Consider the following 57,671-nt stretch of genomic DNA (forward strand, 5'->3'; position numbering starts at 1 on the left):
CTTGGCGCTGCGGCGGACGCATAGGGGGAGAGAAGTGTCACCTATGTATCCGGTTCAAAGTGTTACCCATCTATCGGCTGGACAGAAGGCGACAGAGGGGGTCGTTGCGCGTGGAGCGCTAAAGTCTTCCGCGGCTGAGAGGCGCTGGCATTCTATGCGCAGCGACCCCCTCTGGCCTGCCGGCCATCTCCCCCTCAAGGGGGGAGATTTGGCAGTTCCAACCTCAATAAATATCGAAATCGAAATACTTGGCCTGGATCTTCTTGTAAGTGCCGTCGGCGACGATGGCGTCTATCGCCGCGTTGAGCTTGTCGCGAAGTGCCGTGTCCTCCAGGCGGACAGCGATGCCGGCTTGCGTCTCGGTGCCCTTGACGTCACCGACAAGCTTGCAGCAGCCGTCGCTCGCCTTCTTCAGCCAGTCCATCAGCACGAATTTGTCGGAGATGACGGCGTCGAGACGGCCGTTCTGCAAGTCGGTGATCGCCTCTTCCTGGGTGGGGTAGAGTTTCGCCTCGGCGCCGGCCTTGCCATAGGCGTCCTGCGCATAGTCGGCCTGGGTGGTCGAGGCCTGCGCGCCCACCGTCTTGCCGGCAAGGGCTGCCGGTTCGGTGGAAGTGAGGTCGCTGTCCTTGGGCGCCACCAGCGCCAGCGGCGTCGTGTAGTATTTGTTGGTGAAGGCGACCTGTTTCTTGCGCTCCTCGGTGATGCTCATCGAGGCGATGATGGCGTCGAACTTTTTCGCCTGCAGCGCCGGGATGATGCCGTCCCAGTCCTGGGTGACGATCTCGCACTCGACCTTCATCTGCGCACACAGCGCATTGGCAATGTCGATGTCGAAGCCCTCGATCTTGCCGTCCGCGGTGATGGTGTTGAAGGGCGGATAAGCGCCCTCGGTGCCGATCTTTAATTTCTCCTGCGCCTCAGCCAGCGAGCCGGCCGATATCACCAGCATGGCAGCGCCCGCTGCCGATATGATCCATCTTGAAATCTGCATTTTGGTTCCCCTTGCGCGCCGTTCTCTTGCCGGCCACCGAAAGGCAGCCAAGCATGGTGAGGCAGCGCAGGCAAGTATTTTGCCTGACGGTGATCGAAGGTTCAGCCGGCGGGGCGGAAATGCTTGGAGAGCTTGAGGCCTTGCGCCTGGTAGTTCGAGCCGAGATCGGTGCCGTAAAGCGCCTGCGGCCGCTGCAGCATGTGTTCGTAGACCAGCCGGCCGACGATCTGGCCGTGGTCGAGGATGAACGGCACTTCGTGGCTGCGCACTTCGAGCACCGCCCGGCTGCCGGTGCCGCCTGAGGCCGAATGGCCGAAGCCCGGATCGAAGAAGCCGGCATAGTGAACACGGAATTCGCCAACCAGCGGATCGAAGGGCGTCATCTCGGCGGCGTAGAGCGGCGGCACGTGCACGGCTTCGCGGCTGACCAGGATGTAGAACTCGTCCGGGTCGAGCACCAGTTCGCCGGCGCCGCTCTTATAGAGCGGCTCCCAGAAATCGGCGGCATCCTGGGCGGCGCGCTTGTCGACATCGATCAAGCCGGTGTGATGCTTGCCGCGATAGCCGACCAGGCCGTTCTGGTCGCCGTCAAGATCGATCGACAGCGCAATGCCGCCGCCGGAAATGTTGGGCGGCTCGGTCGCCACCAGCATCTCGGCGCGGTGCAATTCGTTCAGCTCTGCCTCCGACAACAGCGCGTTGCCGGTGCGAAAGCGGATCTGCGACAGTCTCGATCCAGCGCGTACGACGATCGGGAAGGTGCGCGGACTGACTTCAAGATAAAGCGGTCCGTGATAGCCGGCGGCGATCTTGTCGAACTCATGGCCGCGATCGGTCATCACCCGGGTGAAGATGTCGAGCCGGCCTGTCGAGCTCTTCGGGTTGGCCGAGGCCGACACGTTTGCGGGCAGCGCCAGGCTTTCGAGCAGCGGCACGATGTAGACGCAGCCGGTTTCCAGCACCGCGCCCTCGGCGAGACTGAACTCATGCAATTTCAGCCGGTGAAGCTTGTCGGCCACCAGATGATCGGGACCCGGCAGGAAGGAGGCGCGCACGCGAAAAGCCTTGTCGCCGAGCCTCAGATCGAGGCTCGCCGGCTGCACCTGGTCGACATCGAGCGCGCGCGGCGACTCCAGCGCGCCGGACTGAAACAGCGCGGAAATGTCCTGATCGGGAAGAATGCCTGTCTGCCGCAAAAGGCTGGCTCCGCTCCAAGGTCGGTCTCTTTGTGGCAGGTTCTTGCCGCAAAACCGCTGGATATTATTGCGGAACCTGCCTAGTACAAACCTCTTAATGAAGCCGGCAATTGACGCAAGCGCAGGTGAGGTCTAAAGGGTCGTTATCCCGTGGTGATTTGGCCGGTCGGCTTGCAGCCACGTTAAACAAGTCGCTAAAGGACCGTCGGGCCGCAAGGCCATATGGACCGGTTGCGACTTTCGCGGCCGGTTTTTTTGTGTCTGGAACAAAAGCGATGAGCACCAAGAAGCGTAACTGGAAACCTCAGACCGCACTCGTGCACGGGGGAACGCTGCGTTCCCAGTTCGGCGAGACGTCCGAAGCGATGTACCTCACCCAAGGCTATGTCTACGAGACGGCGCAGGCTGCCGAGGCCCGTTTCAAGGGCGAGGAGCCGGGCTTCATCTATTCGCGCTATGCCAACCCTACCGTCGACATGTTCGAAAAGCGCATGTGCGCGCTGGAGGGTGCCGAAGATGCGCGCGCCACGGCGTCCGGCATGGCTGCGGTGACGGCAGCGCTCCTGTGCAGCGCCAAGGCCGGCGACCATATCGTTGCGGCGCGCGCGCTGTTCGGCTCCTGCCGCTGGGTGGTGGAGACGCTGGCGCCGAAATACGGCATCGAGGCAACGCTGGTCGACGGGACCGACATCGCCAACTGGGAAAAGGCGGTGCGGCCGAACACGAAACTGTTCTTCCTGGAAAGCCCGACCAATCCGACGCTGGAAGTGGTCGACATCGCAGCGGTGGCGGCGCTCGCCACCTCGATCGGCGCCAGGCTGATCGTCGACAATGTCTTTGCCACGCCCTTGCAGCAGAAGCCCTTGCAGCTCGGCGCCCATATCGTCGTCTACTCCGCGACCAAGCACATTGACGGCCAGGGACGCTGTCTCGGCGGCATCATCCTGTCGGACAAGAAATGGATCGACGAGAATTTGCACGACTATTTCCGCCACACCGGCCCGAGCCTGTCGCCGTTCAACGCCTGGACGCTGCTCAAGGGCCTGGAGACGCTGCCGGTTCGGGTGCGCCAGCAGACGGAAAGCGCGGCCAAGATCGCGGATTTCATGGCAGGACGGCCGGAAATCGCCCGCGTCATCTATCCCGGCCGCGCCGACCACCCGCAGGCCGACATCGTCAAGAAGCAGATGACGGGCGGATCGACGCTGATCTGCCTCGACGTGAAGGGCGGCAAGCAGGCGGCCTTCGCCTTGCAGAACGCGCTCGACATCGTGCTGATCTCCAACAATCTCGGCGACGCCAAGAGCCTGATCACCCATCCGGCGACCACCACGCACAAGAACCTCAGCGACGAAGCTCGCGCCGAGCTTGGCATCGGGCCGGGAACGCTCAGGCTGTCGGTCGGTCTTGAGGATACGGACGATCTGCTGGAGGACGTTGCGCAGGCGCTGAAGGCAGCCGGGTAGGCCGCGAGGCGTCACGCTCCCGACGAAGCCTCTTCCAGCTCGGCTGCCTTGGTGCCGATGATCATGGTGTTGCCGCGCCAATCGACGGCGCCGCTCAGCCAGCCGCGCGCCCAGATGGCGGGAAGCATCATGTCGCGGACCATCATCGCCGGGACCATGCGCAGCGACAGATGCCAGCCCTTGGCCGCGGCCAGCGCGCATTCGGGAATGTAGGCCGCCGTCAGCACGGCCAACACCGTGGCCGGCAGGCTGATGCCGGCACTTGCTGCCGCCACCAGCGCCAACGCCAACGGCACGGCGACGCCGGTCAGGATCTCGGGTGCGAAAAACAGCGGGAAAGTGACGCGGCGCAACCGCGCCCAGCGCGCCTGACGCGACCAGATGTCGGCAAGTCGGCGCTGCCCCAGTGGTTGCTCGAAAGGCGAGGCAACGAGATTGACGCGCAGGCCCAGTCCGTTGACCAGCTTGGTTGCAGCAGCATCCTCGGCGATCTCGGCGGCCAGCGCGCGGATACCGCCATTGGTATCGAGCATCGGCTTGTTCCACAGCATGCTCTTGCCCTGGGCAAAGCCGAGGCCAAGCGCCTCGCCGGCATATTGCCAGCGCGCCTGCAGCGTGTTGAGGAACGCGCATTCGACCTCGGCCCAAAAGCCATCCGGCCGAGAGCCGATCGGCGTCGAGCAGATAAGCCCGGTATTGGTCCGCCAGGCCGCCATCAGGTGCTGGACGTAATCCCTTGGCATCAGCACGTTGGAATCCGCCAGAATAACCCAATGATAGCGCGCCGCTTCCCAGCCCTTGACGCAGTTGTTGAGCTTCGGGTTGCTGCTGACGCGGTCGTCGCCGATCAGCAGCCGGGCCGGCACGTTGGGAAACAGGACGATCGCCCTGTTTATCAGTTTGACGACGGGATCGTCGGCGTGAGCGACGCAGAAGATCAGTTCGTAGCGCGGCCAGTCGAGCGAGAAGGCTCGCTGCAGCGTCTCTTGTGTGAACGGCTCCACGCCGCGCGACGGCACGACGATCGAGACCGGTGGCTGCTCGCCGGACGGCGGAGGGATAAGGCGACGCGCTTGCAGTTTCGACGAAGCAAGCAGGATGCTGGCGAGATTGGAAAGAAGCAAAGCGGAGGAAGCGAAGGCGGCTGTGAGAGCTGGTTCCATCGAGATCTGGTCACTCCGGAAAGGCCGCTCGCGGCTGCTTTGTCAGTCGACAGATGGGCCTTGAGTCGCCGGCAAGGTTTGCGCACACCAACATTGTCATGTGTCACTTAAATGACATTGTTTGTCGGCACTGCGCTTTGAGGCTGTCAGGACATGCCGCTCTGCGCGTATCAAACCGCATGGCGCGACAAATGTTCCCTGCTGCGCAACCGGAGCAGCCCATGTACCGCGCCGTCACGCGCAACATCGAAGTGCAGGTCAGACCGTTCTACCTGGAGGACCGCTCGGACCCGGCGGAGAACCGTTATGTCTGGGGCTACCAGGTGACGATCGACAACCAGTCGGACGATTTCGTGCAGCTTATGGCGCGTTACTGGCACATCACCGACGGCAGCGGCCGGGTCGAGGAAGTGCGCGGCGCCGGCGTGGTCGGCGACCAGCCTGAGCTCAATCCCGGCGACAGCTATCAATACACGTCAGGCTGCCCGCTCTCGACGCCCTCCGGCTTCATGGTCGGCCACTACACCATGCGCAACAAAAAGGGCGAGACGTTCGACGTCGCTATTCCCGCGTTTTCGCTGGATCTGCCGGGGACCCGACGGACGGTGAATTAGGGGTTTTCTCCCCGTCACTATACGGGGAGAAATGCCCGGCAGGGCAATGAGGGGCAGCGCCAGAGTCATGAGGTTATCTTCCACGCACATGACCTAGGCTATGCGCGGCCATTCACCAAAGTTCGCGCTGCCCTCATCCGCCCTTCGGGCACCTTCTCCCCGTGAACGGGGAGAAGGAAGAGATGCTACTGAGTTGCAAACTCCGCCGGGTCGAAGTCGTACTGCTTCGAGCAGAACTCGCAGGCGACGTGGATGCCGCCATCTTCGGTGCTGTCCTTGATCTCCTGCGCGGAAAACCCCTCGAGGATGCCGCGTATCTTGTCCCTTGAGCAGGAACATTGGTCGGCGACCGGCACGCCGCCGAAGACGCGCACGCCATGTTCGTGGAACAGCCTGTAGAGCAGCCGCTCGGCGCCGATGGTCGGGTCGATCAGCTCGGTCGGCTCGATGGTGCCGAGCAGCGCCACCAGCTCGCGCCACGAATTGTCGGCCGGCTCCTGCGTCACGTCACGCGGATCGCCGTCGCCGCCCGAAATGTCGGGCACGCGCATGCGCTCGGGTGACTGCGGCAGGAACTGCGCCAGGATGCCGCCGGCGCGCCACTGCTCACGAGCGCCGCCGGGACCTGGCGTCAGAAGCTTGGCCACCGACAGCCTGAGGTCGGTCGGGATCTGCTCCGACTGGCGGAAATAGGTGCGCGCGGCGTCCTCCAGCGTCTCGCCGTCGAGCTGGACGATGCCCTGATAGCGCTGCGTGTGCGCGCCCTGGTCGATGGTCAGCGCCAAAACGCCGCTGCCCAGCAGCGTCTGCTGCGAGGTCTGGCCTGCGGCCACCAGGGCCTCCAGCCGGTCGGCGTCGAAACGCGCATAGGCGCGCAATGCCGAAGGCGTGGAGAAATCCGCGACCAGCATGTCGACCGGGCCGTCGGTGCGGGTCTGCAGGATGAACTTGCCTTCGAATTTGAGCGAGGTGCCGAGCAGCACCGTCAGCACACAGGCTTCCGCGAGCAGGCGGGCGACCGGCTCGGGATAGTCGTGACGGTTGAGGATGGCGTCGAGCATCGGCCCGAGTTGCACGGTGCGGCCGCGCACGTCGAGCGGGCCGACCTCGAAGGGTACGACATGATCGTCGCCGGCATAGCCGAACTCGCCGAGTTTGGGGTGATGTTCAGTCACTTGATGCGTTTCCAACATGACAAAGCTCCAGGGCGCGGCCATGCGGCCCGGAGGGGTGCATGCGTCCAAACGCGCTTGATTTGCGTGATGGGGCGCAAATAGGCATCGCGCCGCCCCGGATCAAGCGCTTGGAGATCAAGCGCCTGGAGATCAAGCGCCCAGACACCAGGCCAAAACCGCCTTCTGGGCGTGGAGCCGGTTCTCGGCTTCGTCGAAGACAACCGAATGCGGACCGTCGATGACCTCGTCGGTGACTTCCTCGCCGCGATGCGCCGGCAGGCAGTGCATGAACAGGGCGTCGGGCTTGGCCCTGGCCATCAGCGCCGCATTGACCTGATAGGGCGAGAAGACATTGTGGCCGCGGGCGCGGTGTTCCTGGCCCATCGACACCCAGCAGTCGGTGACGATGCAGTCGGCTTGGTCGACGGCTTCCTCAGGCGAGCGGGTGAAGTGCAGCTTGCCGCCATTGCTCTTCGACCAGTCGATATGCTTTTGCGCCGGCTCGCTGCCTTCCGGCACTGCGACGTTCAGGTTGAAGCGGAACCGCGCCGAAGCTTCGAGCAGCGAATGCAGCACGTTGTTGCCGTCGCCGGTCCAGGCGATGGTCTTGCCGGCAACCGGACCGCGATGCTCCTCGAAGGTCATGATGTCGGCCATCAGCTGACAGGGATGGGTGTCGTCGGTCAGCCCGTTGATGACCGGAATCGTGGCATTCTCGGTCAGCTCGAGCAGCCGCTCATGCGACGTGGTGCGGATCATGATGGCGTCGACATAGCGCGACAGCACCTTGGCGGTGTCGGCAATGGTCTCGGAACGGCCGAGCTGCATTTCGGTGCCGGTCAGCATGATGGTCTCGCCGCCGAGCTGTCGCATGCCGACGTCGAAGGACACGCGCGTGCGCGTCGACGGCTTGTCGAAGATCATGGCCAGCACCTTGCCTTCGAGCGGTTTGGTCCGTTCGCCGGCCTTGAGGCGCGCCTTGCGCACCACCGCATCGTCCAGCATCAGGCGCAGATCGCCTTCGGAAACGGCGGAAAGATCGGTGAAATGGCGAAGGCTCATCGGGAATGGTTCTCGGGATTACTTCGCGGCGGCCGCGGCGATGGCGTCGGTCAGGCCCTTGGCGCCGGCGCGGATGCGATCGAGCGCTTCGCCGATCTCGGCGTCGGTGACGGTCAGCGGCGGCAGCAGACGAATGACGTTGTCGCCGGCCGGCACCGCCAGCAGATGCTGGTCGCGCAGCGCCATGTTGACCTTGGTGTTGGGCATGGCGCATTTCAGGCCAAGCATCAGGCCGCTGCCCCTGATGCCTTCGATGACATCGGGAAATTCGTCGGCGACCGCCGCCAGGCCCTGCTTCATCAGCAATGCCTTGCGCTGGACGTCTTCGAGGAAGCCGTCTTCCAGCACGACGTCGAGCACAGCGTTGCCGACCGCCATGGCCAGCGGATTGCCGCCGAAAGTGGTGCCATGCACGCCTGCCGTCATGCCGACGACAGCGTCGTCGGTGGCGAGGCACGCGCCCATCGGGAAGCCGCCGCCAATGCCCTTGGCAATCGCCATGATGTCGGGCGTCACGCCGGTCCATTCATGCGCGAACAGCTTTCCGGTGCGACCGATACCGCACTGGACCTCATCGAAGATCAGCAGCAGGCCGTGCTGGTCGCAGAGCTGCCGCAGCCGTTTCAAGGATTGCGTCGGCACCGGGCGGATGCCGCCCTCGCCTTGCACCGGTTCGATCAGGATCGCGGCGGTCTCTGGTGTGATCGCCTTCTCGGCGGCGTCGATGTCGTCGAAGCCGACCTGGTCGAAGCCTTCGACCTTGGGCCCAAAACCTTCGAGATATTTGTACTGGCCGCCGGCGGCGATGGTCGCCAGCGTGCGGCCGTGGAAGGCGCCTTCGAAGGTGACGACCCGGAAGCGCTCGGGATGGCCCTTGACGAACTGGTAGCGCCGCGCCGTCTTGATCGCGCATTCGAGCGCCTCGGCGCCGGAATTGGTGAAGAACACCTTGTCGGCGAAGGTGGCGTCAGCCAGCCGCTCGCCGAGCCGGGTCTGCCCCGGGATCTCGTAGAGATTGGAGACGTGCCAGAGCTTGGCCGCCTGTTCGGTCAGCGCCGAGACCAGATGCGGATGGCTGTGGCCCAACGAATTGACCGCGATGCCGCCAGCGAAATCGAGATATCGCTCGCCCTTGTCGGTAACCAGCCAGGTGCCTTCGCCATGATCGAAGGCCAAAGGGGCGCGGGCAAAGGTCTCGTAAAGCGCCGAACCGCTCATTATATGCGTCTCCGGTACCGGAAAAATCAAAAAAGCCGCCAAAGCGGCGGCCTTTGCGGCTTATCGTGTTTTTCGGCCATGAAGTCAACGAAAACGTCGTGCAGAGGCGCGTGGCCAGCTCCCGACGAGACGCCGGCTCATAAGCGACCGGGCAAGTTGGGGAAAACCTAAAAAACCGATTCGTGTTGCACCTGGGACTCTTGTCACCGAGTCAACACATGAGGTAATTGTAGTCGGGAAATAACTAGATTTCGTGCGGCGGACCTAATCACCTAATATATGTGGTGTCTGCCCCGGCAAAGATTGCCGGGTCGGGAACGGATTCCGGCTGCCGCACACTTAGCAGGAGCGCGGTCTCATGAACTGGACTGACGAGCGGGTCGAACTTCTCAGGAAACTGTGGTCGGAGGGCTTGAGCGCAAGCCAGATCGCCGCACAACTCGGCGGGGTCAGCCGCAACGCGGTCATCGGCAAGGTGCACCGGCTGAAGCTGTCGGGCCGCGGACGCTCGACCGCGACGCCGGCGCGTCAGAAGAAGACAACGCAGGGATCTTCGATCCAGAAATCGGTGCCGCGCGCCGCAACCACGCAGCGCCATGTCACGACGTCGATCGGGGCGAACGCGCTGCAGGCGCAGTTCGACGCCGAGCCAGTGGCGCGCCACTACATCCGCCCGGTCGAAAACGTCGTCGTGCCGATCTCGCGGCATCTGCAGCTCACCGATCTCACCGAGCGCACCTGCAAATGGCCGAATGGCGACCCGCTGTCGGAAGACTTCAACTTCTGCGGCAACGAGGCGGCCGAAACCGGACCTTACTGCAAGTACCACGCAAGGGTGGCGTTCCAGCCGGCTTCAGAGCGGCGCAGAAGCCGGTAGTTAGGAATAGGGATTGGGGACTGGGCAGTAGGGAATGGGGTAGCGCTCGTGAGGCGCTACCTTATTCTGCCTACTGCCTACTGCCTACTGCCTACTGCCTACTGCCTACCATCACAGCCACCCACTCTTCCGAAATCGCCAATACAAAAACGAGCAGATCAGCGCGATCGAGACCAATACGACGGGATAGCCGTATTGCATCTTCAGCTCCGGCATGTCGTCGAAATTCATGCCGTAAATGCCGGCGAGCGCCGTCGGCACCGCCAGGATCGCGGCCCATGAGGCCAGCTTCTTGGTGTTCGCGGTTTCCTGGCTCTGGCCGACCAGCAGGCTGGCTTCGAAAGCGAAGGCCAGAACCTCGCGCAGGCTGTCGATCTTTTCCTGCACGGTGCGGATATGATCGGTGACATCGCGAAACAGCGGATGCATGGCGGTATGGATCTGCGGCAGGTCGGCGCTGGTCAGCCGGCGGCAGACCTCGACCAGCGGCAGCGCCGCATTGCGCAGGCGCAACAGATCGCGGCGCAGCATATAGAGCCGCTCGATGTCGGGACCGGTCATCGGCTTCAGCAGCACCCTGTCCTCGATCGCCTCGACCTCGTCCTCGATCTGCTCGAGCACCGGCATGTAGTTGTCGACGATGAAGTCGAGAATGGCGTAGAGGACGAAATCCTCGCCCTTGGCCAGTGAGTGCGGACAGCTTTCCCAGTGCTGGCGCACGGCGGCGTATGAGGTCGAGGGACCATGCCTGACGCTGACGATATAGCCTGAGCCGACGAACAGATGCGTCTCGCCGAAGGTGACGCGTCCGTCGATCAGCTGTGCAGTGCGGGCAACGATGAACAGCGCATCGCCATATTGCTCGATCTTCGGCCGCTGGTGCGGATGTTCGGCGTCTTCGATCGCCAGTTCATGCAAATGGAATTGCGCCTTGACGCGCAGCAGAAGCTCGCGGTCGGGTTCGAGCAGCCCGATCCAGACGACATGGCCCGACTTCTTGGCCCATTCGCCGGCTTCCTCGATCGGTATGTCGGCGATGCGCTTGCCGGCGGTGTAGACGCTCGACGCGATGATGCCGGACGATGCCGGCGCCGGCTTGAACTCTCGGACATATTCCATCGCAGCCTCCTGAGCGCCTGGCCTTGCCAGGAACCGAGACGCTAACATCCGCGCAGTTTAGCGCAATATGATTAAGCGTTCGAGGGGAGCGCGATCACTTCACCGGCAGCGCCGGAAGGGCAATCTTGTCGGTCTTGTCGCCCTTGGGACGCTCGGCCGGCAACTGCTCGCCGGTGACGATGTAGTAGATCGTCTCGGCAATGTTGGTGGCGTGGTCGCCGATGCGCTCGATGTTCTTGGCGCAAAACAGCAGATGCGTGCACGGCGTGATGTTGCGCGGATCTTCCATCATGTAGGTCAAAAGCTCGCGAAACAGCGAGGTGTACATGGCATCGATCTGGTCGTCGCGGTCGCGAACGAAGCCTATTTTCTCGACCGAGCGCGAGGCATAGACGTCGAGCACTTCCTTGAGCTGGGTCAAAGCGAGTTCGGCCAGCGCCTCGAGGCCGCGAAACAGGCTGGTCGGCTGGCGGCCATCAATGACGCTGACCACACGCTTGGCGACGTTCTTGGCGAGGTCACCGACCCGTTCGAGGTCGGCCGAAATGCGGATGGCGCCGACGATCTCGCGCAGATCGGTCGCCATGGGCTGGCGCTTGGCGATGATGACGATGGCTTTGTCGTCGATTTCGCGCTGGCCCTCGTCAAGCACGATGTCGTCGCGGATGACCTTCTGGGCGAGGCCGGGATCGGCATTGACCAGCGCCTGGATCGCCTGCTCGACCATGCGCTCGGCATGGCCGCCCATCGCAGCGATGCGCTTCGCCAGGTATTTCAGCTCTTCGTCATAGGCGCTGACAATGTGTACGGACTGCATGGGCGAAATGCCTTCCTTAAATCTTTGGCCTTTTGAGTCGTTTCCTCGACCCCTGTGCTGATACGCTAGCCGGATGACAGAAAGAAGAAACAGGCAGTTAGCAGATAGTACCGCCTCAGCCTGCCGGCAAATGGACCGTGAACGCCGCGCCCTTGCCAACCTCCGACTTGATCGAAAGCCGGGCGTTGTGGCGCGTCAGAATATGCTTGACGATGGACAGGCCAAGACCGGTGCCTTTCTGCGTGCGGCTGCTCTCCACGTCGACGCGATAGAAGCGCTCGGTAATGCGCGGTATGTGCTCTTCCGGGATGCCCGGGCCGTAGTCCCTGATGGTTACATCGATGCCCGGTTCCGGGCCGGCCTCGCCCCGCGCGATCGACACCGTGACGCGTCCGCCAGGCTGGCCGTATTTGCAGGCGTTTTCCAAGAGATTCTCGAACACCTGGAACAGCTCGTCGCGGTCTCCGGGCACGTCGAGCGGCCCCTCGGCGTAGTCGCGTTCGATGACGACGCCGTTCTCGCTGGCGAGCGGGCCTAATGAATCGATGACGCTGTCGATGGTCTGGCGCAGATCGACCTCGGTTCCCGGCCTCAGGTAAGGCTTCATTTCAAGCCTCGACAGCGACAGGAGATCGTCGATGAGGCGCGCCATGCGGCCGGTCTGGTTCTGCATGATCTGCAGGAACTGCTCGCGCGCCGCCGGATCGTTGCGGGCCGGGCCGCGCAACGTCTCGATGAAGCCCGAGATTGAAGCAAGCGGGGTGCGCAACTCGTGGCTGGCATTGGCTATGAAGTCAGCGCGCATGCGGTCGATGCGGCGCGTCTCACTCTGGTCCTTGAATACCAGCACATAGAGATCGGTGGCGTGGCCGACCGAGGACGCGCTGACCCGGTAGGCCCGTTCCACCGGCAGCTTCTCGGTGTAGTCGACGGCATCGGAGGCGACGGTTCCCGACAGCACGCCGTCCAGCAAGGCCTGCATTTCCGGCGCGCGGAATTTTAGCGACAGCGACAGGCCGGGCGCGATACCGACAAAGGCGGCAAAGGCGGCGGCATTGGCGTGGACGATGGTGGCGGTGCGGTCGAAGATGATCAGCGGATCGGCAACGGCAGCCGCAAGATATTCGCCGGAAAGCCGCTGCAGCCCGCTCGCCTCGACCGTGGTAATGGGCTCAGCAGACCGGCTGGCGCCACCGGTTGGCAGAAGCGCGGCGGCCAGCAGCACCGTCAACGCAGCCAGGACGACATAGGCGGAGATACCGGCAAACCCATAAACGGCCATGATGGCGATCGCACCGGCGGCAAGCAGCCATCGGCTGTTCCACAGCCGGCCGGCGACGGCCTGCCCCGTGGTTGTCCGCTCTGCGCCGGTGTCAGCCATTCGTGCTTTCCGTGCTTCTGCGCCGGCCCCGCCGAAACTTCCGCTGGACCGGGTTTGAGGCCCCCCATAGCATGAGTCCGCAAGCTGGAAAGGTTCCTCTCGATGAAAAAAGCCAAGGAAAGTCCTGCCGCAGAGCCGGCAAAGGGGCCGCTGAAGATCAAGGTGGACGGCAAGGAGCGGGAGTTCGACATCGAAAACCCCGAGCTTCCCAGCTGGATCGAGGACCACAAACTGACCGCAGGCGACTACCCCTACGACAAGAAAATGAAGAGCGAGGAGTATGACGAGACGCTGGAGCGGCTGCAGATCGAACTGGTCAAGGCGCAGGCCTGGCTGCAGGCGACCGGCAGCAGAGTGATGTCGCTGTTCGAGGGGCGCGATGCCGCCGGCAAGGGCGGCACCATCTCGGTGCTGCGCCAGTATCTCAATCCTCGAACCGCGCGCAACGTGGCGCTGACCAAGCCGACCCCAACCGAAGTCGGGCAATGGTACTACCAGCGCTACGTCACCCATTTCCCGACATCGGGCGAATTCGTCACCTTCGACCGGTCCTGGTACAACCGCGGCGGCGTCGAGCCGGTGATGGGCTTCTGCACACCGGAACAGCATGCAAAATTCCTCGACGAGACGCCGCATTTCGAGCGGATGATCTCCAATGAGGGCATCTATTTCTTCAAATTCTGGCTCAACATCGGCCGCGAGACCCAGCTCGAACGGTTTCACGACCGCCGCTGGTCGCCGCTGAAGAACTGGAAGTTCTCGCCGATCGATATTGCCGGCATCACCAAATGGGACGACTACACCAAGGCGCGCGACCAGATGGTCGAGCGCACGCACAAACAGTTCGCGCCCTGGATCATCGTGCGGGCCAATGACAAGCGACGCTCGCGGCTGGCCGTCATGCGGCGCATCCTGTTGTCACTGCCCTATGATGGGCGCGATCTCGACGCCATCGGCAAGGAAGATAAGAAGATCGTCGGCGAAGGGCCGTCGTTTCTCGAGAAGTAGAGACTGGCCTCGATAGGCAGAGGCTGAAATTACAGAGCCCACCCCCACACGGAGGTGGGCTCTGTGGCCATTGTCTAAAGCGCATCGCATTTGAACGGATTCACGCGACGCGCTTTAGGTCTTTGTTTCATGCATGTCGTTCTCTCAAAACCGGGGCCACTTTGAGCGACATGCATTAAAGCGCGTCGGGTGAAGACAGTCTCACGACGCCTGCCGCATGCCGAGCATGTGGGGGGTGCCCCTGGCCAACACCGGGGCGTGATGGTTGCGGCGCGAACGCACGACATCCAGCGTATGCTCGTTGAAGGTCAGCAGTGTGGCGACGACCTGCTGGTTGCCATAGGTGCGCTGGTAACCGAGCGGCGTCGCCAGGAAGTGCAACTGCAGCGTCCGCAGCACCCACACCGGCTCGACCTCGATAATGACCTGATCGACATTGCGAGCAAGGCCCCATTCGACGAAGCCGGCGATCAGTTCGGTGCCGACCGTAGACACGCCGCGCTTGCCATCGCGAAAGCCTGGCGCCACCGCGTAACGGGTTAGCTCCCAGACATTCGGTCCCGAAGGGCGCTTTCCCTCGCAGAGTTCCGGCATCACATCGCTAAGGAGATGCGGCCGTGTGGTCGGCAGCATCCGATGATAGCCTGCAAGCTCGCCATTGCGTATGACAAGGTGGTGTTCGGCCTCATCATGGTCGAATTGATCGATTTCGAGGCCGTCCGGGCGATCGAGATCGGTCCACCGCATCTCATCGACGAAGACCTTGTAACGCAGGCGATGGACGGCCTCCCATAGGTCGGGACGTTCCATCAGTTGTTGAGTGGTAAGGGAAAATAGCATTAGCCGTCTCCTGGGCTTAAGAGGAAGATACGGCCGGGCTTTCCCGAAAAAATTGCGCGAAGGTGTTGGCAAGGATTTCCAGGCTGCCACAGCCGACATGGCTAATATAGCTGCGTCTAAACGCCTCCGCGATGGCGTGCACCCTGTTGGCGACGCCGAGTCTGCTTTTGGCGTTAAGAAAGCATTAGCCGTCTCAAGAGGACGACAGGGGCCGGTCTTTTCTGAAGATATGACGCCGACAATGCGGCCATAAATTTCGGGCCGCCAGAACCGGCCTAGCTGATATAGCCGTGCCTGACTGCTTCGGCGACTGCCTGCACACGGTTGGCGGCGCCTAGTTTGCTCTTGGCGTTGAGAAGGTGTTTCTCAGAGGTATGCTCCGAGATGCCGAGGATCTGCGAAATCTCCCACTCGGATTTTCCGACCGCCGCCCATTGCAGGCATTCGCGCTCGCGCGGCGTCAATTCAATGTGATCGATAGATTTGCCGGCCGTCGTTTGAAGCTGCATGGCGCGGCCGATGGCATAGGTGGAGGCCAGCGAGACCATTGCGAATTCGGCTTCGGACAGTTCGACCGCCTCACCGCCCAGCGAGACCAGCGCGATCTGGCCTTCGAGCGTGATCAGCGGGAAGGCGAGGCCGTCACGCAGCTTGAACTGGCGGGCGTCGCGCATTACCTCGGCGCTGCTCTTGTCGGCGGGCATGCTTTGAACGGCATCGCGCCATTGGAATGGCGCCCGAAACTGCTTCAAATGGCTGACGACCGGATCGTGGTCGACGTAGTTGCGCGATAAGTAACGCTCCAGCCATTCGCTAGGCCAATCGCAGAGCAGCACATGGTCCTTCGTCTGGCTGCTTGGTGTGCCGGGCTGCGGCACCGTTGCGGCTATCAGGGCCGTCAATCCGAAATTCGAGGTGACACTAAGTAGCTGCTCGCACACCGCAGCCGACGTGTCGGCACGCTGCACCCGGTCAATATATTCAAGTGTCCGGTCAAAATAACCCATCGCAACATCTACCCCATGTTGCCTACCGCTCTTGAGACCGATGCTACGTGCCTGCCCCGCACTTAGCCATCAACCCCGGATTGCAAGGCCACATCCTTAGCTTTTCTAACGCCAGCGACCGCCAACCCCGGGCCGACTCTGTGCGGCTATTTGCAACCTCGCCAGAGCATAACCCGAAATTTGCCCGTTGAAATCAAAAACAATTGTGCCTGCGCCGTTTTCGTATCACAAGCCAACGGCCAAGACGGGCGGAGTTTTTTCGTGACACCTCGCTGGATAGCCATCGCCTTGCTGTCGATGCTGATGGGAGTGCAGCCGTTTGCCGGCGCTGCGCGGGCAGCGGAACCGCAGGTACCGGTGCTTTGGGATGCCAAGGAGCGGCTGCCGAAACCGGACCTTTCGGCGCTGCCGAGGCTCAGGTTCCTCACCACAACCGATTTCCCGCCCTTCAACTTTCTCGACGGCACGGGCCGATTGTCCGGCTTCCACATCGACCTGGCGCGGGCGATTTGCGCCGAACTCGACATCGGCGACAAATGCCAGATCCAGGCGCTGCCCTGGGCCGAACTCGACGACGCGTTGCAGAAGGGCGAAGGCGAGGCGATCATCGCCGGCATCGCCGCTACGCCGGAGACGCGGGCGAAGTACAGCTTTTCGCGCTCCTATCTACAGTTTCCGGCGCGCTTCATCATGCCGAAGACCAAGGCCTTCGCGGAGCCGATCCTCGACAAATTGCGCTCGAAGCGGGTCGGCGTGCTGGCCGGCTCGGCGCATGAAAAGATGCTGCGCGATTATTTCGGCACCGTGCAGATCATCCGCTTCGACCGGCCGGAAGACCTCTACAGCGACTTGAAGAGGGCCAAGATCGATGCCGCCTTCGGCGACGGCATGCGCTTTTCCTTCTGGCTGGGCGGCACGGACGCCGCCGGTTGCTGCCGCTTCGCCGGTGGACCCTACCTGGCGCCGGAATATCTGGGCTCCGGCATGACCATTGCCACCCGGGCCAGCGACCCAGCGCTGGCCGCAGCCATGGACTACGCGCTGCAGGAGATATCGGTGAAAGGCACCTTCGCCGAATTCTACTTGCGCTATTTCCCGGTCAGTTTCTTCTGATCCGGTTCCCGGTCAGCTTCCTCTAGGGGCTGGATCAGGTCAGCGTGCGCAGGCGGGCCTTCGCCCCGCGCGCGATGGCTGCGGCGGTCAGCGTGTCGAGATCGAGCTCACGCCGGATCAACTGCAGCACTCGCAATTCCTCCATGCGCATTTCTAGATCGACGGCGGCAACCTCGAAGGCCGCGGCATAGGCGGTGTCGTGCAGCCGTTCGGGCAAAGTCTCGGCGACACGCTCGAGCACGCCTTCCAACCCATCCTTTTCATGCAGCATCTTCTGGCAGTCCTGCGCAATGGCGATCAGCCTGTCCTGCTTGAAATCCTCGAACACCGGCCAGCTGCGGACGACGTCGCCGATGCGCGCCAGTTCGATATCGGTCATGTCGCGATCGGAAGCCGAGGTGATGACCATCAGGTAGATCAGGGCTTCATGGGTGGACGGCAACGGCATTCAAAACTCCTTGATAGTGAGGGTCGAAGGTAGGGACGCCACGGCGCCGTCGCAACGAAAACGCCTGATATCGTTGACGCTCCGCCCTGTCGCGCCTAGAGACCCGGTTGAAAAATCTTACCAGCCGCGAAAGCCGGCCATGACTGGAACTTTGACATGACGGGATCAAACATCGCCGATCTCAACCCCGAAATGCTTGCGGCAGCCGCCGAAAGCAAGGCCTGGCCGTTCGAGGAAGCCAAAAAGATCATCGAGCGCTACAAGGGCGGCGACTTCCCGGAGATCGTCCTGTTTGAGACCGGCTACGGCCCGTCGGGCCTGCCGCATATCGGCACGTTCGGCGAGGTCGCGCGCACCTCGATGGTGCGCCATGCCTTTCACGTGCTGACCGGGAACAAGGTCAAGACCAAGCTGCTCTGCTTCTCCGACGATATGGACGGCATGCGCAAAATCCCCGACAATGTGCCGGATCGCGCAGCGCTCGAGCCCTATCTGCATATGCCGCTGTCGGCGGTGCCCAATCCGTTCGGCGGCGACTATCCGAGCTTTGGCGACCACAACAACGCGATGCTGTGCCGCTTCCTCGACACGTTCGGCTTCGACTACGAATTCGCCAGCGCCACGCAGTACTACAAGGCCGGCCGCTTCGATGCGATGCTGGTGCGCGCCGCCGAGCGCTATGAGCAGATCATGGCGGTGATGCTGCCGACGCTGGGGCCGGAGCGGCAGGCAACCTACAGCCCGTTCCTGCCGATCTCGCCGAAGAGCGGGCGCGTGCTCTACGTGCCGATGAAGCATGTCGACGCCAAGGCCGGCACCATCACCTTCGACGATGAAGGCACCGAGACCACGCTTTCGGTGACCGGCGGCAAGGTCAAGCTGCAGTGGAAGCCGGATTTCGGCATGCGCTGGGCAGCGCTCGGCGTCGATTTCGAAATGTTCGGCAAGGACCACCAGACCAATGCGGTGATCTACGACCGCATCTGCAACATTCTCGGCGGGCGCGCGCCCGAGCATTTCGTCTACGAACTGTTCCTGGACGAGAACGGCCAGAAGATCTCGAAGTCGAAGGGCAACGGGCTGACCATCGACGAATGGCTGCGCTACGCGCCGACCGAAAGCCTCGGCCTCTATATGTATCAGCGGCCAAGGCAGGCGAAAAAGCTCTATTTCGACGTCATCCCACGCGCCGTCGACGAGTACTACACCTTCCTCAACGCCTATCCGCGCCAGGACTGGAAGGAGCGGCTGGGCAATCCGGTCTGGCACATGCATGACGGCAAGCCGCCTTCCATCGACATGCCGGTGCCGTTCTCGCTGCTGCTCAACCTGGTCAGCGCCTCCAACGCGCAAAACAAGGATGTGCTGTGGGGCTTCATCTCGCGCCATGCATCTGGCGTGACGCCGGCGACGCATCCCGAACTCGACCAGCTGGTCGGTTTCGCCATCCGCTACTTCGACGATTTCGTGAAGCCGACGAAGACCTTCCGGCCGGCCGACGATGTCGAACGCGTGGCGCTGGAAGCGCTTGGCAACGCGCTTGCTGGCCTGCCGGCCGGCGCCGACGGCGAAGCGATCCAGAACGCTTCGCTCAACGTGGCGCGCAAGATCGAACGCTATCAGGACCATTCGAAGAAGAGCCCGGACGGCGGCCCTGGTGTCTCGGGCGCTTTCTTCCAGATGATCTACCAGGTGCTGATCGGCCAGGAACGCGGACCGCGCTTCGGTTCGTTCGCAGCCCTCTACGGCATCGCCGAAACCCGCGCGCTCATTGAGCGGGCGCTGGCTGGTCAGCTGGCGGCGTAATTTCCGTCCCGGCCGGCGGCGTGTCCATCGCCGGGGCATCGAGGATCGGTTGCGACGCCGTCGGTGCCGCAACCGGCGTTGGCGCCGGTGGCAGGCCGCCAAGATTGGGCGCGGCACCGAAGACGCCCTTCTTGGCGGCGCGCGCCTTGTCGCCCGCTTCGACATAGGGGCCGCCTGCCGTGGCGCGCGCCCAGCCGTTTTCGACCAGCCACTGGCCGACATCCAGCTTGCCGATGCGGCATTCGGCGGCGATCAGCGCACGGTCGGCCTCCGGCGGCACCTTGCAGGCAACGGCCCGGCCGCGCAGGAAAGACCGGAACGCGGTGCGCGCCCTGATACCGCAAGCCCAGGACTTGCCGCCCTCGGTGCAGGTCTCGTCTTGCCTGACGATGTCGATGCCGGAGACCGTCACGGAATAACCCTTGGCTTCGATCAGGCCGGCGGCGGCCGCGACCGGCTGGAACAGTTTTGTTCCTCCCCAGTCGTCGACCGCTCTGCGCCCACGCGGCTTGGGCGGTCCGGCCAGCGCCAGGTCGCTCAGCGGCTCGCGTGGCTCAACCCGTTCAAGTTCTTCTACCGGCAGCGGCGGCGGTGCGATGGCCTCGGGATCGATCGCCCTCGAATGCACCTGAGGCGAGTGCATCGGAGGCTTGACGGGCTGGACCTCGGGGATCGCCGACGTCGCCGGCTCCTCGGGCACGGCGTCGGTGTCCGGGTCGATCTGGTCGACAGTAATGGCGGGGCCGTCGCGATGCAGCGCGCGACCGCCGGCGACGACAATGGCGACCATCACCGGGATCGCCAGGAGGGCTATGAGGATTTGAAGCAGACGCACCGCGAGACCTACTGGCTTGCCCAGACGATCCGCGCCACCCATTCGACATCGCGCATCGCGATGTCGCGGTCCGGATGGTCGGGGTTGAGCGAAATCAGCACGATCGATTTCGTCGTCTGGCGGTCGAGCACCTTGGCCATGACTTCGCCGGCATTGGTCTTGACGACGACGCGGTCGCCCTTGCGGGTAGCGGCGCCCGGCTCGACGATCAGCACATCGCCATTGCGGTAGAGCGGCAGCATGGAATCGCCCTGCACCTTCAACGCATAGGAGGTTTCGGTCGCCCGTGCCGGAAGCTCGACAAGGTCCCAGCCCTGGCCTGAGGGATAGCCGGCATCATCGAAGAAGCCGCCGGCGCCGGCCTGGGCGAAGCCGAGCAGCGGCACCGCTGAACGCTGCGGGGCTAACGAGCCCGAAGCTGTCTTGGCGCGGCCTTCGACCAGTCCGGTGAATTCGTCGAGCGAAGCGCCTGTCGCCTCGATGATCTTGGCCAGCGATTCGGTCGAGGGCCAGCGCGGTCGCCCATCCGAGGACAGCCGCTTCGACTTGTTGAAAGCGGTGGAGTCCAGACCGGCTCGCCGGGCCAGGCCGGAGGCCGACAATGAATAGCGCTCGGCGAGAGCGTCGATGGCTGCCCAAACTCGGTCATGCGAGAGCAATTCGCTCTCCTCAAAACAGGAAAAAATACCTTTTCCTTCTAACGCGCGGTCATCCGATTGTCCACCGGCGCGCGGCCCGATCCCCTAAAAAGCTGTGTGCGGCGAAGTCGTCATGGATGCCTCAAACTGCCTTGGCAAGGCTGCGCAATCCTTGGTGGGAGGTCATGCAAACCCGCTCGGCCTCGGTCGGCGGCCGCGGTTGAACGGAGCGGGCAAGCGTCCTATTGGACGCGCCAAGGACGCAGTAGCATTTGATTTGGCGCATGATCCTTTCCGAAAATCGATTCCGATTTTCGGGGTCATGCGCGAGGTCGGCGAGCATCATGTAGCGGGCGTTGTTGAGATGGAGGTTGAAGTCGATGTCGGCAGGCAGCGAAAAGCCAGCCGACTTTCGCTGCCGACCGCGTAAGGGTCACGGCGCGCCTTGCCGTGGCCATGCGCGCGAGGCGCCCTCAGACGTACATGGGGCGCTAGCTCAAGCGGCCTTCTGCACTTCGCCTTTCGCATAGGGATCGAAGCGCTGGTAGAAGGTCTCGCCCTTCTCCGCCAGGTCGAGTAGCAGCTTGGGCGCCTTGAACTCGGCGCCGTATTTCTTCTGCAGGCCCTTGGCTATTCTGACGAATTCCCTGGCGCCAATGCCGTCGATATAGGACAGCGCGCCGCCGGTGAATGGCGCGAAACCGAAGGCGAGGATCGAGCCGACATCGGCCTCGCGCGGATCGGTGACGATGCCCTCTTCCATCACCCGGGCCGCTTCCAGCGCAATGGTTACCAGCAGGCGCTGCTGCAGTTCCTCATAGTCGACCTTCTCGGCCTCCAGCTGCGGATAGAGATCCTTCAGGCCCGGCCACAGCTTCTTCTTGGCAGGCTTGGCCGGATAGTCGTAAAAACCCTTGCCGTTCTTGCGGCCGAAGCGGCCATGGGTGTCGACCAGCGTGTTGATCAGCGCCATCTGCCTGGGGTCGACAGACTTGTCTCCGAGGTCCCTGATGGTCTGCTTCATGATCTTCTGGGCAAGGTCGATCGCCGTCTCGTCGGTAAGCGCCAGCGGGCCGACCGGCATGCCGGCGGCCTTGGCGGCGTTCTCGATCATCGGCGCCGGAACGCCTTCGATCAGCATCTTGTAGGCTTCCGACATGTAGCGCAGCACGCAGCGGTTGACGTAGAAGCCGCGCGTGTCGTTGACGACGATCGGCGTCTTCTTGATGGCGCGCACGAAATCGATCGCGGTGGCCAGCGCCTTGTCGCCGGTCTTCTTGCCCAGGATGATCTCGACCAGCATCATCTTGTCGACCGGCGAGAAGAAGTGGATGCCGACGAAATTCTTCGGCCGCGCCGAATTCTTGGCCAGTGCAGTGATCGGGATGGTCGAGGTGTTGGAGGCGAGGACCGCTGACGATTTCAGCACGGCTTCGGCCTGTTCGGTGGCAGCCTTCTTGACGGCCGAATCCTCGAACACCGCCTCGACCACCAGATCGCAGCCGGCGAGATCGGCATAGTCGGCCGTCGGCGTGATCAGCGACAGAAGTCTGTCCTTCTCCTCGGGCTTGGCGCGGCCCTTCTTGACCTGATCGGAGATCAGGCTGTCGGAATGCGCCTTGCCCTTTTCGGCCGACGCCATGTCGCGGTCGAGCAGGACGAGCGGGATGCCGGCCTTGGCGGTGACAAAGGCGATGCCGGCACCCATGAAGCCGGCGCCGAGAATACCGATCTTCTTGAACTTGGTCTCCGGCACGCCGGCCGGACGGCGGGCGCCCTTGTTGAGCTCCTGCAGCGAGACGAACAGCGAGCGGATCATCGCTGCTGCTTCCTTGGACTGCATGATTTCGGTGAAATAGCGCTGTTCGATGCGCAGACCGGTGTCGAACGGCACCAGCAGGCCCTCATAGACGCATTTCAGGATGGCCGCGGCGGCCGGATAGTTGCCGTAGGTCTCGCGACGCAGGATGGCGATGGCCGGCGGCCACAGATTGAAGCCGGCGGGCGAATAGATCAGGCCGCCGGGCAGCTTGAAGCCCTTCTCGTCCCAGGGTTGGACGGCTTTCAGGCCGTTCCTGATCATCGCCTTGGCGGTCTCGATCAGCTTGCCGGGTTCGGCGATCTCGTGGATCAGCCCCATCGCCTTGGCTTTCTGCGGCGACAGCGTCTGGCCGGTGGTCAGCATCTGCAACGCCTGCTGCTGGTCGGTCAGGCGCGGCACGCGTTGGGTGCCACCGGCGCCGGGGAAGATGCCGACCTTGGCTTCCGGCAAGGCCATCTTGACCTTTTCGGAGTCAGCGGCAACGCGGCCATGACAGGCCAGCGACAGCTCGAACGCGCCGCCCATGCAGGTACCGTTGATCGCCGAGACCCAGGGCTTGCCCGACGTTTCGAGCTTGCGCCACAGGCCCCCCATGCGGCCGGCATTGTCGAACAGAAGCTGTGCCGCCTTCTCCGGGTCCTTGGTCTTCTCCTTGGCAAATACGGCCAGCATCTTCTGCAGCATGGTCAGGTCGGCGCCGCCGGAGAAGCTGTCCTTTCCCGAGGTGATCACCGCGCCCTTGATGGCGGCGTCGGCCACCACCTGGTCGATGATCTTGTCGAGCTCGTTCATTACCTCTTCGGTGAAGACGTTCATCGAGCGGTCCGGCATGTTCCAGGTGACCAGCGCGATGCCGTCTGCGTCGGTGTCGACCGTGAAGTTTGTATAAGTCATGTCTCTCTCCTTCCGGCCGAAAATCAGACGCGTTCGATAATCGTTGCGGTGCCCATGCCGGCGCCGATGCAGAGCGTCACCAGAGCGGTGTTCAAATCGCGGCGCTCGAGCTCGTCCAGCACCGTGCCCAGGATCATCGCGCCGGTGGCACCGAGCGGATGGCCCATGGCGATGGCGCCGCCATTGACGTTGATCTTGTCGTGCGGGATTTCGAATGCCTGCATGTAGCGCAGCACCACCGAGGCGAAGGCCTCGTTAAGCTCGAACAGGTCGATATCCGACAGCTTCATCTTGGCGCGCTTCAGAAGCTTCTCGGTGACGTCGACCGGACCGGTAAGCATCAGCACCGGCTCGGAGCCGATGTTGGCAAAGGCGCGGATACGCGCGCGTGGCTTCAAGCCCATCGTTTTGCCGGCCTTCTTGGAGCCGAGCAGCACTGCGGCGGCACCGTCGACGATGCCCGACGAATTGCCGGCATGGTGGACGTGATTGACCTCTTCCACCTCAGGGTGCTTCTGCACGGCGACCGCGTCGAAGCCGCCCATTTCACCAGGCATGACGAAGGACGGGTTGAGCGAGGCCAGCGACTGCATGTCGGTCGACGGCCGCATATGCTCGTCATGATCGAGGATGGTGAGGCCGTTCTGGTCCTTGATCGGTATGACGGAGTTCTTGAAACGGCCATCGGCCCAGGCCTTGCCGGCGCGCTTCTGGCTCTCGACCGCATAGGCGTCGACGTCGTCGCGCGAAAAACCATACTTGGTGGCGATCAAATCGGCCGATATGCCTTGCGGCACGAACCAGCCGGGCAGGCCGACGGACGGGTCCATGAACCAGGCGCCGCCCGAGGCGCCCATGCCGACGCGCGACATCGATTCCACGCCGCCTGCAATGACGATCTCGTCGGCGCCTTGAGCGATCTTGGCGGCGCCGAAATTGATGGCGTCGAGACCCGAAGCGCAGAAGCGCGATATCTGCATGCCCGGCGCCTTGTTGTCGTAGCCGGCTTCGAAGGCGGCGGCGCGCGGGATGACGGAGCCGGCCTCGCCCACTGGGTCCACGCAGCCGAAGATGATGTCGTCTACGTTTGCGGTGTCGAGGCCGTTGCGGTCGCGCAGCGCCTCAAGCGTCCTGGCGGCGAGCCGCACCGCCGGCACTTCGTGTAGCGAGCCATCCTTCTTGCCCTTGCCGCGCGGTGTGCGCACGGCGTCATAGACATAAGCTTCGGCCATTTGCTTGCTCCTTGCTTTGCCGACGTCGCTCTCAGAGAGAGCGGCCGATCAGCAATTTCATGATCTCGTTGGTGCCGCCGTAGATGCGCTGGACGCGGGCGTCGCGGAACATGCGGGCGATCGGATATTCATTCATGTAGCCATAGCCGCCATGCAATTGAAGGCATTCGTCGACGACTTTTCCCTGCAGGTCCGAGAGCCAGTATTTCGCCATAGACGCCGCCACCGGATCGAGGCCGCCATTGATGTGGCGGGTGACGCAATCATTGTAGAAGACGCGGCCGATGGTGGCCTCGGTCTTCAGTTCGGCGAGCTTGAACTGGGTGTTCTGGAACTCGATGATCGCCTTGCCGAAGGCCTTGCGATCCTTGACGTAGTCGATGGTCAGCGCCAGGGCGCGTTCGATCATGGCGATCGCGCCGGTGCCGATCTGCAGGCGCTCCTGCGGCAATTGCTGCATCAGCTGGATGAAGCCCTGTCCCTCTTCGTGGCCAAGCAGGTTCGAGGTCGGCACGCGCATATCATTGAAGAACAGCTCCGACGTGTCGTTGGCCTTCAGGCCGATCTTGTCGAGGTTGCGGCCGCGTTCGAAGCCTTCGGCCTCGTCGGTCTCGACGACGATCAGCGAGGTGCCCTTGGCGCCTTTGGCCGGATCGGTCTTGGTGACGACGATGATGAAATTGGCCAGTTGGCCATTGGTGATGAAGGTTTTCGAACCGTTGATCTTGTACTGGTTGCCGTCCTTCTCGGCGCGCGTCTTGACGCCTTGCAGGTCGGAGCCGGCGCCCGGCTCGGTCATGGCGATGGCGCCGATCAGTTCGCCGGTCGCCAGTTTCGGCAGCCATTTCTTCTTCTGCTCTTCCGAGCCGTAGTGAAGGATGTAAGGAGCAACGATCGCGTTGTGGAGACCGATGCCGAAACCGTCGACGCCGACATGGCCAATTGCCTCGATGATGGCGCTCTCATGCGCGAAGGTGCCGCCGGAGCCGCCATATTCCTCCGGCATCGAGGCGCAGAGCAGGCCGGCGGAACCTGCCTTGCGCCAGCTCTCGCGGTCGACCATCTCGTTCTTCTCGAACTCGTCGTAGCGCGGCGCGATCTCTTCCGACATGAAGCGATGCGCCATGTCGTAGAGCATGCCGACTTCGTCCGCCGCCCAGGCTGGCTTCGGCAAAGAGAGCACTTCTGATGGATTTGTCATGCCGTTTCTCCCGCGCCAACGTCCCCCTCCCCCTTGAGGGGAGGGTGGCCGCGAAGCGGTCGGGTGGGGTCGCCGATGACGTGCTCGACCTTATCTTCGGAATTGACGCGGGTTTGGGGCATTGCGATCATCTCCTACCAAAGCGCCAACCAGCCGGCGCACTGCACGCAGGACCCCTCCCGGCCCTTCGGGCCACCCTCCCCTCAAGGGGAGGGGGACGCCGGCCATTTCTAGAACGCTTCCGCAGGCAGCGCCATTAGCGTGTCCGCACCACTGGAAATGCGGGCGAGATGTGCCGATGTCTCGGGCATGATCCGCTCCATGAAGAAGCGCGCCGTCACCACCTTGTTGTCGTAGAACGACTGCGAACCGTTGGCGCCGGTCTTGCCGAGCGCGGCCTTGGCCATCTGCGCCCACATGTAGCCCAGCGCGACCAGGCCGAAGAGATGCATGTAATCGGTCGACGCGGCGCCGGCATTGTCGGGCTTGGCCATGCCGTTCTGCACCAGCCACATGGTCGCCGCCTGCAGATCGTTGAGGCCCTTCTTCAGCGCCTTGGTGAAAGGCGCCAGCTTCTCGTCGGCGCGGTTCTCCTCGCAGAACTCGCCGACGTCCTTGAAGAAGGCCTGCACGGCGCGACCGCCATTCAGACCAAGCTTGCGGCCGACGAGGTCGAGCGCCTGGATGCCGTTGGCGCCTTCATAGATCATGGCGATGCGGGCATCGCGCACGAACTGGCTCATGCCGTGCTCTTCGATGTAGCCGTGGCCCCCGAACACCTGCTGCGCCATGACTGCATGGTCAAAACCCTTGTCGGTGAGCACGCCCTTGATCACCGGCGTCAGCAGGCCGGTATAGTCGTCGGCCGCCTGGCGATCCTTGTCGTCGGCGGAGCGGTGGGCGATGTCGGACTTGATCGCCGTCCACAGCGCCAGCGCGCGGCCGGCCTCGTTGAAGGCCTTCATGGTCATCAGCGAGCGGCGGATGTCGGGATGGACGATGATCGGATCGGCTTGTCTGTCCGGCGCCTTGGCGCCAGACAGCGAGCGGCCCTGCAGCCGGTCCTTGGCGTAGGAGACCGCGTTCTGGTAAGCGATCTCGGACAGCGACAGGCCCTGCAGGCCGACGCCGAGCCGGGCTTCGTTCATCATCGTGAACATCGCCTTCAGGCCGCCATTGGCCTCACCGAGCAGCGTGCCTTCGGCCTCGTCATAATTCATGACGCAAGTCGAATTGCCGTGTATGCCCATCTTCTCCTCGATCGACCCGCAGGAGAGCGTGTTCTTCTCGCCCGGATTGCCCGAGGCATCGAGCTTCAGCTTTGGCACGATGAACAGCGAGATGCCCTTCACGCCTGCCGGCGCGCCTTCGATGCGGGCCAACACGAGATGGACGATGTTTTCCGACATGTCGTGCTCGCCGGCCGAGATGAAGATCTTCTGGCCTGAGATCTTGTAGGTGCCGTTGCCGTTCGGCACCGCCTTGGTGCGCAGCAGGCCGAGATCGGTGCCGCAATGCGGCTCGGTCAGGTTCATGGTACCGGTCCAGGACCCCTCGACCAGCTTCGGCAGCCATGTCGCCTTCTGTTCGTCGGTGCCGTGTGTGATGATCGCAGCGATAGCGCCTTGCGTCAGGCCGGGATACATCATCAGCGCCATGTTGGCCGAAACCATGTATTCGGCAACCGCGGTGTGCACGGCATAGGGCAGCCCCTGGCCGCCGAACTCGACGGGCGCCGCCAGTCCCATCCAGCCGCCTTCGCGATACTGGTCGTAGGCTTCCTTGAAGCCCTTCGGCGTCGTCACCGAGCCGTCCTCATGGCGCACGCAGCCTTCCATGTCACCGACGCGGTTCAGAGGATGCATAACGTTTTCGGCGAGCTTGGCGCCTTCGGCGAGGATCGCCTCGACAACGTCGGGCGTCGCGTCGGCAAATCCGGGAAGGTTGGAGTAGCGCTGATAACCCAGCACCTCGTTGAGCACGAACAGCGTGTCCTGGACCGGCGCCCTGTAGATCGGCATGTGTTTCCTCCACCATGCGGGTCTTGGCCGCGAGATCGAGCCCCGAAACATGAGGTTGGGGCGGCATGCGGGCCAATGTTGAAAGCGGGATAGCAAAAATTGACGTTTGCGTAAACGTCAATTTTGTCGCCGGGACAAAATTTACCTATGCCAGCCTATCGGCACGAGCGGTGCATGGCTTTGTGCAAAGCGAGGGGGGTCAAACAAAAAGAGCCGCGCGGGCGGCCGCGCGGCTCTTAAGTTCAAAGCTTTCGCCGGGAGCTGCGGAGCAAAATCAGCTGGCGGCGCTGGCCGGGGCCGAACGCTCGGACAGCATCTGGCGCACGGCCGACATCGAGCCGCTCAACTCGTTGATGGCGTCGTCGATCAGCGCGCGCTGCTTCTGCAGGCGGGCAAGCTGCTTCTCCGACTTGTCGAGAGCCAGCCGCAGCTGCTTGGTGTTGGATCCCGTCGGATCGTAGAGATCCATCATCTGCTTGACGTCGCGTAGCGAGAACCCGACCTTGCGGCCGAGCAGGATCAGCTTCAGCCGCGCCTTGTCGCGACGCGTGTATAGCCGCGTCGCCCCATCGCGCTTTGGATTGAGCAGGCCCTTGTCTTCATAGAAACGCAGCGTGCGCAGCGTCACGCCGTATTTCTTGGCCATCTCGCCGATGCGCACGAGCTCCTCACTGGCTTCGGCAGACATATTGTTGGTGTTGGCCGCGGCTTCGCCGGGCGAAACAAGTTTCATAGTCACTGGCTTTCCCCTGTCGTGGCATCGCGGTCTCGGACCTTGCAACGCCTGAGTGGAAGCGGGGGCATGCTTCCAGTCGTGGTTTCAACTAATTCATCGCAAAAGGCACGAACGGCGCCTCTCTTACGTTTACGTCAATTCTATATCGATAGCCGCCGCATGACGCAAGGGCGTTCTGGGATTGCGAAACCTTATGCCGCACCCCCGGCGCCGGGTCCGAACGGGCACCGTCTGTATTTCAGCAATGCCGTAACTTCTTAAGCTTGGTTAACACCTTGTTTACCACGATGGGTGAAATGTGCGGATGTCGGTCACCCGTGTTTATCCTGTAGCGAATTTTTCACGGTTTTTCGGAGAGCGGGCCTGGCCCGGGAAGCTCGTCTTCCGCCGCAGCAGTGCCGCGCGGCCGCCTTCGTTCCCGACAAGGACTTGGGAAACTGGCAGCAAGCCGGCCATTCTGAAAAACGGACGCATCGATGAACAGCAAGCGGTCCTATCTCGATACACTCAACGCCGGCAGGCCGCGCAGGCCGAACACCACGCTCGATGAATTGAACCGCTCGCTGGAAACGCTGGAGCAGCGGCTGGAGCGCAAGCGCGAGGACGCCGCCGAGCGCTTCGATCCGCGCCGGCCCGCCCCGGAGCCGCGCTACGCAAGCGCCCAGCCCTACGCCCCGCCGCGCTGGTACGAGGACCCGCAGCCCACGCCGCGGCCGAAAGGCGCGGCGCCGGCCGGCTTCGACCAGAACTATCAGGCGATCGCCCGCGACATCGACCGCGTGCGCGGCCAGGAAGACAGCGTCGCCGTGGTCGGCAAGATCGCCGGCGAATTGCGTGGCCTGCGCGAGGAACTGCGCCATCAGATGACGGCCGGCCTGCAGCGCGAATTCGCCGCGTTGCGCAAGGACATCGAACGGGCCTTCCAGGCGAGCAACCAATCGGGTGGTCAGGCAGGCGGCTTGCCCGGCAAGGGCAGCGCCGAACTCGGCGTCGAATTCGAGCGGCTGTCCGGCGCCATCCAGACGCTGGCCGAGAAGAGCGACGACCGAAGCGTCAACATGCTGCGGCTCGAGCTCGAGCAGGTAAAGACGGCGCTCGACACATTGGCGCGCGAGGAAAGCGTGCTGAAGGTCGACCGCCGCTGGGACGATTTCGACCGCCGCTGGAGCGCGTTCGAGGACCGTGTCGACGCCGACCAGCGCAACCGCGCCGACGGCCCCGGATTTTCGGCCCTGACCGACCGGCTCGAACAGATCAGCAATGCGGTCCACAATCTGCCGGAATCGCTGTCGCTGCGCTCGATGGAAGAAAAGGTCCGCACGCTTGCCGGCGCCGTCGATCATTTCGTCAGCCAGCAGAGCAACCGCGGCGGCGACACGCTTGGCCTGATCGACGAACGGCTCGATGAGATTTCGCGCGCCATCGTCGCCTCGACCGTCGCCGCACAGGCCAATTCCTTCGACCCCGAACCGTTCGAGCGCATCGAGAAGCGGATCGCCTCGCTGGCGCAGCAGATCGAGGAAGTCGTGCAGGTTCGTCCGAGCGGCGAGGTTCTCGACCGTCTCAGCACGCTGTCGAACAGGGTCGACGAGCTTGCCGGCCGCGCCAATCTGCCGGAACAGGCGATGGAGCGCCTCGGCAAGCAGATCGCGATGATCGCCGACAAGATCGACCGCGCCCCGGCCATGCCCGACGCCGACTATATCTTCCAGGGTCTGGAACAGCGCTTCGACGTGCTGTCGGGCATGATGGAACGCCGGCAGGGCGACGCCATCGAACAGGGCAACATGCTGTTTCGCGATCTCGAGCGGCGGCTGGACGAGGTTGCCGACCGGCTGGACCAGCGTCAGCCGCAGGCTGACAGCGCCGGCATCATGGACGCCATCGACGCACGCTTCACCGCACTCGCCCAACGCATGGAGACGCGCATTCCCGATCCTGCCAACGAGGCGGCGATCCGCGGCCTGGAAAGCCGGCTCGAAGACATTTCAAGCCGGCTGGAATCGTCGGCCGCGCAGGTCGCCGGCATCGATCCGGCACTGATCCGCAGCCTCGAGGCGCAGGTCTCCGGCCTGTCGGCTCACCTGTCGAAGCCCGGCACGCCGCTGCCGGAATTCGAGGACATCAGCCCGCGTCTCAACGAAATCGAGAAGTCGCTGGCTGGAACCCGCGAATCCATCATGGGCGCGGCACGCGAAGCGGCCGAGAGCGCCGTGCGCTCGCTGGCAGATTCCAACGCCAACACCGCGGCCGTTACCGGCCTTGCCCAGGATCTGAAGACGCTGGAAGCGCTGACGCGTCGTTCGGACGAGCGCAATTCACGGACATTCGAGGCTATCCACGACACGTTGCTCAAGATCGTCGATCGTCTGGGCTCGCTGGAGACCAGCGAACCGGCCGAGGCGGTGAGCGAGCTTCTGGATGCCCAGGCCGAGCCGGCGCGGCGGGCCCGCGATGCACGCGCCTCCAAGATTTCGGTGCAGGACGCGCCGTCGATGGATATCGACCAGCCGCTGCCGCTGACCGGAGACATGGCCGATCTCGACGGCCGCGCCGCCGCCATCATGCGCAGCGAGCCGGATATGCGCGCCGACCCGGGTACGCGTAGCGACCCGGTCATGGGCAGCGAACCCGTGCGGCGCTCGCCAGCCGAGGCTGCCGCGGCCGCTGCCCAGGCAGCGCTCGGTTCCGACAGGATTGCCGAGAAAGGCGAAGCCACGGCCAAGACGTCGCTGTTCGGTGGATTGGCGCGCGCCTTCAGGGGCAAGAAGCCGGCTGACATGCCGCCGCTTGCCGGCTCGGGGCCCAATGTCGACATGCCGAGCGTCGATCTCGACGAGCCGCTCGATCCGAAGCTCGCCAACCGACCGTTGGAGCCGGGCTCCGGCGCGCCCGACCTCAACGCCATCATGAAGCGCGTACGCGACGAACGTGGCCCACCGGTGCGCCAAAACTCCGGCGATGCATCGAAATCCGACTTCATTGCCGCTGCCAGGCGCGCGGCGCAGGCTGCGGCCGCCGAGGCCGACGCGCTGAAACGCCAGTCCACCATGAAGGGCCCGGTCAAGGCGCTTCGTATCGGCGACCTGCTCAAGGCGCGGCGCAAGCCGATACTGATGGGAGCGGTCGCGATCATGCTGGCGCTTGCCGGCCTGCAACTCGGCAAGGCCTTCTTCGCCGACCCGGTCGAGGTCGCAAGCAACGATACAGCGCCGATCGTCGCCTCGCAGCCGGTCGAGACTGCTTCGGTCAACGCTGCCAGCCAACCCAAGGCAGACGCGCAGGTGGCCGTGCAGGACGCGCCGGCCCGGACCGTCAGGCAGGCGGAGCCCACGGAACCGGCAGTTGGCAACGATGCGCCAATGAATGCGGCCTCGATCGCCGAGCCCGAAATGCCGGCCGTGGAACCCGCGCCAGCGCCGATGGCTCTGGCCGATCCGGCCCCCGCGCCAAATGCAATGCTGCCGACGACCGCCACTGCGGAACCGGCGGCTGCTGACGCGCAGCCTGCGGCCGCCGTCATGGCGCCCTCGGCCTCGGATACGACGGCCTCGGATACTACCGGCGCCGTTCCGCCGGCTGATGCCGCGGTAGCACCTGTCGTGGCCAAGATAGACGTTCCGGCCGATGCCGGCCCGCAAGCCTTGCGCGACGCGGCTGCCGGCGGTGACGCCAAGGCGCTGTTCGAGCTCGGTTCGCGCTATGCTGAATCGCGCGGCGTCAAGGAAGACATGGCGGCAGCGGCCAAATGGTACGAAAAATCGGCCGAGCTCGGCTTCGCACCGGCGGAATACCGCATCGGCAATTTCTACGAGAAGGGCATCGGCGTCACGCGCAACGTCAAGAAGGCAAAGACCTTCTACCAGCTCGCCGCCGCGCAGGGTAATGCCAGCGCCATGCACAATCTGGCCGTTCTGTTTGCCATGGCCGCCGACGGCGTGACCGACAATGAATCGGCCGCGCACTGGTTTCAGGCGGCGGCCGATGTCGGCGTCAAGGACAGCCAATTCAATCTCGGCATCCTGGCGGCAAAGGGCGTCGGCATGAAGCAGAGCCTGGAGGAATCCTACAAATGGTTCGCGCTCGTCGCCAAGACCGGCGACAAGGATGCGGCTGCAAAGCGCGACGAGGTCGCCACTGCGCTGCGCCCCGAACAGCTGGAGCGGGCGCGCGCCGCCACGGAACTGTGGAAGCCGAAGCCGCTCGACCCGGCGTCCAACTCGGCCGACATTCCTGAATCCTGGCAGGAAGGCACGCCGCAGACCACCGCCAGCGTCGACATGAAGAAGGCGGTCAAGAACATCCAGCTCATCCTCAACAAGAACGGCTACGATGCCGGCGGCGCCGATGGCGTGATGGGCGGCAAGACCAAGACCGCAATCATGGCTTTCCAGACCGACAACAAGATGCAGGCGACCGGCGAAATCGACGAAAAGCTGGTGAAGGCGCTGCTGGCGCACAAATAACGGCAGATGCGTCGCTAACGCGACGCCCTTGCCATACATTTGCCTGTTAACTGCTTGAGATGTTTTTTGTTTCGGTAGGGCGGCGGGGTTTGATCCCACTGCCCCGGCGGTGCAAGAAAGAATTGGCTTTTCGGTGCGACAATGCCCTGGAATGGCTGCAATCGCCGACAGGCAAACTGATCGAGACTGACGGGTGGGCATCTATCTCCCGATCGCGGAAATTTCCGTCAACGTCTTCGTGCTGCTGGCAATGGGCGCGGCGGTGGGTTTCCTGTCGGGCATGTTCGGGGTCGGTGGCGGCTTTCTGATCACGCCGCTCTTGATCTTCTACAACATCCCGCCGGCAATCGCCGTCGCTACCGGCGCCAACCAGGTTATCGCCTCCTCCTTCTCCGGCGCGCTGTCGCACATGAAGCGCGGCACGCTCGACTTCAAGCTCGGCGGGGTGCTGCTGGCCGGCGGCATCGTCGGCTCGACCGGCGGTATCTTTGTCTTTGCCTTCCTGCGTCGGCTCGGCCAGCTCGATTTGTTTATCTCACTGCTTTACGTCGTGCTGCTTGGCACCGTCGGCGGGCTGATGCTGGTCGAGAGCGTCAATGCGCTGCGCGCGACGCGCAGCGGTGCGGCGCCGGTCTTGAAGAAATCCGGCCAGCACAACTGGATCCACCGGCTGCCGCTGAAGATGCGCTTCAGGGCCTCGAAGCTGTTCGTCAGCGTCATTCCGGTGCTGGGGCTCGGCGCCGGCATCGGCTTCCTGTCGTCGATCATGGGTGTCGGCGGCGGCTTCATCATGGTGCCGGCGCTGATCTATCTCTTGAAAGTGCCGACCAACGTCGTCATCGGCACCTCGCTGTTCCAGATCATTTTCACCTCGGCCTACACCACGCTTGTCCACGCCACCACCAACCAGACGGTCGACGTCATGCTTGCCTTCCTGCTGATGGCGGGAGGCGTTGCCGGCGCGCAATATGGCGCCAAGGCAGGACAGAAGCTGCGCGGCGAACAGCTCAGGGCACTGCTGGCGCTGCTGGTGCTGGCGGTTGCCATCCGGCTTGCCATCGATCTCTTCGTCACGCCGCCAAACCTCTATTCGCTGACCGCCGCGGGCCTGAACTGATGCCGCAGTGGGGGATTTTTTCGGCCGCCGCTTTGCTTATCGCCGTCGCTCTGCCGGCCGCAGCGCAATCGCCGAACCCCTTGCCGGAAGGCATCCAGATCGGTCTCTCCACCGACGCCGTGTCGATCACCGCCGGTTTTTCCGGCGCCGACCTGACCATTTTCGGTTCGCTGGAAAATCCCGACCCGCTGGTCGCGCGACAGGGGCGCTACGACGTCATCGTCGTGCTCGAAGGCCCGCCGCGGCCGGTGGTGGTGCGCCGCAAGGACCGCGTGCTCGGCGTCTGGGTCAATCTGGAATCCGAGACCTTCGAGAACGTGCCGGTATCCTACTCCGTCGCCACGACGCGGCCGCTGCAGGACATCACCGAACCCATCAGCTACAAGCAGCTGTCGCTCGGCGCCTCCAACCTTTACATGCAGCCGGCCGAGGTAACCGACAGTCCGGCGACGATCGAGGAATTCACCGTGGCGCTGCGCGAGCGCAAGGCGGCGACCGGCCTCTATAGCGAGAATGTCGGCGGCGTGCAGTTCTTGTCGCAGAACCTGTTTCGCGCCACGGTGCGGCTGGCGCCCAACGTCCCGGTTGGAACCCATAAAGCCCGCGCGTTCCTGTTCAAGAGCGGTCTGTTCCTCAAGGAAAGCTCGGCCCAGCTCGAAATCCGCAAATCGGGCTTCGAACAGTCGATCTTCCGCGTCGCGCATGATTACTCGTTTCTCTACGGCGTCTTCTCCGTGTCGCTGGCCATGATCACCGGCTGGCTGGGCAGGCTGATTTTCCGCAGGGATTGACGCGCAGGACCCATTTCCGGGGAAAAGGGGTTCCCCTTTTCTCAGTCTTGCGATAGACCGCCGCCTCCCAACCCTCGGGTAACACGTACAATCATTCGGCAGAGCGGTCAGGCCTCTGGACGGCGCGCGCCTTGCGGACGCCTGCCACAGCGACGACCCAATGACAGGAGGCTGCAATGCACCAGGCATTTGGCGGCATCGATTTCGGCACGTCCAATTCTACGGTGGGCGTGATCCGCAACGGCCAGGCACGGCTGGTGGCGCTGGAAGGTGAACAGCCGACATTGCCAAGCGCGGTTTTCTTCAACTTCGAGGACGGTCACACCTATTTCGGCCGCCGCGCCATTGCCGACTACACCGATGCCATCGAAGGCCGGCTGATGCGGTCGCTGAAGAGCGTGCTCGGCAGTTCGCTGGCGCATGAGAAGACGCGGATCAAGGCCCGGCAGATCGGTTTCATCGACATTGTCGGCATGTTCGTCGGCCATTTGAAGAAGCGGCTTGAGGAAGATGCCGGCGCTCCGGTGGAGAACGTTGTGCTCGGCCGGCCGGTGCAATTTGTCGACGACGATGTGGAAGCCGATGCCAAGGCGCAAAGCGAGCTTGAAAAGGCGGCGCGCGCGCAAGGCTTCAAGCACATCGCCTTCCAGTTCGAACCGATCGCGGCAGCGCTCGACTATGAGCAGGACGTGAAGCGCGAGGAACTGGCGTTGATCGTCGACATGGGCGGCGGCACGTCCGACTTCTCGATCGTGCGCGTTTCGCCGCAACGCGCCCGCTCACGCGACCGCAAGCACGATATCCTGGCCAACCGCGGCATCCATATCGGCGGCACCGATTTCGACCGGCTGCTCAGCATTGCCCATGTCATGCCCAAGCTCGGCTATCTGACGTCGACAAAAGACGGCAAGCGCAACCTGCCGGCGAGCTATTTCATTGATCTCGCGACGTGGCAACGCATCAACCTCGTTTACACCGCCAAGGCGATGACGCATCTGAGGCAGATCCGCTTCGAGGCCGTCCGCGCCGACCTTGTCGACCGCTTCATCCATATTGTCGAGCACCGTTACGGCCATGCGCTGGCCGGCCTGGTCGAACGAGCCAAGATCGCGCTGACAGATCAGGCTTCGGCTGATGTGACGGTGGCACTGCCCGGCGCACATTTCGCCGCCGAGATCACGCGGACCGGCCTGGAAGAGACCATCGCCGCCGACATCGAGCGGGTGTCCGCTACGGTGCGGCAGACGATTGCCGATGCCGGCATAACGGCGTCTGCGATCACCGCCGTATTCCTCACCGGCGGTTCGACCGCGATCCCGCTGGCACGGCGTGAAATCCTGTCGCTGGTGCCGCAAGCCGCCGTTATCGAGGGCGACATGTTCGGCTCGGTTGGCCTCGGCCTGGCGCTGGATGCGCAGCGGAAGTTCTCCTGAACACATAACTGCGGCTACCCCATAATGACCATAAATACCCAAACGAGGCCGCACCATTTCACCCCGACCCTAGACCGATATCAGATGCCCTGAGGACGGCTATGCCGGGATGCCGTTCCCCGCTTCAGCGCCGAGATGCGCCTTGAGCGCCATCTGGGCCAGGCTTGCCCGGCGGTCACGATGGGTGATCATGGCGAAGTCGCGCTTCGGCAGTTCGAGCGGCACCGACCGGAGACTGCCCTCGGCGACGGCGCGTCCGACGACGAGGTCCGAGATGATGGTGGCGCCGGCGCCGGCCTCGACCGCCTGGCGAACCGCCTCGTTGCTCGGCAGCACCAGAAATATCTGCAGGTCGCCAAGCGATATCCCCTCGCGGCGGGCCAGGTCCTCCAGCACCTCGCGCGTGCCCGAACCACCCTCACGGATGATCCAGCGCAGCCCTCTGATATCCGGGCGGCCCGGCGCGATCTCGGCGATTTCGGGATGCGAGGCGGCGACGACCAGCATCAACCTGTCGACGTCGACCTTGGTGCGGCGGAGGATGTCTGACTCGGTGCGCCCCTCGACCAGACCGAGATCGGCGGTACCGTCGAGCACATTGGCCTCGACCTGCCTGGTGTTGCCGATGCTGACGCTCAAGCGCACCGCCGGGTAGGCTTCATGGAAAGAGGCCAGCCTGCGCGGCAGCCAGTAGCTGGCGATGGTCAGGCTGGCGGCGATCGACAGGCTGCCGGCGACCGTCTGCGAGACATGCTCCAGCACATTTCGGGCGGCGGCGGCGCGTTCCAGCACCGCCTTGGCCTCGGGCAGGAAACGGTACCCCGTCTGGGCAAGCTCGATGTTGCGGCCGACGCGGTTGAACAGATGAACGCCATGCTGCTCTTCGAGCGCGCGGATGGCGGCCGACGCCGCCGACTGGGAGATGCCCAAAAGCTCCGCCGCCTTGGTCATATGGCCGCGTTCGGCAACGGCAACGAAAATGCGCAACTGGTCCAGCGTCATGTGTGCATTAAGAACCAATTCCGATCGAATTTACAAGAACAACTGATTGGACGGATCGATAGCTTTATTCTACTTTTTCTGCCAAAGTTAGAAAAAATTCGCCAACAAATCGCATCCAACAAAATGATCGGGCGGTTCAGATCCCTGTTTGCGCATTGGACCCGTGGCCTCAGGCGGCGGCTGGCCGGCGACCGCTATCATCCTGAAGAACACTATATGCGTGGCCCCGGACCGAAGACGCGGGCCAAATTCGCAGGTAGCAAAAGCACGCCGGCATCATGAACCCAGCTGCGCCGCGCGGGGCCAATTCCGCACCGTCGCAACGGTCGCTTGCCGACACGCGCGCGCCGGATGAAGGCGACGGCGTCGACACCTCGCCCGATGTCTCCGACAGCATCGCCAAGACCACCTGCTATATGTGCGCCTGCCGCTGCGGCATCGACGTCCATATCAAGAACGGCAAGGTCCGCTACATCAACGGCAACAAGGCCCACCCGGTCAATCGCGGCGTGATCTGCGGCAAGGGCAGCTCCGGCATCATGCAGCACTACAGCCCGGCGCGGCTGAAGAAGCCGCTGCTGCGCAGCGGCCCGCGCGGCTCGGGCGAATTCCGTGAGATCGAATGGGAGGAAGCCCTTTCGATTGCGACCGGGCGGCTATCGCATATCCGCCGGACCGATCCCAAAAAGCTTGCCTTCTTCACCGGGCGCGACCAGTCACAATCGCTGACCGGCTGGTGGGCGAGCCAGTTCGGCACGCCGAACTTCGCCGCCCACGGCGGCTTCTGCTCGGTCAACATGGCGGCCGGCGGACTCTACACAATCGGTGGCTCGTTCTGGGAGTTCGGCGAGCCGGACTGGAACAACACGAAATACTTCATGCTGTTCGGCGTCGCCGAGGACCATGATTCCAACCCGATCAAGATCGGCTTGGGTAAACTCAAGGCGCGCGGCGCCAAGGTGGTGTCGATCAACCCCTGTCGCACCGGCTACAACGCCATTGCCGACGACTGGATCGGGATCCGGCCCGGCACCGACGGCCTCTTCGTCTTAGCCCTAATCCATGAACTGCTGAAGGCAGGCCGCGCCGATCTCGATTATTTGCTGCGCTACACCAACGCCCATGTGCTAGTCGTCCAGGAGCCGGGTGCGGCGGACGACGGGCTGTTCCTGCGCGACAGCGACAACAATCTTCTCGCCTGGGACAGAGTGGCGAAGACAACCGTCAACGCAGCCGATGCGGATGCGAAACCGGCGCTGACCGGCAGCTTCACGTTCGCCGGCCGCCGTTGCGTGCCGGTGTTCCAGCTTATCGCCGACCGCTACATGGACGACAGCTACGCACCCGATGCGGTCGCGGCGCGATGCGGCGTTCCGGCCGACACCATCCGCCGGATCGCTGCCGAACTCGCCCACGTCGCCTTCGAACAGACGATCGAACTGCCGGTTGCGTGGACCGACTGGGCCGGACGGCGGCACGAGACGATCAAGGGACGGCCGGTGTCGATGCATGCCATGCGCGGCATCTCGGCCCACTCCAACGGCTTTCACTCCTGCCGCGCCATCCACCTGCTGCAGGTGCTGCTCGGCACGGTGGACGTGCCCGGCGGCTTCCGTTTCAAGCCGCCCTACCCGCGCTCGGCGCCGCCGGGACCGAAGCCGACCGGCAAGGTGGTCAAGCCGATGACGCCGCTCGACGGCATGCCGCTCGGCTTCGTCTGCGGGCCGGACGATCTCCTGGTCGACGAGGCCGGAACGCCGCTCCGCATCGACAAGGCTTATTCCTGGGATGCGCCGCTCGCCGCGCATGGGCTGATGCATACGGTCATCCGCAATGCGTGGGCCGGCGACCCATACCCGATCGACACGCTGATGATGTACATGTCGAACATGGCGTGGAATTCCTCGATGAACACCGTCGAGACCATTGCCATGCTCACCGACCATGACGAAGCGGGCAACTACAAGATCCCCTTCATCATCTATTCCGACGCCTATTATTCCGAGACGGTGCCGTTCGCCGACCTGGTGCTGCCCGACACCACCTATCTCGAACGTCACGACTGCATCAGCCTGCTCGACCGGCCGATCAGCCATGCCGACGGACCAGGCGATGCCATCCGCCATCCCGTCGTCGAACCCAACCGCGACGTCAGGCCGTTCCAGTCAGTATTGATCGAACTCGGCGCCCGGCTCGGCCTGCCCTGCTTCGTCAACGACGATGGGGTGGCGAAATACCTCGACTATGCCGACTACATCGTCAATCACGAGCGCACGCCCGGCATCGGCCCGCTCGCAGGCTGGCGCGGCAAGGACGGCACGTCTGCAGGCAAGGGCGAGGTCAACCCAAACCAGCTGCAGCGCTACATCGACAATGGCGGCTTCTGGCACCAGGACTTTGCTGAGGACCAGCGCTATTACAAGATGGCCAACCGCTCCTATCTCGACTTCGCGGAGCAGATGGGGTTCATCCCCAAGGCCGAGCCGATCGTGTTCCAGCTCTATTGCGAACCGATGCAGCGCTTTCGCCTCGCCGCGCGCGGTCATGGTCGCGTCCAGCCGCCCGAGAGCGAACGCCAGCGCATCGAGACCTATATGGATCCGCTGCCGTTCTGGTTTACGCCGTTCGAAGAGGCCGCGGTCGATCCGCAGAAATACCCGCTGCATGCGCTGACGCAGCGGCCTATGCACATGTATCATTCCTGGGGCTCGCAGAATGCGTGGCTGCGGCAAATCACCAGCCAGAACCGCCTGTTCGTGCACCACAAGACCGCGGCAGTTCTCGACCTGGCCGACGACGACTGGGTGTGGATCGAAAGCATCAACGGCCGGGTGAAGGGGCAGATCAAGCTGGTCGACGGCGTCAATGCGGATACGGTCTGGACATGGAACGCCATCGGCAAAAGGCGCGGCGCCTGGGGGCTGAAGGACAACGCCGCCGAGAGCAATCGCGGCTTCCTGCTCAACCACATCATCGGCGACCAGACCTCGGCCGATGCGAACGGTAAACGCTATTCGAATTCCGATCCGGTCACCGGCCAGGCGGCGTGGTTCGATCTCAGGGTTCGCATCGTCAAATGCGCCTCCGAAGAAGCCGGCTTCACCGAGCCGCAATTCGAGCGCTTCAGCCAGCCGCCAAATGTCGAGCCATCGCCCGACATCCTTCGCTTCGGCGCCGAGTTCCGCGTCCATAGGGAAGCTGTGGAATGACCTGCCTTCCCGCCCATACAGACAAGAAGCTTGGCCTGGTCATCGACCTCGACACCTGCGTCGGCTGCCAGGCCTGCGTCACCGCCTGCAAGGAGTGGAACACCGGCGGCCACATGGCGCCGCTGACCGACATCGACCCCTATGGCGGCCATGTCGACGGCGTCTGGTTCAACCGCGTGCACAGCTACGAGCACACGACCGAGGCGGGCGGGCGCACGGTCAACTTTCCGCGCTCCTGCCTGCATTGCGAGACGCCTGCCTGCGTCACTGTCTGCCCGACCGGCGCGTCCTACAAGCGGGCGTCGGACGGCATCGTGCTGATCGACGAAAGCAAATGCATCGGCTGCAAACTGTGCAGCTGGGCCTGCCCCTATGGCGCGCGCGAATTCGATACCGACGTCGGCGTGATGAAGAAATGCACGCTGTGCGTCGACCGCATCTACAACGACAATCTGGCCGAGGAAGACCGCGTGCCGGCCTGCGTTGCCGCCTGCCCGACCAGCGCCCGGCATTTCGGCGACCTCGGCGATCCCACCTCGGCGGTGTCGCAACTGGTGGCGGAGCGTGGCGGCGTCGACCTGATGCCGGAGATGGGTTACAAGCCGACCAACAAATATCTGCCGCCGCGCGCCCAGCGCGCCGCATCGGTGCCGGCGCCAAGGCTCGAGCCAGTCACGGTCGAAGGCGGTTTTCTTGGCTGGATCGACCGCATGCTTTCGAGCTGACCAATGCATCCAGCCTTTTCCGTCGTTTTCTTCACCACTGCCACAGGAGCGGGCTATGGACTGCTGGCGCTGTTCGGCGTGCTTGGCGGACTGGGTTTTATCCCGGCCCATTTCTGGCTCGGCCTTATCGGCATGGGGCTGGCGCTTGGCCTGATTGCCGCCGGCCTTTTGTCGTCGACCGGCCATCTCGGCCGGCCCGAACGCGCCTGGCGCGCCTTTTCGCAATGGCGTAGCTCCTGGCTGTCACGCGAGGGTGTATCGTCGGTCGCAACCTTCATTCCCGCCGGGCTGTTCGGCATCGGCTGGGTGTTTTTTGGCCGCACCGGAGGCTGGATGGCCATCGCCGGGCTTCTCGCAACTATCGGCGCAATCGTCACCGTCTGCACCACCGGCATGATCTATGCCTCGCTGAAGCCGATCGCGCAGTGGCATAGCCCGTATACGCTGCCGGGCTATCTCATCTTTTCGGCGATGACCGGCAGCGTGCTGTTGAACGCGCTGCTGCAGGCTTTCGCCATCGGCTCGACCGCCGTTGCGGTAGCCGCTCTGCTGCTGACCTTGCTCGGCTGGGGCTGGAAGCTGGCGACGTGGCGATACAATGACGCGCTAGAGATTGCGAGCACCGCCAACACGGCAACGGGGCTCGCCGGGGGTACAGTGCGCTCACTGGAATGGCCGCACACCGAAGAGAACTACCTGCTCAAGGAAATGGGCTTTCGCATCGCGCGCAAGCACGGCGCCAGGCTGCGTCGTATCACGCAGGTGCTGGCTTTCGCCTTGCCTGCCCTGCTGCTAGCTGTTGCATTCGCTTTGCCCTGGCCGTTCGCAGCGGCGCTGTCGGTGCTTGCCGCAATCGTCCAGTTCGCCGGCATGCTGGTCGAGCGCTGGCTGTTCTTCGCCGAGGCCAAGCACACCGTCACCCTCTATTACGGCCGGTAGAGCGTCCCGCCGTCAGGCGGTCCGTGCTCGTGGCGCCGCCGGCAAATCCTTAAGCAGGATTTCGATCGCGGCATCGACGACGGCTGTCCTGCGGTCATGCACGTAGAGACCGTATTGGACGATCAGGGGCTCGGGCACCGATGTCTTCAGGACGCGCATTGAGCCGGCGCGCACGGATTCCGGCGGAAGCAGCCCGACGCCGAGCCCGTTCTCGATCGCCGCCTGCAGGCCGGTGACGCTCTGGCACGACAGGACGATCCTATACTGCCGGCCGGCGGCGACCAGCGCCTCGATCATACGCCTGCGCCAAGGGCAGGTTGCGCCGAAGGCGGCGAGATCGAGTGGCCGGTCATGGTCCAGCACATAGTCCTGGGCGCAGACCCACTGCAGTTCGACGTTCCATGTCGTCACTGCATCGGCCGCGACGACGGATGTCGGGGCAATCATGACATCCAGCGCATCCTCGCTCCACAGCCGTCCCAGCGCGACGCTGTGCTCGACCATCGCGTCGAGGCTGATGTCGGGATATGTGCGATGCAGCCGCCCAAGCGCGGCCGAAAGCGCGGCCGTGGTGACCTCTTCGGCAAGACCAATACGCACGCCGCCGCCAATGCCAGCCTGCTGCAGACGCGCCACCGCTTCATCGCCGAGAGCGAGGATGCGGGTCGCGTATCCCAGAAAGAGCTCTCCCTCCGCAGTTGGTACGACACCGCGGCCGGTGCGCTGGAACAGATGCCGTTGGAGCAGGCCCTCCAGCCGTCGCATCTGCATGCTCAGCGCCGATTGGGTCTTGCCGGTCTGCGCGGCGACCCTGCTCAGGCTACCTTGCCGGCAGACCGCGACATAGGTGCGGAGAAGGTCGAGGCCGATCTGTTCAGATATCATCTTGTTTGAACTCTGATGTCATCGGTATCGGTCTACAATGATATCCCGCCACGCGCTATCTCACACTCAAGAGAACAGCGCAGGGAAGAAAACCATGAAAGCGATCCGTGTTCACCGCCATGGCGGGCCAGATGTGCTCGCCTACGAAGATGTCGACATCGGCCAGCCCGGACCGGGCGAGGTGCGCGTGCGCAACCGGGCGGTCGGCCTCAACTTCGTCGACATCTATTTTCGCACCGGCGAATACGCGCCGCCCGCTCTGCCATTCATTCCCGGCAATGAAGGCGCCGGCGAAATCGTCGCCGTCGGTGAAGGCGTCAGCGGCTTCGCGCCTGGCGACCGAGTCGCCTATGTCGAGACGCTCGGCGCCTATGCCGAAGAACGCATCGTGCCGGCGCATTTCGTCGTGCATCTGCCCGACGCCATCGATTTCGAGACGGGTGCGGCGATGATGCTGAAAGGGCTGACGGCGCAATATCTGCTGCGCCGCACGTTTCGCGTCGAGGCGGGCCATACCATCCTGGTGCATGCCGCGGCGGGCGGCGTCGGCCTCATCCTGACGCAATGGGCCAAACATCTCGGCGCGACCGTCACCGGCACGGTCGGTTCACCCGAAAAGGCCGAACTTGCGCGCGCCAATGGCTGCGACCATGTCATCGAATACAGCAAAGAGAATTTCGCCGCACGGGTGAAAGAGGTCACCAACGGCGAAGGCTGCCACGTCGTCTATGACGGCGTCGGCAACGCGACCTTCCCGGGCTCGCTCGACTGCCTGCGGCCGTTCGGCACCTTCGTCAGCTACGGCACGGCATCGGGATCGATCCCACCCTTCGATATCATGCTGTTGATGCAGAAAGGATCGCTGTTCGCCACCTGGCAGTTGCTGTTCCATCATCTCGCCAGGCGTGAGGACGTCGTCGCCATGAGCGAGGATCTGTTCAGCGTCGTCCTCAGCGGCGCAGTGAAAATCCCGGTGCACACAAGCATGCCGCTTGCCGAAGTGGCGGAGGCGCATCGCCGGCTCGAAGCACGGCAGACGACAGGCGCAACCGTGCTTATACCGTAGAAACTTAGCCCGGCCGCAGCATCGAACCGGAAATGGCGAAGATGCGCGCGGCGCCCATCATATAGGCTATCAACGTCTCGCGGCGGAACAGGCCGGCATAGGCGCGGTCGAGCACGTTGAGCGAGCCGGTATAAGCGCCGAAGGCCGGCATGATCATGCGGCCGCCATCGCCGGCAAAGCAGCGCCGCCGCACCGAGCGGCCCTGCTGGACGATGCGGGCGCAAGGGTGAAGATGGCCGGCAACTTCGCCCTCGGTTCTTACCTTCGACGGCTCGTGGCGGAACAGCAGCGAGCCGATGGCGAGTTCGCGCACCGTCTCGCCTGGCAAATCCGCCGGCGCTTCCGGGTCATGGTTGCCGGCGACCCAGAACCAGTCGCGGCCGGCCATCAATGCTTCCAGCCGATCGCGGAAGGTTTGATGCATGCGCTCGGCGCCGCCGCCGTCGTGGAAGGAGTCGCCCAGGCTGATGACGATGGCCGGCTGGTAGTCCGCGATTACCGCCTGCAGCCGGAGCAGAGTGGCGCCGGTATCGTAGGGCGGGATCAGTGCGCCGCGCCTGGCGAAGGACGAGCCCTTTTCCAGATGCAGGTCGGAGACCGCGAGCAGCCTGAGATCGGGGAAATAGAGCACGCCGCGCGAATCACAGACCGCGCGCTCGCCCGCGATGCCGACAAAATCGGCCTCGGCGATCAGCGATGCCCGCGCCAGCGAAAAATTCATTCCTCAACCATCCCAGGACCCATGGCTTCCTCGACCAAAGTCGCGGCATCCATCAGCAGCGTTTCGTCGGCCTCGCCATTCACCGGCATCTTGCCGATTTCGAGCATGATCGGCACGGCCAGCGGCGATATCTGTTCGAGTGCCTTATGCACGATTCGACCCTGGATACGCGAGAGCATGTCGGCAAGTCTGCTGACATCGAGCAGACCGGTCGCCGCGTCGGCGCGCGTCGCCTGCAGCAGGATGTGGTCGGGTTCATGGCTGCGCAGCACGTCATAGATCAGATCGGTCGAGACGGTGACCTGACGGCCGCTTTTCTCCTGTCCCGGGTGGCGCTTCTCGATCAGGCCTGAAATCAGCGCGCAGTTGCGGAAGGTGCGCTTGAGCAGCCAGCTGTCGGCCAGCCAAGCCTCGAGGTCGTCGCCCAGCATGTCCTGGTCGAACAGCGCGCCAAGCGAAGGTTTCCGCGATTTGAACATCGCGCCCATATCGCCCAGCGACCAGATGGCCAATGCGTAGTCGGTGGCGACGAAGCCAAGCGGCCTGGCACCGGCCCTGTCCAGGCGGCGGGTGAGCAGCATGCCCAGCGTCTGGTGCGCCAGCCTGCCCTCGAAAGGATAAGCGACGAGATAGTGACGGTTGCCGCGCGGAAAGGTCTCGATCAAGAGGTCGTCGCGTTTGGGCAATACCGATTTGTCGGCTTGGTAACGCAGCCAATCCGACACCTGCTCGGGCAGCTTCTTCCAGCGCTGTGGGTCGTCCAGCATGGCGCGCACCTGCTCGGCGAGGTAAGTCGAAAGCGGAAATTTGCCGCCGCCATAGTAAGGCACCTTGGCGTCGCTTCCCGGCGCATTCGAGACGAAGCATTCGTTCTCGCGGATGCCTTCGAAGCGCAGGACTTTGCCGGCAAACATGAAGGTGTCGCCATGCGTCAGCGTTTCGAGGAAGGCCTCCTCGATCTTGCCCAGAACCCGGCCGCCGTGCGAAGCCGAGCCTTTGCTGCCGGCCTTGACGTAACGCACATTGAGCGCCGGCACCTCGATGATCGTGCCGACATTCAGCCGGTATTGCTGGGCAACGCGCGGATTGGAGACCCGCCACATGCCGTCCTTGTTGAGGCGGATGCGGGCGTAGCGCTCGTAGTTCTTCAGTGCGTAGCCGCCGGTGGCGACGAAATCGATGACGCGGTCGAATGTCGGCCGGTCGAGGCTGGCATAGGGCGCTGCTGTCAGCACTTCCTCGTAGAGATCGTCGGCGCGAAACGGCGCTCCGCAGGCGCAGCCCAGCACATGCTGGGCCAGCACATCGAGCCCGCCATTGACCAGCGGCGGCGTATCCTGGGCGCCCAGATAGTTGGCGTCCAGCGCTGCCCGGCACTCCAGCACCTCGAAACGATTGGCCGGGATCAGGATCGCCTTCGACGGCTCGTCCATGCGGTGATTGGCGCGGCCGATGCGCTGCGCCAGCCGGCTGGCGCCCTTGGGCGCGCCGACATGGACGACGAGATCGACATCGCCCCAATCGATGCCGAGGTCGAGCGTCGAAGTGGCGACGATGGCGCGCAGCGCGTTGTCGCCCATCGCCTTCTCGACGCGTCGGCGCTGGGCGACATCGAGCGAGCCGTGATGCAGCGCGATCGGCAAGGTATCCTCGTTGACCCGCCACAATTCCTGAAACAGCAGCTCGGCCTGGCTGCGGGTGTTGACGAACAGCAGGGTGGTCTTGTGGCGCTTGATCTCGCGATAGATTTCCGGCGTCGCATAGCGCGCCGAATGGCCGGCCCATGGCACGCGCTCTTCCGAATCGAGGATCGAGATTTCGGGCTTCGCGCCGCCGGTTACGACGATGAGTTCAGCCATGTCTCCCGGTGGATTCTGGCTGACCAGCCAGCGCCGCAATTCGTCGGGCTCGGCCACCGTTGCCGACAGACCGATCGTCTGCAGGCCGGGCACGATGCTGCGTAGCCGCGCCAGCCCGAGCGCCAGCAGATGGCCGCGTTTCGATGTCACCAGCGAATGCAACTCGTCGAGCACGACATAGCGCAAATCCTCGAAGAAGCGCCCGGCATCGCCGGCCGCAATCAGCAGCGCCAATTGCTCGGGCGTGGTGAGCAGGATATCGGGCGGCGCCAGCTTCTGGCGCTGTCGCTTGTGGGAAGGCGTGTCGCCGGTGCGCGTCTCGATGGTGACGGGCAGGCCGATCTCCTCCACCGGCTTGCCGAGGTTGCGCTCGATGTCGACGGCCAGCGCCTTCAGCGGCGAGATGTAGAGCGTATGGATGCCGCGCCGTGCCATACCGGCTTTGCGTCTGGGGCGGTTGGCCAGTTCGGTCAACGATGGCAAGAAGCCGGCCAGCGTCTTGCCGGCGCCGGTCGGTGCGATCAAGAGCACCGATTGCCCGGCTTGAGCCTTCGCCAGCAGCTCGATCTGGTGAGCGCGCGGCGACCAGCCTTTTTCGCCAAACCATCTGATGAATGGCTCGGGCAGAAGGACGGCGGCATTCTGTTTGGCAAGGCGCGGCTGCTCGGTCACGCGAAAGAGGTAGCGCGACGGCGCGCGATCGCCAAGGAAAATCGGAACAAAAGGTGATCGGCCGAGCTATCCCTCGCCGCGTTACGGGGAGAGGGATGCCGGCCGGCAAGTGAGGCGCAGCGCGACCTTTCAGTCGCTGGCGTCGCCCCTCATCCGCCCTTCGGGCACCTTTCCCCGTGAACGGGCGAGGAAGAGGCGCTAGGGCCGCCGAAACCCAGTCGGCCCGCCATACAGATACCCAATCCGATCAACCGCATCCTTCAGCCCTTCGCGCGAGACCAGCATGGTGTGGCCGTTGGCGTGGATCATTGTCTCGGCGTCGGTCATGATCGCGACATGGCCCTTCCAGAACACCAGGTCGCCGCGTTTCAGTCCGGCATAATCGAATCCCGGATCGAGCGGCTCGCCGAGGCCTGCCGCTTGCATGTCGGAATCACGCAGCACATTGCGGCCGGCCATGCGCATGGCCAGTTGCACAAGGCCCGAACAGTCGATGCCGAAGCCGGAGGTGCCGCCCCAGAGATAGGGCGTGCCGAGAAACATCTCGGCGACCGAGACATAGTCGGCGGCGATGTCACTGACCGGGCAAATATGGCCGGCGATCAGCGCCTCGCCGGAGGGCAACAGCGCATAGTGCGTGCCGCGCGTTTCGGCGGCACCGGTTACCGTCACCGTCGAGCCCATCGACAATTGGCCGCTTATCGGGAAGCGCAGATCCGGGCCAGGATAGAGGAAGGTGCGCGGCGCCGTGACGATGTGGGTTGGCGCATGCTCGGGTGCGCCCAGCATGGTGGCGCCGACGTAGCCGACATAGCCGTCACGTTCGGCCTGGACCCAGGCCCATCCCTCGGCTTCCTCGAAGACAAGCACATCGTCGCCGAACAGAATTTGCGTGTTGACGCCGGCATCCGGGCGCGGTGCCTTGCGCACGTCAGCCACGGAGGCTGCGATCCGGGCCGGACGGCCGGTGACGAAGCGATCGGCCGACACCTCCCCTTTCAGCCTGGCATCGGCGAGGTCGGAACGGAAGGCGTGGAGGCGGGCATCCCTGGCAGTCAAATCGGTACTCGTTCTAATTCATGGATTGATCAGATGGGCAGTTCATGAGCCCTGGCAACGATACCATCCCCGAAGCGCTCGACAAAGAGCGCGCCTTCGACCGTGCGCCGGATCAGCACATTGCGCTTGTCGAGCTCGTCGCGATGGCGTGACACCAGTTTCAGCGCACCCATCGTGTCGAGCGCGCGGGTGATAACCGGCTTGGTGACATTGAGGCGGGCGGCTAGACCGCGCACCGTGTGCGGCGGCGGGTCGAGATAGATGGTGAACAGGATCGCCGTCTGGCGCATGGTGAGATCTGGCGCGCCGGCGCGCACCTGCGACAGCATCACCTGCTGCCACAGTCGCATCGCCTGGCTCGGACGCATCGAAATCGACATCGCCCGAGCATGACGGGAAATTGTTTCGGTTCCGTTTCAGTTTTGGTGGCCGGTTTCAGGGCCTCAGGCATAGCGCCTCGAAATGACCCGCTCCAGTGCACGGATGCCTTGCGCCTCGCCGCCGGCGGGTCCATAGGGGCGATCGGACGGGTTCCAGGCGAAGATGTCGAAGTGCGCCCAGCCCGTTGTCCGTTCGACAAAGCGCTTGAGGAACAGCGCCGCGGTGACCGAGCCGGCGAAACCGTCCGTGGTGACGTTGTTGATGTCGGCGATCTTCGACGCCAGCCTGGCGTCATAGGGCCGCCACAACGGCATGCGCCACAACGGATCCTCGACGGCCATGGAGGCCGCAGCCAGTTCGGACGCCAGCACTTCGTCGCCAGTGTAGAAAGGCGGCAGATCGGGGCCGAGCGCGACACGCGCTGCCCCGGTCAGCGTCGCCATGTCGATCAGCAGTTCCGGCTCCTCGTCATCGGCCAGCGCCAGCGCATCGGCCAGCACCAGCCGCCCTTCGGCGTCGGTGTTGCCGATCTCGACGGTGAGGCCCTTGCGGCTGGTCAGTACATCTCCAGGCCGAAAGGCGTTGCCGGCAATCGAATTCTCGACTGCTGGGATCAGGACACGCAGCCGGACCTTCAGCCCGGCAGCCATGATCATCGAGGCCAGGCCCAGCACATTGGCGGCGCCGCCCATATCCTTCTTCATCAAGAGCATGCCCGACGAAGGCTTGATGTCGAGGCCGCCAGTGTCGAAACAGACACCCTTGCCGACCAGCGTCACCTTCGGCGCGCCTTCCGGTCCCCAAACCATATCGATCAGGCGCGGCACTCCGACCGAGGCCCGGCCGACCGCATGGATCATCGGGAAATTCTGCTTTAGGAGATCATCCCCCTTGATCACCGATACCTCGGCCTTGTGAGTGGCCGCCAGGGTCCGTACGGCCTTCTCCAACTCGTCCGGTCCCATGTCGCTGGTCGGCGTGTTGACGAGGTCGCGCGCCAGGAAGACGCCGTCGGCGATGCGCCGGACACGACCCGCATCGGCGCCGGACGGCAGCGCAAAACGCAACGCCTTGCCTGATTTCTTGCCGTAGCGAGTGAAGACATAGCCGCCGAGCACCAAGCCTATGGCCGCGAGTTCCGGCTCGGCTGGAGCGGCGGCAAAATGCCAGTCGCCTTCCGGCAAGGCTCTCGCCAGCATGCCGACGGCCAGCGCCCCCTCGCCATCACCGACGCCGAACAAGGCGCCGGCAAGGGAACCGTTGTCGCCGGCGACGGCGAGCGTCCTGCCGGCTTCGCCGGAAAAGCCGTTGGCGGCCGCCCATGCGATCGTGGAAGGCGAAAGCCCCAAGGCCTCCAGTCCATCCCTCGCGACCAGATGGACCGGCAAGGCAGTGTTTAGTGTCTCGATGAGTTCGACGGGCATTCGATGGTCTCCGGGAAGGCTTGCAGATCGTCCCCAGTCAAGTGACAGGGACGTCGGATGATTTCAACATCTATGCACAGAGACCAGACATTGGACATGCCAGGCCAATGGCTTCCGGCGGGCCGTTCGCCGATCAGACGGCTCGCTTTTTAACTGTCCGTTAGGGTTAACAGAATATTTCTGCGGGGATGAAGATGGCCACGTGAATGGCCACGCGCAGGAATGGAGAGCCCCGTGCCGATGCCCACCAACCGCAGGATGAACGTCGCGGGCAAACGGTTGGTCACCACAGCGTTGCTGATGGCGCTTGCAGCCGGTGTTGCCGGGTGCGGAACCAGCAAGCTCACGACCGGCTCGATCGGTCGCACCAGCGGCAAACCGCTGGAAACCATGTCGGCCAGCGAGTTGCACGGGGCAACCGGGCGGCTCGGCGAATCCTACGCAAAGAACCCCAACGACAAGCGGCTGGCGACAAATTTTGCGGCGGCGCTCCAGATGGACGGCGATGCCGACCAGTCGCTTGCCGTGATGCGCAAGCTGGCGATCGCCTACCCCAAGGATCGCGACGTGCTTGCCGCCTACGGCAAGGCGCTGGCCGCCAACGGCCAGTTCGAGCCGGCGCTCGACGCCGTGCGCCGGGCGCAGACGCCGGAATATCCGGACTGGCGGCTGATGTCGGCCGAGGCCGCCATTCTCGACCAGCTTGGCCAGAAGGATGAAGCGCGCCAGAACTACCGCAAGGCGCTGGACCTCAAGCCGAACGAACCCTCGATCCTTTCCAATCTCGGCATGTCCTATGTGCTGGAAGGCGATCTGCGCACCGCCGAGACCTATATGCGCTCGGCAGCCCAGCAACCGAATGCCGACAGCCGGGTGCGCCAGAACCTTGCGCTGGTCGTGGGACTGCAGGGCCGCTTCGACGAGGCCGAGAAGATCGCCTCGCAGGAGCTTTCGCCGGAACAGGCGCAAGCCAATGTAGCCTATCTTCGCCAGATGCTTGCCCAGCAGAACGCCTGGAGCCAGCTCAAGGATCAGGACAAGGCAAAGGCGGCGACCAACTGAGCGCCGCATGGGCGCCGGCTCCGCACAGCGCAAAATCCGTCCACGCATCAACGCTGAAAGCCAAGAGCCGCACTGCATTGGCAGTGCGGCTCTTTGTATGGCTGCAACGAGGCCTACTGGCTTGAGGAATTGTGCTGGTCGCCGAAGATGCCGCGCTGGCTGACCTGAATGCCGGCTGGGCCCAGAATGATGGCGAACAAAACCGGCAGGAAGAACAGGATCATCGGCACGGTAAGCTTCGGCGGCAGGGCGGCGGCCTTCTTCTCGGCTGCATTCATGCGCATGTCGCGGCTTTCCGCGGCCAGCACGCGCAATGCGTGCGCCACGGGTGTGCCGTAGCGTTCCGCCTGGACCAGTGCCTGGGACACTGACTTCACCGATTCCAGGCCGGTACGAGCCGACAGGTTTTCATAAGCCTGCTTGCGTTCCTGCAGATAAGAGAGTTCGGCATTGGTCAGCACGAATTCCTCCGCCAGCGCCACCGATTGCGAACCGATCTCCTCGGAGACCTTGCGCAAGGCAGCCTCGACCGACATGCCCGACTCGACGCAGATCAGCATCAGGTCGAGCGCATCCGGCCACGCCGCCTGGATCGACTGCTTGCGCTTGGCGGCACGATTGTTGACGTAAAGGATCGGCGCGTAGAAGCCGGCGTAGGCGACGAGAATGCAGACGAACAGTTTCGCGAAGGCCGGCCGGTCAGGCAGTCCGCCGAGCACGAACAGATAGATCGCTGCCAGCGCGAAACCCACAAACGGCAGGATCAGGCGGAAAAACAGGAAGCGCGTCAGCGGGTTTTGGCCACGAAAGCCCGCCACCTTGAGCTTCTGCAACGTGCCTTCATCGGCCAACGCACGCCGCAGGTCGAGCCTGTCGACGATGTTGCGCATGCCGATCGACTGCTCTTCGCGCAGCCCCTTGCGGCGGCGATCGGCTTCGTTGGCAAGCCGCGAGCGCTGCTTGGCGCGCAATTCGTCACGCTCCAGCGCCACCGATTTCATGCGCGCCTTGAGCTGATTGCCGCCAAGCGCCGGCAGCAACGTGAAGACGGTCGCGAACACCGCAACGCCGACCAGCAATGCGATCAGGAAGGCAGGATCGGTCAGCGATTTTACGACTTGGTCGGTCATCCGTTTTCAGTCTTTTCGTTCGAGCTTTCCAAGGTGGGCCTAAACTTCAAAGTTCATCATCTTGCGCATCACCAGAATGCCGATCGACATCCACACGCCGGAACAGCCAAGGATCAGATTGCCGGTGCTGGTGGTGAACAGCGGCATGATGTAGTTCGGGCTCGACAGATACACGAGAAGGGCGACGACAATAGGCAGCGCGCCGATGATGACGGCCGACGCCTTCGCTTCCATGGACAGCGCCTGGACCTTGGCCTTCATTTTCTTGCGATCGCGAAGCACGCGCGAAAGGTTGCCTAGCGCCTCGGAGAGATTACCGCCGGCCTGTGACTGGATCTGGATAACGATTCCGAAGAAACTTGCCTCGCTGCACGGCATGGTCTCAGCCATGCGCAAGGTGGCGTCGGGGATGGACATGCCAACCTGCTGCGAATCGACGATCCGGCGGAACTCGGTCTTGACCGGCTCCGGCGATTCATTGGCGATCAGGCGAATGGCGTCGTTGAGCGGCAGGCCGGATTTGACGGCGCGCACGATGATGTCGAGGGAGTTGGGAAATTCGTTGAGGAACGCCTTTACCCGGCGCGCGCGGCGAAACGAGACGAACCAGCGCGGCAGGCCGAGCGCGCCGGCCAGAAGCGTACCCGGCAGGACAAGTAGCGGCGCGCCGGCGAGATAGGCGAGCACCGTCAGCGCGATGCCGCAAATGACGGAGTAGATATAGAAACGCTCGATCGAGACCTGCATGCCGGCCTGACGAATCTGGGCCTTCAACGGCGGCTTCTTGACGGCGAGTTCGTTGGTTTTCTGCTTTTCGTCGAGCTGTTTCAGCGTGTCCTGGACAGATTTACGCCGCTTGACCGCCTCCGCGACACGGTCGCGCGAAGCCTTGACGACCGAACGATCGGTCTCGGCGGCCTTGATCGTCTCGAGCCGCTTGCCGGCCTGCTTCTCGTTGCTCATCTTGGTGAACAGGAAGGCATAGGCGACCGCACCGGCGCTGAAGCCGGCGAGCACGATGAACGCCAGTACGGTGGTATCAATTCCGAACATCGACCTCAGTCCCCACGCCTGGATATGCGTTAGTCAGCGCGTTTCTCCATCGATTCCAGAGCATTGGCGAGGCGCTGTTCCTCGCCATAGTAGCGGGCGCGATCCCAGAAATGCGGACGGCCGATGCCGGTCGACACATGCTCGCCAAGCAGCCTTCCGTTCGAGTCCTCGCCCTTGATGTTGTAGAGCACGATGTCCTGCGTGATGATGACGTCACCTTCCATGCCGATCACCTCGGTGATGTGGGTGATGCGGCGCGAGCCGTCGCGAAGGCGTGCTGCCTGGATGATGACATCGACGGAGCCGACGACGATTTCACGCACGGTCTTCTGCGGCAGCGAATAGCCGCCCATGGCGATCATCGATTCGATACGGTTCAGGCATTCGCGCGGGCTGTTGGAGTGGATCGTTCCCATCGACCCGTCATGGCCGGTGTTCATCGCCTGCAGCAGGTCGAAAACCTCCGGTCCGCGCACTTCGCCGACGATGATGCGTTCGGGCCGCATGCGCAAGCAGTTCTTGACCAGGTCGCGCATGGTCACCTCGCCTTCGCCCTCGAGATTGGGCGGGCGGGTTTCGAGACGTACCACGTGCGGCTGCTGCAGTTGCAGTTCGGCCGAGTCCTCGCAGGTGATGACGCGTTCCTCGCGGTCGATATAGTTGGTCAAGCAGTTGAGCAGCGTCGTCTTGCCGGAGCCGGTACCGCCGGAGATGACGATGTTGCAGCGGACGCGGCCGATAATCTTGAGTATCTCGGCGCCCTGCGGCGAGATGGCGCCGAACTTGACCAGCTGATCGAGCGTCAGCTTGTCCTTCTTGAACTTGCGGATGGTGAGCGCGGTGCCGTCGATGGAGAGCGGCGGCGCGATCACGTTGACGCGAGACCCGTCAGGAAGACGGGCGTCACAGATCGGGCTCGATTCGTCGACGCGGCGGCCAACCTGGCTGACGATGCGCTGGCAGATGTTGAGCAGCTGCTGATTGTCGCGGAAGCGGATGCCGGTCTGTTCGACCTTGCCGTTGACTTCGATGTAGACGTTCTTGGAGCCGTTGACCATGATGTCGGCGATATCGTCGCGGGCGAGCAGCGGCTCCAGCGGCCCGTAGCCTAGCACATCGTTGCAGATGTCGTCGAGCAACTCTTCCTGCTCGGCGATCGACATTGCGAAATTTTTGATGGCGATGATGTCGTTGACGATATCGCGGATTTCCTCGCGCGCGCTCTCGGGATCGAGTTTCGCAAGTTGCGACAGGTCAATGGTGTCGATGAGCGCGGAGAAGACCTGGCTCTTGGTGTCGTAGTAGGTTTCGCTTTTTTCGCGCTGGATCTTTTTTGGCGGCTCCGGCGCCATCGACGGCGCCTCAACGGCACGGCGAGTTGGCGGCGTTGCCAGCGCTCCCGGCGGCGGCGCTGCCGGGGGTCGGGCAAGTACCGCCATGTCCGCAGGCGTTGCAGCAGCCGGCGCCGCTAACGCTGGCTGACGGAACTCCGGGGTGAACCGGCCGCCGTCGTCGGAGCCTCTTTTTCCAAACATGATCGACTACCAATTTCGCTTGAGAAGCGTCATTTCTTGTTACGCGAGAGCTTGCCGAGGAGGCCGCCAAGGCCTGCCTTCTTCCTGGCCTTGATTTCGCTGCGACCGGTCAGCACGTGCGCGATTTCGTTGATCATGCCGACGACCGGGCTCTTGGGATCCATCTCGCCCAGCATGCGGCCGTTGTTCGCGGCATTTCCAAACAACAACGGGTCGAAGGCGATGACCGACATCGGCGTGAGGCTGAGCGGCTCGGCGAAGTCGGAAGCGGAAATCTCGGGCCGTTTCGGCACGCCGGCCTGATTGATGATCAGTTTCGGCGGCGGATCGTTCGGGCGAAGCCGCGTCAGCATATCGACCAGATTCTTGGTGTTGCGCAGATTGGCCAATTCCGGCGTCGCAGTGATGACGATCTCGTCGGCCTTGATCAGTGTGTTCTTGGTCCAGCCCGCCCAGATATGGGGGACGTCGAGCACCAGCAGCGGCACGCTGCGCTGGGCGGTATCGATGAGTTGCGTGAAGGCATCGGGATCGAAATCATAGACACGTTCGAGGGTGGAGGGCGCGGCGAGCAGCGACAGATGTTCGGCGCACTGGGCAAGCAGACGGTCGAGATAAACCTCGTCGACGCGTTCGGGCGAAAACACGGCCTCGGCGATGCCTTGCGCAGGGTCCTGGTCGAAGTTTATGTTGGCCGTCCCGAAAGCCAGGTCGAGATCGGCGACGACCACTTCCGACTTGAACAGCGATGACATCGCCCACGCCACATTGTGGGCGATGGTCGAGGAGCCGACGCCACCCTTGGCGCCGACGAAGGCGATCGAGCGGCCGATCGGCTCGGCTTCCGGATCGACGAAGATCGACGAAACCACCGAGACAATATCGGCCATCGACACGGGCGCGATGACGTATTCGGAAATACCGAAGCGGATGAGTTCGCGGTAAAGACCGACATCGTTGTAGTGGCCGATCACCACGACTTTAGAGGAGGGATCGCAATATTCTGAAAGCTGGGCAAGCTGCTCCAGCAACTGCTTCGGTTCGCTGCGCGACTCCAGAAGGATGAGGTTCGGCGTCGGCGCGGATTGGTAGAATTCGATCGCCGTGGCGATGCCGCCCATATGCACTTTCAGATGCGCCTTGGCCATGCGGCGATCCTCGGCGGCCCGCTCCACCGGATGCGCGACACCTTCCGTCTCGCAAAATGCCTGGATGGAAATACGCGGAACCGGCCGCAGCGCCTGCATCGCGGCAATATCCAATTGCGAGCTGTCGCCGCCGTCTACGGGCGTATCGTAGGCAAGATTGCTCATTGTCATGCTCTTTTCCGTGACTTCTCTTCCGGTCTCTACGCGGGACCGGCGCTCCTAGTACGTCACTTCCGAATTGCCGAGGAACTCGTCCGAAATACCTCTGCCGCGGTAGACGTCGATCACCGCGCCGCGGTTCTCGGCGTCGATGTCGGACGACTTTCTTGGCCCGAGCAGATCGGTCGGATTGGCGAGTTGCGCGGCGAGGTTGTTTTGAGACGAGCAGCCGTAATCGGCGTAGTGCTTGTTTTCGGAGGTTTCGAGGATGTCTTCGGGCCAGCGCCCGCATTTGTCGGTCTGGGCTCTCACCGAAATATAGGAAACGCGGATAGGCGCCGACGCTTCCGGGGAAACCGACTGGTAGGAGGTCACCACGATCCGGTTTAGCTTGATGCCGCTGGCAACCGCCAGCCTTGCGAAATCGCGCGCCGCGGCAGTCGCCGCGACCTCATTAGCCGAGCCGATCGGGGTTGCGATCGTCAGCGCCGGGGCAGCGCTCTTGTCGTAACCGTCGAGGAAGCCCAGAAGCGTGTCGCGCTGCGAGCCGGTCATGCCGCGATCGCCGGCGCCGACCGGGAGGTCGAGCTTCTGGTTCTTCTCAGCAATTACGATCGGATGCGTGGTGCGATAATCATCGGGAATCGCCCCAACCGTGATGCTGTCGCGCTTAGCGCAACCGGCAAGCGAGGCGGCGATCGCGACCGCCAGGATCGGCATTGCCGATCGGCGGATCCGGCCACGGCCAGACCATGCCGTTGCGGCAATCGCCAGTACCTTTGATGCTGACTGAGACATGTCCGCTTCCCCGCTTACTTGTAGATGAAGCCGACAACGCCGTGGTAGCGGCCGTTGGGCTTGTCGGTCTGCATGGTGCCGTAGACGCGGTTGACGCGGCCAAGGAACATGGCCGGACCATCGCCGGCGGCATTGAAATTGTCGTCCGGCTTAGCCAGGTCGTTGCGCGCCACCGGCCGAGCCAGATAAGGCGTGATGATGATGACCAGTTCAGTTTCATTGCGGACGAAATCGCGGCTGCGGAATAGCGTGCCGAGCACCGGGATCTTGGTCAGGCCGGGCAAGCCCGATACAGCCTGGCGGACGTCGTCGCGAACGAGGCCGGCAATCATCATCGAACCGCCCGACGGCAAT

48 protein-coding genes, 1 pseudogene and 1 riboswitch (1 of these 50 running past the window's edge) are annotated in these 57,671 nt (G+C 63.5%); of the genes and pseudogenes, 16 read left to right on the top strand and 33 right to left on the bottom strand.

The features are described 5' to 3' along the window. Positions 1-223 precede the first annotated feature (223 nt). Both NKI32_RS09790 and NKI32_RS09795 read right to left on the bottom strand, forming a co-directional pair. Positions 224-994, bottom strand: coding sequence for an ABC transporter substrate-binding protein (locus tag NKI32_RS09790; RefSeq protein WP_023688688.1), 771 nt, complete (start codon positions 992-994; stop codon positions 224-226). Between the two features lie 101 nt (positions 995-1,095). Beyond that, positions 1,096-2,190, bottom strand: coding sequence for a 2'-deoxycytidine 5'-triphosphate deaminase (locus NKI32_RS09795; RefSeq protein ID WP_353002553.1), 1,095 nt, complete (start codon positions 2,188-2,190; stop codon positions 1,096-1,098). 140 nt (positions 2,191-2,330) lie between these two features. Beyond that, a riboswitch (SAM riboswitch) is annotated at positions 2,331-2,408 on the top strand. Positions 2,409-2,465: 57 nt separating this feature from the next. Between NKI32_RS09795 and NKI32_RS09800 the strand changes: the two genes are divergently transcribed. Continuing rightward, positions 2,466-3,656 carry an O-succinylhomoserine sulfhydrylase gene (locus tag NKI32_RS09800; protein WP_352543353.1) on the top strand — a complete coding sequence of 397 codons (1,191 nt, stop codon included), beginning with the start codon at positions 2,466-2,468 and terminating at the stop codon, positions 3,654-3,656. Positions 3,657-3,667: 11 nt separating this feature from the next. Here the strand turns inward: NKI32_RS09800 and NKI32_RS09805 are convergent, their stop codons facing one another. Next, positions 3,668-4,819, bottom strand: a complete 1,152-nt coding sequence (locus NKI32_RS09805) for a ceramide glucosyltransferase (protein ID WP_352597371.1) — start codon at positions 4,817-4,819, stop codon at positions 3,668-3,670. Between the two features lie 221 nt (positions 4,820-5,040). Here NKI32_RS09805 and apaG point away from each other — a divergent pair, with 221 nt between their 5' ends. After that, positions 5,041-5,433 carry a Co2+/Mg2+ efflux facilitator ApaG/CorD gene (gene apaG / locus NKI32_RS09810; protein ID WP_023669631.1) on the top strand — a complete coding sequence of 131 codons (393 nt, stop codon included), beginning with the start codon at positions 5,041-5,043 and terminating at the stop codon, positions 5,431-5,433. A gap of 185 nt (positions 5,434-5,618) precedes the next feature. Here apaG and NKI32_RS09815 read toward each other — a convergent pair whose 3' ends face one another. From NKI32_RS09815 to NKI32_RS09825, 3 genes are all read right to left on the bottom strand, one after another. Further along, positions 5,619-6,650 carry an Hsp33 family molecular chaperone gene (locus NKI32_RS09815; protein WP_031195623.1) on the bottom strand — a complete coding sequence of 344 codons (1,032 nt, stop codon included), beginning with the start codon at positions 6,648-6,650 and terminating at the stop codon, positions 5,619-5,621. 108 nt (positions 6,651-6,758) lie between these two features. Beyond that, positions 6,759-7,670: an ornithine carbamoyltransferase gene (gene argF, locus NKI32_RS09820; RefSeq protein WP_023669629.1), complete on the bottom strand. Its 912-nt coding sequence runs from the start codon at positions 7,668-7,670 to the stop codon at positions 6,759-6,761. A gap of 18 nt (positions 7,671-7,688) precedes the next feature. Continuing rightward, positions 7,689-8,888 (bottom strand): aspartate aminotransferase family protein, encoded by a 1,200-nt coding sequence (locus NKI32_RS09825; RefSeq protein WP_023669628.1) that lies wholly within the window; start codon positions 8,886-8,888, stop codon positions 7,689-7,691. A gap of 358 nt (positions 8,889-9,246) precedes the next feature. Here NKI32_RS09825 and NKI32_RS09830 point away from each other — a divergent pair, with 358 nt between their 5' ends. Beyond that, on the top strand, positions 9,247-9,765 hold the full coding sequence (locus NKI32_RS09830) for a GcrA family cell cycle regulator (protein ID WP_023669627.1): 519 nt from the start codon (positions 9,247-9,249) through the stop codon (positions 9,763-9,765). 111 nt (positions 9,766-9,876) lie between these two features. On the opposite strand, the gene NKI32_RS09835 is transcribed toward NKI32_RS09830, so the two are convergent. From NKI32_RS09835 to NKI32_RS09845, 3 genes are all read right to left on the bottom strand, one after another. Next, entirely contained in the window at positions 9,877-10,884 is a 1,008-nt protein-coding gene (locus NKI32_RS09835) for a magnesium and cobalt transport protein CorA (RefSeq protein ID WP_023669626.1), read from the bottom strand. 94 nt (positions 10,885-10,978) lie between these two features. Next, positions 10,979-11,701 (bottom strand): phosphate signaling complex protein PhoU, encoded by a 723-nt coding sequence (gene phoU, locus NKI32_RS09840; protein ID WP_023669625.1) that lies wholly within the window; start codon positions 11,699-11,701, stop codon positions 10,979-10,981. A gap of 115 nt (positions 11,702-11,816) precedes the next feature. Continuing rightward, a complete protein-coding gene (locus NKI32_RS09845) occupies positions 11,817-13,082 on the bottom strand; it encodes an ATP-binding protein (protein ID WP_353002554.1) in 1,266 nt (421 codons plus the stop codon). Between the two features lie 102 nt (positions 13,083-13,184). Between NKI32_RS09845 and ppk2 the strand changes: the two genes are divergently transcribed. Next, positions 13,185-14,090: a polyphosphate kinase 2 gene (gene ppk2, locus NKI32_RS09850; protein WP_353002555.1), complete on the top strand. Its 906-nt coding sequence runs from the start codon at positions 13,185-13,187 to the stop codon at positions 14,088-14,090. A gap of 201 nt (positions 14,091-14,291) precedes the next feature. Here the strand turns inward: ppk2 and NKI32_RS09855 are convergent, their stop codons facing one another. Both NKI32_RS09855 and NKI32_RS09860 read right to left on the bottom strand, forming a co-directional pair. Next, the gene (locus NKI32_RS09855; RefSeq protein ID WP_023681954.1) at positions 14,292-14,930 is read right to left on the bottom strand and encodes an acyl-homoserine-lactone synthase; all 639 of its coding nucleotides are present in this window, start codon (positions 14,928-14,930) and stop codon (positions 14,292-14,294) included. 275 nt (positions 14,931-15,205) lie between these two features. Further along, a complete protein-coding gene (locus NKI32_RS09860; protein WP_023669621.1) occupies positions 15,206-15,937 on the bottom strand; it encodes a helix-turn-helix transcriptional regulator in 732 nt (243 codons plus the stop codon). Positions 15,938-16,240: 303 nt separating this feature from the next. Between NKI32_RS09860 and NKI32_RS09865 the strand changes: the two genes are divergently transcribed. Next, on the top strand, positions 16,241-17,050 hold the full coding sequence (locus NKI32_RS09865; RefSeq protein ID WP_502897938.1) for an ABC transporter substrate-binding protein: 810 nt from the start codon (positions 16,241-16,243) through the stop codon (positions 17,048-17,050). Positions 17,051-17,084: 34 nt separating this feature from the next. Here the strand turns inward: NKI32_RS09865 and NKI32_RS09870 are convergent, their stop codons facing one another. Then, positions 17,085-17,498: a tellurite resistance TerB family protein gene (locus tag NKI32_RS09870; protein ID WP_023688697.1), complete on the bottom strand. Its 414-nt coding sequence runs from the start codon at positions 17,496-17,498 to the stop codon at positions 17,085-17,087. A gap of 156 nt (positions 17,499-17,654) precedes the next feature. Between NKI32_RS09870 and NKI32_RS09875 the strand changes: the two genes are divergently transcribed. Beyond that, the gene (locus NKI32_RS09875; protein WP_353002557.1) at positions 17,655-19,304 is read left to right on the top strand and encodes a lysine--tRNA ligase; all 1,650 of its coding nucleotides are present in this window, start codon (positions 17,655-17,657) and stop codon (positions 19,302-19,304) included. On the opposite strand, the gene NKI32_RS09880 is transcribed toward NKI32_RS09875, so the two are convergent. The 8 genes and pseudogenes from NKI32_RS09880 to NKI32_RS09915 all read right to left on the bottom strand — a co-directional run bounded on the left by NKI32_RS09880 (position 19,267) and on the right by NKI32_RS09915 (position 28,680). Then, positions 19,267-20,139, bottom strand: coding sequence for a thermonuclease family protein (locus NKI32_RS09880; protein WP_353002558.1), 873 nt, complete (start codon positions 20,137-20,139; stop codon positions 19,267-19,269). The genes NKI32_RS09875 and NKI32_RS09880 overlap by 38 nt on opposite strands. A gap of 8 nt (positions 20,140-20,147) precedes the next feature. Then, positions 20,148-20,798, bottom strand: a complete 651-nt coding sequence (locus NKI32_RS09885) for a S24 family peptidase (RefSeq protein ID WP_023715330.1) — start codon at positions 20,796-20,798, stop codon at positions 20,148-20,150. A 310-nt stretch (positions 20,799-21,108) separates the two neighbouring features. Next, a pseudogene (locus NKI32_RS31555) lies at positions 21,109-21,235 on the bottom strand (thioesterase family protein); the annotation flags it as partial. 38 nt (positions 21,236-21,273) lie between these two features. Then, positions 21,274-23,493 carry a 3-hydroxyacyl-CoA dehydrogenase NAD-binding domain-containing protein gene (locus tag NKI32_RS09895; protein WP_353002559.1) on the bottom strand — a complete coding sequence of 740 codons (2,220 nt, stop codon included), beginning with the start codon at positions 23,491-23,493 and terminating at the stop codon, positions 21,274-21,276. A gap of 23 nt (positions 23,494-23,516) precedes the next feature. Beyond that, positions 23,517-24,725: an acetyl-CoA C-acetyltransferase gene (locus tag NKI32_RS09900; protein WP_023669613.1), complete on the bottom strand. Its 1,209-nt coding sequence runs from the start codon at positions 24,723-24,725 to the stop codon at positions 23,517-23,519. A gap of 31 nt (positions 24,726-24,756) precedes the next feature. After that, positions 24,757-25,926 (bottom strand): acyl-CoA dehydrogenase family protein, encoded by a 1,170-nt coding sequence (locus tag NKI32_RS09905; RefSeq protein ID WP_352623892.1) that lies wholly within the window; start codon positions 25,924-25,926, stop codon positions 24,757-24,759. 230 nt (positions 25,927-26,156) lie between these two features. Continuing rightward, a complete protein-coding gene (locus NKI32_RS09910; RefSeq protein ID WP_352623894.1) occupies positions 26,157-27,947 on the bottom strand; it encodes an acyl-CoA dehydrogenase in 1,791 nt (596 codons plus the stop codon). Between the two features lie 274 nt (positions 27,948-28,221). After that, positions 28,222-28,680: a MerR family transcriptional regulator gene (locus NKI32_RS09915; RefSeq protein ID WP_023669610.1), complete on the bottom strand. Its 459-nt coding sequence runs from the start codon at positions 28,678-28,680 to the stop codon at positions 28,222-28,224. Between the two features lie 479 nt (positions 28,681-29,159). Here NKI32_RS09915 and NKI32_RS09920 point away from each other — a divergent pair, with 479 nt between their 5' ends. The 4 genes from NKI32_RS09920 (at position 29,160) to NKI32_RS09935 (ending at position 36,490) form a co-directional block, all read left to right on the top strand. Beyond that, the gene (locus NKI32_RS09920) at positions 29,160-33,149 is read left to right on the top strand and encodes a peptidoglycan-binding protein (protein WP_352623897.1); all 3,990 of its coding nucleotides are present in this window, start codon (positions 29,160-29,162) and stop codon (positions 33,147-33,149) included. A gap of 193 nt (positions 33,150-33,342) precedes the next feature. Beyond that, on the top strand, positions 33,343-34,266 hold the full coding sequence (locus tag NKI32_RS09925) for a sulfite exporter TauE/SafE family protein (protein ID WP_023669608.1): 924 nt from the start codon (positions 33,343-33,345) through the stop codon (positions 34,264-34,266). Further along, positions 34,266-35,057 (top strand): TIGR02186 family protein, encoded by a 792-nt coding sequence (locus NKI32_RS09930; protein WP_353002560.1) that lies wholly within the window; start codon positions 34,266-34,268, stop codon positions 35,055-35,057. The genes NKI32_RS09925 and NKI32_RS09930 overlap by 1 nt, the downstream gene beginning before the upstream one ends. Before the next feature lie 176 nt (positions 35,058-35,233). Beyond that, positions 35,234-36,490: an Hsp70 family protein gene (locus NKI32_RS09935; RefSeq protein ID WP_352623899.1), complete on the top strand. Its 1,257-nt coding sequence runs from the start codon at positions 35,234-35,236 to the stop codon at positions 36,488-36,490. A gap of 99 nt (positions 36,491-36,589) precedes the next feature. On the opposite strand, the gene NKI32_RS09940 is transcribed toward NKI32_RS09935, so the two are convergent. Next, positions 36,590-37,492, bottom strand: a complete 903-nt coding sequence (locus tag NKI32_RS09940; RefSeq protein ID WP_352623901.1) for a LysR substrate-binding domain-containing protein — start codon at positions 37,490-37,492, stop codon at positions 36,590-36,592. A gap of 278 nt (positions 37,493-37,770) precedes the next feature. Between NKI32_RS09940 and NKI32_RS09945 the strand changes: the two genes are divergently transcribed. Genes NKI32_RS09945 through NKI32_RS09955 form a run of 3 tightly spaced genes read left to right on the top strand, consistent with a single transcriptional unit; the run spans position 37,771 to position 42,365 of the window. Further along, entirely contained in the window at positions 37,771-40,701 is a 2,931-nt protein-coding gene (locus tag NKI32_RS09945) for a molybdopterin oxidoreductase family protein (RefSeq protein ID WP_352510950.1), read from the top strand. Next, positions 40,698-41,426 carry a 4Fe-4S dicluster domain-containing protein gene (locus NKI32_RS09950; RefSeq protein WP_352510951.1) on the top strand — a complete coding sequence of 243 codons (729 nt, stop codon included), beginning with the start codon at positions 40,698-40,700 and terminating at the stop codon, positions 41,424-41,426. The genes NKI32_RS09945 and NKI32_RS09950 overlap by 4 nt, the downstream gene beginning before the upstream one ends. Positions 41,427-41,429: 3 nt before the next feature. After that, positions 41,430-42,365: a dimethyl sulfoxide reductase anchor subunit family protein gene (locus NKI32_RS09955; RefSeq protein ID WP_353002561.1), complete on the top strand. Its 936-nt coding sequence runs from the start codon at positions 41,430-41,432 to the stop codon at positions 42,363-42,365. 12 nt (positions 42,366-42,377) lie between these two features. On the opposite strand, the gene NKI32_RS09960 is transcribed toward NKI32_RS09955, so the two are convergent. After that, the gene (locus NKI32_RS09960; protein WP_352510953.1) at positions 42,378-43,250 is read right to left on the bottom strand and encodes a LysR substrate-binding domain-containing protein; all 873 of its coding nucleotides are present in this window, start codon (positions 43,248-43,250) and stop codon (positions 42,378-42,380) included. Between the two features lie 94 nt (positions 43,251-43,344). Between NKI32_RS09960 and NKI32_RS09965 the strand changes: the two genes are divergently transcribed. Then, positions 43,345-44,316: a quinone oxidoreductase family protein gene (locus tag NKI32_RS09965; protein ID WP_352510954.1), complete on the top strand. Its 972-nt coding sequence runs from the start codon at positions 43,345-43,347 to the stop codon at positions 44,314-44,316. Between the two features lie 4 nt (positions 44,317-44,320). Here the strand turns inward: NKI32_RS09965 and pdeM are convergent, their stop codons facing one another. Together pdeM and NKI32_RS09975 are read right to left on the bottom strand one after the other, a co-directional pair. Continuing rightward, positions 44,321-45,037, bottom strand: a complete 717-nt coding sequence (pdeM, locus tag NKI32_RS09970) for a ligase-associated DNA damage response endonuclease PdeM (RefSeq protein ID WP_352510955.1) — start codon at positions 45,035-45,037, stop codon at positions 44,321-44,323. Continuing rightward, positions 45,034-47,523, bottom strand: coding sequence for a ligase-associated DNA damage response DEXH box helicase (locus tag NKI32_RS09975; protein ID WP_353002651.1), 2,490 nt, complete (start codon positions 47,521-47,523; stop codon positions 45,034-45,036). Before NKI32_RS09975 ends, pdeM begins: the two co-directional genes overlap by 4 nt. On the opposite strand from NKI32_RS09975, the gene NKI32_RS09980 reads away from it, so the two are divergent. Then, positions 47,431-47,625: a hypothetical protein gene (locus NKI32_RS09980; protein WP_245260071.1), complete on the top strand. Its 195-nt coding sequence runs from the start codon at positions 47,431-47,433 to the stop codon at positions 47,623-47,625. The genes NKI32_RS09975 and NKI32_RS09980 overlap by 93 nt on opposite strands. Positions 47,626-47,766: 141 nt before the next feature. On the opposite strand, the gene NKI32_RS09985 is transcribed toward NKI32_RS09980, so the two are convergent. The 3 genes from NKI32_RS09985 to NKI32_RS09995 form a co-directional block, all read right to left on the bottom strand. After that, positions 47,767-48,627, bottom strand: a complete 861-nt coding sequence (locus NKI32_RS09985) for a C40 family peptidase (protein ID WP_353002562.1) — start codon at positions 48,625-48,627, stop codon at positions 47,767-47,769. Positions 48,628-48,656: 29 nt separating this feature from the next. Further along, a complete protein-coding gene (locus NKI32_RS09990; RefSeq protein ID WP_023669596.1) occupies positions 48,657-49,007 on the bottom strand; it encodes a MarR family winged helix-turn-helix transcriptional regulator in 351 nt (116 codons plus the stop codon). A gap of 63 nt (positions 49,008-49,070) precedes the next feature. Then, positions 49,071-50,432 (bottom strand): leucyl aminopeptidase family protein, encoded by a 1,362-nt coding sequence (locus NKI32_RS09995; RefSeq protein ID WP_023740758.1) that lies wholly within the window; start codon positions 50,430-50,432, stop codon positions 49,071-49,073. A gap of 240 nt (positions 50,433-50,672) precedes the next feature. Here NKI32_RS09995 and NKI32_RS10000 point away from each other — a divergent pair, with 240 nt between their 5' ends. Then, positions 50,673-51,494 (top strand): tetratricopeptide repeat protein, encoded by an 822-nt coding sequence (locus NKI32_RS10000; protein ID WP_353002652.1) that lies wholly within the window; start codon positions 50,673-50,675, stop codon positions 51,492-51,494. 113 nt (positions 51,495-51,607) lie between these two features. Here the strand turns inward: NKI32_RS10000 and NKI32_RS10005 are convergent, their stop codons facing one another. The 6 genes in view from NKI32_RS10005 to NKI32_RS10030 are tightly spaced (at most 54 nt apart) and all read right to left on the bottom strand, a layout consistent with a single transcriptional unit that may run on beyond the window. Continuing rightward, entirely contained in the window at positions 51,608-52,624 is a 1,017-nt protein-coding gene (locus NKI32_RS10005) for a type II secretion system F family protein (RefSeq protein WP_023703460.1), read from the bottom strand. Between the two features lie 39 nt (positions 52,625-52,663). Further along, positions 52,664-53,677: a type II secretion system F family protein gene (locus NKI32_RS10010; RefSeq protein ID WP_023703461.1), complete on the bottom strand. Its 1,014-nt coding sequence runs from the start codon at positions 53,675-53,677 to the stop codon at positions 52,664-52,666. A gap of 29 nt (positions 53,678-53,706) precedes the next feature. After that, positions 53,707-55,212: a TadA family conjugal transfer-associated ATPase gene (locus tag NKI32_RS10015; protein WP_353002563.1), complete on the bottom strand. Its 1,506-nt coding sequence runs from the start codon at positions 55,210-55,212 to the stop codon at positions 53,707-53,709. 29 nt (positions 55,213-55,241) lie between these two features. Then, positions 55,242-56,525 carry a CpaE/TadZ family protein gene (locus NKI32_RS10020; protein WP_353002654.1) on the bottom strand — a complete coding sequence of 428 codons (1,284 nt, stop codon included), beginning with the start codon at positions 56,523-56,525 and terminating at the stop codon, positions 55,242-55,244. A gap of 54 nt (positions 56,526-56,579) precedes the next feature. After that, entirely contained in the window at positions 56,580-57,317 is a 738-nt protein-coding gene (locus tag NKI32_RS10025) for a CpaD family pilus assembly protein (RefSeq protein WP_023681983.1), read from the bottom strand. A 14-nt stretch (positions 57,318-57,331) separates the two neighbouring features. Continuing rightward, positions 57,332-57,671: the end of a type II and III secretion system protein family protein gene (locus NKI32_RS10030; RefSeq protein WP_023681984.1), read on the bottom strand. The gene runs 1,193 nt beyond the window's last position; 340 of the gene's 1,533 nt are visible here — the last part of the coding sequence; its start codon lies off the right edge, out of view; the stop codon is at positions 57,332-57,334.

It is taken from the genome of Mesorhizobium sp. M0761 (assembly GCF_040320205.1).
Taxonomy (GTDB): domain Bacteria; phylum Pseudomonadota; class Alphaproteobacteria; order Rhizobiales; family Rhizobiaceae; genus Mesorhizobium.

Coding starts and splice junctions, on each gene's coding strand:
- NKI32_RS09920 (WP_352623897.1), top strand. CDS start 29,160: ATGAACAGCAAGCGGTCCTATCTCGATACACTCAACGCCGGCAGGCCG.
- NKI32_RS09945 (WP_352510950.1), top strand. CDS start 37,771: ATGAACCCAGCTGCGCCGCGCGGGGCCAATTCCGCACCGTCGCAACGG.
- NKI32_RS10010 (WP_023703461.1), bottom strand. CDS start 53,677: ATGTTCGGAATTGATACCACCGTACTGGCGTTCATCGTGCTCGCCGGC.
- NKI32_RS09835 (WP_023669626.1), bottom strand. CDS start 10,884: ATGGAATATGTCCGAGAGTTCAAGCCGGCGCCGGCATCGTCCGGCATC.
- NKI32_RS09845 (WP_353002554.1), bottom strand. CDS start 13,082: ATGGCTGACACCGGCGCAGAGCGGACAACCACGGGGCAGGCCGTCGCC.
- NKI32_RS09900 (WP_023669613.1), bottom strand. CDS start 24,725: ATGGCCGAAGCTTATGTCTATGACGCCGTGCGCACACCGCGCGGCAAG.
- NKI32_RS09830 (WP_023669627.1), top strand. CDS start 9,247: ATGAACTGGACTGACGAGCGGGTCGAACTTCTCAGGAAACTGTGGTCG.
- NKI32_RS09990 (WP_023669596.1), bottom strand. CDS start 49,007: ATGTCGATTTCGATGCGTCCGAGCCAGGCGATGCGACTGTGGCAGCAG.
- NKI32_RS10015 (WP_353002563.1), bottom strand. CDS start 55,212: ATGTTTGGAAAAAGAGGCTCCGACGACGGCGGCCGGTTCACCCCGGAG.
- NKI32_RS09790 (WP_023688688.1), bottom strand. CDS start 994: ATGCAGATTTCAAGATGGATCATATCGGCAGCGGGCGCTGCCATGCTG.
- NKI32_RS09825 (WP_023669628.1), bottom strand. CDS start 8,888: ATGAGCGGTTCGGCGCTTTACGAGACCTTTGCCCGCGCCCCTTTGGCC.
- pdeM (WP_352510955.1), bottom strand. CDS start 45,037: ATGAATTTTTCGCTGGCGCGGGCATCGCTGATCGCCGAGGCCGATTTT.
- NKI32_RS09950 (WP_352510951.1), top strand. CDS start 40,698: ATGACCTGCCTTCCCGCCCATACAGACAAGAAGCTTGGCCTGGTCATC.
- NKI32_RS09860 (WP_023669621.1), bottom strand. CDS start 15,937: ATGGGTTATTTTGACCGGACACTTGAATATATTGACCGGGTGCAGCGT.
- NKI32_RS09960 (WP_352510953.1), bottom strand. CDS start 43,250: ATGATATCTGAACAGATCGGCCTCGACCTTCTCCGCACCTATGTCGCG.
- NKI32_RS09995 (WP_023740758.1), bottom strand. CDS start 50,432: ATGCCCGTCGAACTCATCGAGACACTAAACACTGCCTTGCCGGTCCAT.
- NKI32_RS10025 (WP_023681983.1), bottom strand. CDS start 57,317: ATGTCTCAGTCAGCATCAAAGGTACTGGCGATTGCCGCAACGGCATGG.
- NKI32_RS10000 (WP_353002652.1), top strand. CDS start 50,673: ATGCCCACCAACCGCAGGATGAACGTCGCGGGCAAACGGTTGGTCACC.
- NKI32_RS09905 (WP_352623892.1), bottom strand. CDS start 25,926: ATGACAAATCCATCAGAAGTGCTCTCTTTGCCGAAGCCAGCCTGGGCG.
- NKI32_RS09955 (WP_353002561.1), top strand. CDS start 41,430: ATGCATCCAGCCTTTTCCGTCGTTTTCTTCACCACTGCCACAGGAGCG.
- NKI32_RS09910 (WP_352623894.1), bottom strand. CDS start 27,947: ATGCCGATCTACAGGGCGCCGGTCCAGGACACGCTGTTCGTGCTCAAC.
- NKI32_RS09930 (WP_353002560.1), top strand. CDS start 34,266: ATGCCGCAGTGGGGGATTTTTTCGGCCGCCGCTTTGCTTATCGCCGTC.
- NKI32_RS09965 (WP_352510954.1), top strand. CDS start 43,345: ATGAAAGCGATCCGTGTTCACCGCCATGGCGGGCCAGATGTGCTCGCC.
- NKI32_RS09870 (WP_023688697.1), bottom strand. CDS start 17,498: ATGCCGTTGCCGTCCACCCATGAAGCCCTGATCTACCTGATGGTCATC.
- NKI32_RS09855 (WP_023681954.1), bottom strand. CDS start 14,930: ATGCTATTTTCCCTTACCACTCAACAACTGATGGAACGTCCCGACCTA.
- NKI32_RS10020 (WP_353002654.1), bottom strand. CDS start 56,525: ATGAGCAATCTTGCCTACGATACGCCCGTAGACGGCGGCGACAGCTCG.
- NKI32_RS10005 (WP_023703460.1), bottom strand. CDS start 52,624: ATGACCGACCAAGTCGTAAAATCGCTGACCGATCCTGCCTTCCTGATC.
- NKI32_RS09935 (WP_352623899.1), top strand. CDS start 35,234: ATGCACCAGGCATTTGGCGGCATCGATTTCGGCACGTCCAATTCTACG.
- NKI32_RS09805 (WP_352597371.1), bottom strand. CDS start 4,819: ATGGAACCAGCTCTCACAGCCGCCTTCGCTTCCTCCGCTTTGCTTCTT.
- NKI32_RS09865 (WP_502897938.1), top strand. CDS start 16,241: ATGGGAGTGCAGCCGTTTGCCGGCGCTGCGCGGGCAGCGGAACCGCAG.
- NKI32_RS09815 (WP_031195623.1), bottom strand. CDS start 6,650: ATGGCCGCGCCCTGGAGCTTTGTCATGTTGGAAACGCATCAAGTGACT.
- phoU (WP_023669625.1), bottom strand. CDS start 11,701: ATGCAGTCCGTACACATTGTCAGCGCCTATGACGAAGAGCTGAAATAC.
- NKI32_RS09875 (WP_353002557.1), top strand. CDS start 17,655: ATGACGGGATCAAACATCGCCGATCTCAACCCCGAAATGCTTGCGGCA.
- ppk2 (WP_353002555.1), top strand. CDS start 13,185: ATGAAAAAAGCCAAGGAAAGTCCTGCCGCAGAGCCGGCAAAGGGGCCG.
- apaG (WP_023669631.1), top strand. CDS start 5,041: ATGTACCGCGCCGTCACGCGCAACATCGAAGTGCAGGTCAGACCGTTC.
- NKI32_RS09895 (WP_353002559.1), bottom strand. CDS start 23,493: ATGACTTATACAAACTTCACGGTCGACACCGACGCAGACGGCATCGCG.
- NKI32_RS09940 (WP_352623901.1), bottom strand. CDS start 37,492: ATGACGCTGGACCAGTTGCGCATTTTCGTTGCCGTTGCCGAACGCGGC.
- NKI32_RS09915 (WP_023669610.1), bottom strand. CDS start 28,680: ATGAAACTTGTTTCGCCCGGCGAAGCCGCGGCCAACACCAACAATATG.
- argF (WP_023669629.1), bottom strand. CDS start 7,670: ATGAGCCTTCGCCATTTCACCGATCTTTCCGCCGTTTCCGAAGGCGAT.
- NKI32_RS09800 (WP_352543353.1), top strand. CDS start 2,466: ATGAGCACCAAGAAGCGTAACTGGAAACCTCAGACCGCACTCGTGCAC.